This is a genomic window from Scandinavium sp., from assembly GCF_032012665.1.
GTDB lineage: Bacteria > Pseudomonadota > Gammaproteobacteria > Enterobacterales > Enterobacteriaceae > Scandinavium.
The window spans coordinates 55,588-100,117 of the sequence record NZ_DALZVG010000017.1 but is presented as its reverse complement, the minus strand read 5'-3'; the positions used below and the strand labels follow the sequence as shown (position 1 = coordinate 100,117).

The following is a 44,530-nucleotide window of genomic DNA, read 5'->3' as shown; positions in this document are numbered from 1 at the left end:
TCACCAAACTCTGAACATTTCAGCAGCTTAGCGCCTTCCATCAGACGTTCGAAGTCATAGGTCACGGTCTTGGCTGCGATTGCGCCTTCCATGCCTTTAACAATCAGGTCTGCGGCTTCGAACCATTCCATATGACGCAGCATCATTTCCGCGGAAAGGATAACGGAACCTGGGTTCACTTTATCCTGGCCTGCGTATTTTGGTGCAGTGCCGTGGGTCGCTTCGAACAGTGCACATTCGTCACCGATGTTCGCGCCTGGTGCAATACCGATACCGCCAACCTGCGCCGCCAGGGCGTCAGAGATGTAGTCGCCGTTCAGGTTCATACAGGCGATAACGTCGTACTCGGCCGGACGCAGCAGGATCTGCTGGAGGAACGCATCAGCGATCACATCTTTGATGATGATCTCTTTGCCGGTTTTCGGGTTCTTGATTTTCTGCCATGGGCCGCCGTCGATCGGCTCACCGCCGAACTCTTCTTTCGCCAGCTGGTAGCCCCAGTCTTTGAAAGCGCCTTCGGTGAACTTCATGATGTTGCCTTTGTGCACGAGGGTCACGGAGTCGCGATCGTTGGTGATCGCATACTCGATGGCCGCACGCACCAGACGCTTGGTGCCCTCTTCAGAGCATGGCTTGATGCCGATCCCGCAGTGCTCAGGGAAGCGAATTTTCTTCACGCCCATCTCTTCACGCAGGAACTTGATAACCTTTTCTGCGTCCGCAGAATCCGCTTTCCACTCGATGCCCGCATAGATGTCTTCGGAGTTTTCACGGAAGATAACCATGTCGGTCAGCTCCGGGTGCTTCACCGGGCTTGGAGTGCCCTGGTAGTAACGTACCGGGCGCAGGCAGACGTACAGGTCCAGCTCCTGACGCAGGGCAACGTTCAGAGAACGAATACCGCCACCGACCGGGGTCGTCAGCGGGCCTTTGATGGCAACGCGGTATTCACGAATCAGATCCAGCGTTTCCGCTGGCAGCCAGACGTCCTGGCCGTATACGTGGGTGGATTTCTCGCCGGTGTAAATTTCCATCCAGGAAATTTTACGCTCGCCCTTATAGGCTTTCTCTACCGCGGCGTTCACCACTTTGATCATTGGTGGAGTAACGTCGACACCGATACCGTCCCCTTCAATGAACGGGATAATCGGGTTGTGGGGTACGTTGAGTTTGCCGTTTTGCAGGGTGATCTTTTGGCCTTCCGCCGGAACAACTACTTTGCTTTCCATCAACTTCTCCTTCGAGCGCTTCTGGTGACTGCTCGTGCCTTTCGCGTCCTGGGTCGCGTTGCCCTGGCAGCGCGAAGAGTGTGAGCAATATTTTTTGTTAATGATTTGTAATGAGCTGGTTGATACTACCTGATTGTTGGGTTCCATGAAAGGTCTTCGTAATTAGGCTATAATGCGGCAATTGACCCGGCCTGAAAACACCATGAACAAAACTTCTTATACAAATCACCGCCTTAAGCGATTCAGCTCACAACAAGCCACCCGACAACGTAAAGAAACCCGCCCAAAAAGGGTGATATTGTTCAATAAACCCTACGATGTATTGCCGCAGTTTACGGACGAGGCCGGGCGCAGCACCCTGAAGGATTATATCGACGTACAGGGTGTCTACGCCGCGGGTCGACTCGATCGAGATAGCGAGGGCCTGCTGGTGCTCACCAACGACGGTGCCCTTCAGGCTCAGCTGACGCAGCCAGGCAAACGCACGGGCAAAATCTATTACGTTCAGGTGGAAGGCGCCCCGGATGAAGAAGCACTGAATGCCTTGCGCAAAGGCGTGACGCTGAACGACGGCCCGACGCTGCCCGCAGGAATCGAACTGGTAAGCGAACCTGAATGGCTGTGGCCACGCAATCCGCCAATTCGCGAGCGTAAATCGATACCGACCAGTTGGCTGAAAGTGACGCTGTATGAAGGCCGAAATCGCCAGGTTCGCCGGATGACCGCTCACGTCGGCTTCCCTACCCTGCGCCTGATTCGCTACGCCATGGGCGCTTACACTCTCGATGATCTTGCCAACGGTCAGTGGCGGGATGCCTGAACAGAAGGATGGCTTAATGTTTAAACCGCACGTTACCGTCGCCTGCGTGGTCCACGCCAAAGGTCAGTTTCTGGTAGTAGAAGAAAAAGTGAACGGCAAAACGACCTGGAACCAGCCCGCCGGACACCTTGAGGCCGACGAAACGCTTGTTCAGGCCGCCGAGCGCGAACTGTGGGAAGAGACCGGCATTCGCGCCACGCCCCAGCATTTCATCCGTATGCATCAGTGGATAGCGCCAGACAGAACGCCATTCTTACGCTTTCTTTTCGCCGTCGAGCTTAACGATACGTGTGCCACAGAACCGCATGACAGCGACATTGACCGCTGCCAGTGGGTTAGCGCCGATGACATCCTTAACGCCACTAATCTGCGCTCGCCGCTGGTGGCCGAAAGCATCCGCAGCTGGCAAAGCGGACAGCGTCTGCCGCTTGAGCTGATCGGTGAATTTAACTGGCCCTTCACAAAGGGTGATCCCACTGGGGCTGCGTGATAGACTATGCCGCCTTGAAGTTCAATGTCGTGAGTATTCCAATGTCAGAAAGCCCAAAAAAAGTGATCGTCGGGATGTCCGGCGGTGTCGATTCCTCCGTTTCCGCTTACCTGCTGCAACAGCAGGGCTATAAGGTGGAAGGCCTGTTCATGAAGAACTGGGAAGAGGACGACGGCGAGGAATATTGTACTGCCGCCGCAGACCTGGCCGATGCCCAGGCCGTGTGCGACAAGCTCGGCATTGAGCTGCACACCGTTAACTTTGCCGCGGAATACTGGGACAACGTTTTTGAGCTCTTTCTTGAAGAGTACAAAGCGGGCCGCACGCCGAACCCGGATATTCTGTGCAACAAAGAGATCAAATTTAAAGCCTTCCTCGAGTTTGCCGCTGAAGACTTAGGTGCCGACTACATCGCCACCGGGCACTACGTACGCCGCGCCGATGTGAACGGCAAAAGTCAGCTGCTGCGCGGTCTCGATGGCAATAAAGATCAGAGCTATTTCCTCTATACGCTCGGCCATGAACAGATCGCGCAAAGCCTGTTCCCGGTCGGCGAACTGTCCAAGCCTGAAGTGCGCCGCATTGCCGAAGAGCTCGATCTCATCACCGCGAAGAAAAAAGACTCCACCGGCATTTGCTTTATCGGCGAGCGTAAATTCCGCGAATTCCTGGGCCGCTACCTGCCTGCCCAACCGGGCAAAATCATCACCGTCGACGGCGACGTAATTGGCGAGCACCAGGGGCTGATGTACCACACCCTCGGCCAGCGTAAAGGCTTAGGCATCGGCGGCACCAAAGACGGCAGTGAAGAGCCGTGGTACACCGTAGACAAAGACGTGGAAAACAACGTTCTGGTGGTGGCTCAGGGTCACGATCATCCGCGCCTGATGTCCGTCGGTCTGATTGCCCAACAGCTGCACTGGGTCGATCGCGAGCCGTTCAGCGGCACGCTACGCTGCACGGTGAAAACCCGCTATCGCCAGACGGATATTCCGTGCACCGTCACCCGACTTGATGATGACCGAATTGAGGTTCGCTTCGACGAGCCCGTTGCAGCCGTTACGCCTGGCCAGTCCGCTGTTTTCTACAGCGGTGAAGTGTGCCTCGGCGGCGGCATTATCGAGCAGCGCCTGCCGCTGCCGGTTTAAGACTCAGACAGCACAGAGAAAGGAGTTTTCGTGGCGAAGAACTATTACGACATTACGCTGGCTCTGGCAGGGATCTGCCAGTCCGCCCGTCTGGTTCAGCAGCTGGCGCATCAGGGCCATTGCGACAGCGATGCCCTGCACGTGGCACTGAACAGCGTTATCGATCTGAACCCGGACTCCACGCTCGGCGTCTTCGGTGGCAGCGAAGCCAATCTTCGCCTCGGCCTGGAAACGCTGCTCGGCGTGCTGAATGCCAGCAGCCGTCAGGGGCTGAACGCCGAACTGACGCGCTACACCTTAAGCCTGATGGTGCTGGAACGAAAACTCTTTGCCGCGAAGGGCGCGATGGACACCCTGGGTGAGCGCATCGCCGGGCTCCAGCGCCAGCTTGACCATTTTGATTTGCAGTCTGAAACGCTGCTGAGCGCCATGGCCGCGATTTATGTCGATGTCATTAGCCCGCTCGGCCCTCGCATTCAGGTCACCGGTTCTCCTGCCGTGCTGCAAAGCGCGCAGGTGCAGGCCAAAGTGCGAGCCGGTTTGCTCGCAGGGATACGCGCCGCAGTGCTCTGGCACCAGGTCGGCGGCGGTCGTCTGCAGCTGATGTTTTCCCGTAATCGCCTGACCACTCAGGCCAAACAAATTCTTGCTCATATAACTCCGGAGTTGTGATCTATGGAATTATCCTCACTGACCGCCGTTTCCCCTGTCGATGGACGCTACGGCGATAAAGTCAGCGCGCTGCGCGGCATTTTCAGCGAATACGGTCTGCTGAAATTCCGTGTGCAGGTTGAAGTTCGCTGGCTGCAAAAACTGGCCGCGCACGCAGCTGTCAAGGAAGTTCCAGCTTTTGCTGCCGACGCAAACGGTTTCCTCGATAAAATCATTGCGGATTTTAACGAAGAAGACGCCGCTCGCATCAAAACCATCGAGCGCACCACCAACCACGACGTGAAGGCGGTCGAGTATTTCCTGAAAGAGAAAGTGGCGGATATCCCTGCCCTGCACGCAGTGTCTGAATTTATTCACTTCGCCTGCACCTCCGAGGACATCAACAACCTGTCTCACGCTCTGATGCTCAAAACCGCCCGCGACGAAGTGGTGCTGCCTTACTGGCGCAAGCTCATTGACGCGGTGAAGGATCTGGCAGAGCAGTACCGTGATATCCCGCTGCTCTCCCGTACCCACGGCCAGCCCGCCACGCCATCCACGATGGGCAAAGAGATGGCTAACGTTGCGTACCGCATGGAGCGTCAGTATCGCCAGCTCAACCAGGTTGAGATCCTCGGCAAAATTAACGGCGCAGTTGGCAACTATAACGCCCACATCGCCGCGTACCCGGAAGTGGACTGGCACCAGTTCAGCGAAGAGTTCGTGACCTCGCTTGGCATCCAGTGGAACCCGTACACCACCCAGATTGAGCCGCACGACTATATCGCCGAACTGTTCGACTGCGTGGCGCGCTTCAACACTATCCTCATCGACTTCGACCGTGACGTCTGGGGCTACGTGGCGCTGAACCACTTCAAGCAGAAAACCATCGCCGGGGAAATCGGCTCTTCCACCATGCCGCATAAGGTGAATCCGATCGACTTCGAAAACTCCGAAGGCAACCTGGGTCTGTCCAATGCCGTACTCCAGCACCTGGCAAGCAAACTGCCGGTGTCCCGCTGGCAGCGTGACCTGACCGACTCCACCGTACTGCGTAACCTTGGCGTGGGCATCGGCTATGCGCTGATCGCTTATCAGTCCACTCTGAAAGGTGTGAGCAAGCTGGAAGTGAATCGCGATCGCCTGCTGGAAGAGCTGGACAACAACTGGGAAGTGCTGGCGGAGCCGATTCAGACCGTGATGCGCCGTTACGGTATCGAGAAGCCGTACGAGAAGCTGAAAGAGCTGACCCGAGGCAAGCGCGTTGATGCTGAAGGCATGAAGCAGTTTATCGATGGTCTGGCGCTGCCGGAGCACGAGAAAGCACGCCTGAAAGAGATGACACCTGCCAACTATATTGGTCGCGCCATCACCCTGGTTGACGAGCTGAAGTAAAGAGTCCCGCCTCTCTTCTCACCCGGGAAGAGAGGCCCCTTCCCCGGTTTATACAATGTTTATCCCCACAACCGCATAATCAGCGTTAAACTCTTCAAATCGAAAATGAAAAAGGGATAACCCATGCGCGTACTCGTTGTGGAAGATAACGCCCTCCTGCGTCACCATTTAAAAGTTCAGCTACAGGAGCTTGGCCATCAGGTGGATGCCGCCGAGGATGCAAAAGAAGCTGATTACTATCTGGGTGAACACGTTCCGGACATCGCCATTGTCGATTTAGGCCTGCCTGACGAAGACGGCCTGTCGATGATCCGCCGCTGGCGCAGCAACGACATTTCGGTGCCTGTTTTGGTGCTGACCGCCCGCGAAGGCTGGCAGGACAAGGTTGAAGTGCTGAGCGCCGGAGCCGATGACTACGTCACCAAACCGTTCCATATTGAAGAAGTTGCCGCGCGAATGCAGGCTCTTCTGCGCCGGAACAGCGGTCTGGCCTCTCAGGTGATCTCCCTGCCGCCCTTCCAGGTCGATTTGTCTCGCCGTGAACTGTCGGTGAATGACGAAGTCATCAAGCTGACCGCGTTTGAGTACACCATCATGGAGACGCTTATCCGCAACAACGGCAAGGTCGTCAGCAAAGATTCGTTGATGCTGCAGCTCTACCCTGATGCCGAACTGCGCGAGAGCCACACCATCGATGTCCTCATGGGTCGCCTGCGCAAGAAAATTCAGGCCCAGTACCCGCAGGATGTGATCACCACCGTACGAGGCCAGGGCTACCTGTTCGAACTGCGCGGATGAAAAACATGCTCCGGCATATTCTGCCGCTCTCCCTGCGCGTCCGCTTCCTGCTGGCAACGGCCGCGGTGGTGCTGGTGCTGTCACTGGCCTATGGGATGGTCGCCCTGGTCGGCTACAGCGTGAGCTTCGATAAGACCACCTTCCGCCTGCTGCGTGGGGAGAGCAACCTGTTCTATACCCTTGCACGCTACGAAAATAATAAAGTCAGCGTGGAGATCCCGGAAAACCTGAATCTGCAAAGCCCGACCATGGCGCTTATCTACGACAAGAACGGCAAGCTGCTTTGGATGCAGCGGGAAGTCCCGTGGCTCATCAGCCGTATCAACCCGGACTGGCTGAAGACCAACGGTTTCCATGAAATAGAGGCGGACGTGGATTCCTCGAGCATGCTGCAGCATAACGATCATGAAGTGATGCGCCAGCTGAAGGAGCTGCGCGAGCAGCAGGATGATTCGGAGATGACGCACTCGGTAGCCGTCAATATCTACCCGGCGACCGCCCGTCTGCCGCAGATGACCATCGTGGTGGTCGATACCATTCCAATCGAGCTCAAGCGCTCCTACATGGTCTGGAGCTGGTTTATCTACGTGTTAGCCGCCAACCTGCTGCTGGTCATTCCGCTGCTGTGGGTCGCGGCCTGGTGGAGCCTTCGGCCCATTGAGTCGCTGGCGAAAGAGGTGCGTGAGCTTGAAGAACACCATCGTGATACGCTTAACCCGGAAACCACTCGCGAATTAACCAGCCTGGTGCAAAACCTTAACCGCCTGCTGAAAAGTGAGCGCGAGCGTTACGACAAATACCGCACAACGCTCACCGATCTCACCCACAGCCTGAAAACACCGCTGGCCGTGCTGCAAAGCACCCTGCGATCGCTGCGCGGCAACAAGCTCAGCGTTGAAGACGCCGAACCGGTGATGCTTGAGCAGATCAGCCGTATCTCGCAGCAGATTGGCTATTATCTGCACCGCGCCAGCATGCGCAGTGGCAATATCCTGCTGAGTCGCGAACTGCATGCGGTCGCGCCGCTGCTGGATAAGCTGACCTCAGCGCTGAACAAGGTTTATCAGCGCAAAGGCGTTAACATCGCGCTCGATATCTCGCCAGAAATCACCTTTGTCGGCGAGCAAAACGACTTTATGGAAGTGCTCGGCAACGTGCTGGATAACGCCTGCAAGTACTGTCTGGAGTTTGTTGAAGTGTCCGCTCGTCAGACCGACGACCATCTGCACATTTTCGTGGAAGACGACGGCCCCGGCATTCCACAAAGCAAACGCGATTTGGTATTTGACCGCGGCCAGCGCGCCGACACGCTGCGCCCGGGCCAGGGCGTGGGATTGTCGGTCGCAAGAGAGATCGTCGAGCAGTACGACGGCAAAATCATCGCCGAAGACAGCCCGCTCGGCGGCGCAAAAATGGACGTGGTGTTTGGCCACCAGCATCCGGAAAGCAAAGAAGGATAAGTCATTTATTTGCCATAGCCTGCATCGTCGGGCAACGGCTTCCGTTATACTCCCAAACAGAAACCTGCCTGTGGAATAAAACATCATGGAATATAACTTATCGCTTAACTGGCCCGACTTTATCGAACGCTACTGGCAAAAACGCCCGGTGGTGCTGAAGCGCGGCTTCACGAACTTTGTCGATCCCATTTCACCGGACGAACTGGCGGGCCTAGCCATGGAAGACGAAGTGGACAGCCGCCTCGTCAGCCACAACGAAGGTAAATGGCAGGTCAGCCACGGGCCGTTTGAAAGTTACGATCACCTCAGTGAAAACAACTGGTCGCTGCTGGTGCAGGCGGTGAATCACTGGCACGAGCCAACGGCAGCGCTGATGCTTCCGTTCCGCGCCCTGCCCGACTGGCGCATCGATGACCTGATGATTTCGTTCTCCGTTCCCGGCGGCGGCGTGGGCCCACATCTCGATCAGTACGACGTATTTATCATTCAGGGCACCGGCCGCCGTCGCTGGCGCGTGGGTGAAAAAGTGCCAATGAAGCAGCACTGCCCGCATCCGGATCTGCTGCAGGTCGATCCTTTCGACGCCATCATCGACGAAGAGATGGAACCGGGTGATATCCTCTATATTCCACCAGGCTTCCCGCACGAAGGTTATTCCCTGGAAAACTCGCTGAACTATTCCGTCGGCTTCCGTGCGCCAAGCGGGAAAGAGCTTATCAGCGGCTTTGCTGACTACGTGCTCCAGCGAGAGCTTGGCACGCACCGTTTTACCGATCCGGACGTGCCCGCACGCGAGCATCCGGCAGATATTCTGCCGCAGGAAATCGATAAGCTGCGCGACATGATGCTCGGCATGATCAACCAACCGGAGCATTTCAAACAGTGGTTTGGCGAATTTATCAGTCAGACCCGTCACGAGCTGGACGTCTCCCCGCCAGAGCCGCCGTATCAGGCCGATGAGATCTACGATGCGCTACAGCAGGGTGACAAGCTCGTCCGCCTCGGTGGCCTGCGTGTACTGCGCATCGACGGTGAAGTGTTTGTCAACGGAGAGAAAATTGATTCGCCGCACCGCCCGGCGCTGGAAGCACTGGCAAGCCATATCGTGCTGACCGCTGAACAGTTTGGCGACGCGCTGGAAGACCCTTCGTTCCTCGCCATGCTTTCTGCGCTGGTCAACAGCGGCTACTGGTTCTTTGAGGACTGATTTTAATTGCTGCCCGGTGGCGCTGACGCTTACCGGGCCTACGGACGACGAAACGACGCTGTTATTGTAGGCCGGGTAAGGCAAGCGCCGCCACCCGGCACTTCTGCGTTTACTTCGCTTTCGCGGTCAGCTCCGCAATCCGCACAATCACTTTGACCGCCTTCTCCATTCCTTCCAGCGTCACAAATTCATGCTTGCCGTGGTAGTTGTAGCCGCCGGTGAAAATGTTCGGGCACGGCAGCCCCATAAACGAAAGCTGCGAGCCGTCGGTGCCGCCACGAATCGGCTTCATATCGGGTTCGATATCGCAGTCGCGCATCGCCTGCTGTGCGATCTCAATGATGTGTGGGTGCTCCATCACCTTCTCGTGCATATTGTAGTAGCTGTCTTCGATGATGAGTTCGATGTAGCAATCCGGATGCAGCCCTTTGCCGACCTTCCTGGCGATCTCCATCATCTTGCGCTTGCGGGCCTCAAACTGCTTGCGGTCAAAGTCGCGGATGATGTAATGCATCTGCGCGGAATCTACGCTGCCCTTGATGCTGGTGAGATGGTAGAAGCCTTCGTAGCCTTCGGTTTGTTCCGGGCTCTCTTCGGCAGGCACTTCAGCATGAATGCGCGAAGCAAGCGACAGCGCATTGACCATCACGCCTTTGGCGGTGCCCGGATGCACGTTGTTCCCCACGATTTTGATAGTCACGGACGCGGCGTTGAAGTTCTCATACTCCAGTTCACCCACGCCGCCGCCGTCGACGGTGTACGCCCAGCGGGCATCAAATGCCGCCACGTCGAAGTGTTTGGCACCTTTGCCGACTTCTTCGTCTGGCGTAAAGGCCACGCGAATGTCGCCGTGCGGCACGTTGTTGGCTTTCATGACGGACAGCGCGGTCATGATTTCCGCCACGCCCGCTTTGTCATCGGCACCGAGCAGCGTTTTGCCGTCGGTGGTGATCAGCGTTTGCCCCAGCAGCTGATGCAGCACAGGAAACATCACCGGCGAGAGCACTTCATCGCCTATGCCCAGCGCAATATCGCCGCCGCGATAGTTCTCCACGATCTGCGGATTCACGTTTTTACCGCTAAAATCGGGGGAAGTATCCACGTGAGAAATGAATCCGATAGCCGGAATATCGCCGGGCACGTTGGCAGGCAGCGTTGCCATCACCGTGCCCTTCTCGCTCAGGGTGACGTTGACCAGCCCCATTTCTTCAAGCTGCGTCTGAAGCAGGCGTAATAATTTCCATTGCCCTTCGGTGCTGGGCACCTGACGCACGCCAGGCTTCGACTGGGTGTCCAGAGAAACATACTGCAAAAACCGCTCAAGTAATTTATCCATGTCGTCGCCCTCATTTTTTGTGACCACATTATCAGTAAGCGCCGGGGGCCGGATATTGCGTCAGGTCACTTTTGGCCCGGCAATTACGATTTTTTTTCAGTCACGTACGCGAATGGTTTAAAGGTAGCCCACAAGGGTGCAGAATGATTGGCGATTTCAGAGGATTGCCGTAGAATGCCAGCCCTTAATTATGTGCCAAACCTCTAAGGTGGTTAACCACACACCCCGTAGCGACCGCTTTTCGCTACGTTTACATGGGACAGCGTAAAAAATTGAATACACAATCGCGTTCGCTTTCGCCGCTGGTCGAACTGGCGGGGATTTGCAAAGGCTTTGAAGGTAAAACAGTCATTTCCGATCTCAATCTCACCATTAATAACGGTGAGTTCCTGACGCTGCTTGGCCCCTCTGGCTGCGGCAAAACCACCGTATTACGCCTGATTGCCGGACTCGAAAGCGTCGATAAAGGTCGTATTCATCTTGAAGATGTCGATATCACCGACGTCCCTGCGGAAAACCGCCACGTTAATACCGTGTTCCAGAGCTACGCCCTTTTCCCGCATATGACGGTGTTTGAAAACGTCGCGTTTGGCCTGAGAATGCAAAAAACGCCCGCCGACCAAATCACCGCCCGCGTGACGGAAGCCCTGCGCATGGTACAGCTCGAAGCGTTTGCCCAGCGTAAGCCGAATCAGCTTTCCGGCGGCCAGCAGCAGCGTGTGGCAATTGCCAGGGCGGTGGTGAACAAACCTCGTTTACTGCTGCTGGACGAATCGCTCTCGGCCCTCGATTACAAGCTGCGTAAGCAGATGCAGAACGAGCTGAAGGCCCTGCAGCGCAAGCTCGGCATCACCTTTGTGTTCGTCACCCACGATCAGGAAGAAGCGCTGACCATGTCGGATCGCATCGTGGTGATGCGTGACGGTAAAATCGAGCAGGACGGCACGCCGCGTGAAATTTACGAAGAGCCGAAGAACCTGTTCGTCGCCGGATTCATTGGCGAAATCAATATGTTCAACGCCACCGTCATCGAGCGTCTGGATGAGCAACGCGTTCGCGCCAGCGTCGAAGGTCGCGAGTGCAATATCTACGTCAACTTTGCGGTGGAGAAAGGCCAGAAGCTGCACGTCCTGCTGCGCCCGGAAGATTTGCGCGTCGACGAAATCAACGACGATAACCACGTGGAAGGGCTGATTGGCTACGTCCGCGAACGCAACTACAAAGGCATGACCCTGGAATCCGTCGTCGAGCTGGAAAACGGCAAAATGGTGATGGTCAGCGAGTTCTTCAACGAAGATGACCCGGACTTCGACCACTCTCTGGATCAAAAAATGGCCATAAACTGGGTCGAGAGCTGGGAGGTGGTGCTGGCCGATGAAGAACACCAGTAAATTCCAGAAGGTGGCGATCGCCACCATTGTCGGGTGGCTGGTTGTTTTTGTGTTCCTGCCCAACCTGATGATTATCGCCACCAGCTTCCTGACCCGCGATGACGCCAGCTTCGTCAAAATGGTCTTTACGCTGGACAACTACACCCGTCTGCTCGACCCGCTCTATTTTGACGTTCTGCTGCACTCGCTGAACATGGCGTTTCTCGCCACCCTGGCGTGTCTGATCCTCGGCTATCCGTTCGCCTGGTTTCTCGCCCGGCTGCCGCAAAGCGTGCGCCCGCTGCTGCTGTTTCTGCTGATCGTACCGTTCTGGACCAACTCGCTGATCCGCATCTATGGTCTGAAAATTTTCCTCAGCACCAAAGGCTATCTCAATGAATTCCTGCTGTGGGCTGGGCTCATCGACACGCCGATTCGCATTATGTTTACCCCTTCGGCGGTGATTATTGGTCTCGTCTACATCCTGCTGCCGTTCATGGTGATGCCGCTCTACTCCAGCATAGAGAAACTCGATAAGCCGCTGCTGGAAGCCGCCAAAGATCTGGGGGCCAACAAATTCCAGACGTTTCTCCGCATTATTCTGCCGCTGACCATGCCGGGGATTATCGCCGGCTGCCTGCTGGTGATGCTGCCGGCAATGGGGCTGTTCTACGTCTCTGATCTGATGGGCGGCGCGAAGAACCTGCTCATCGGTAACGTCATTAAGAGCCAGTTCCTGAACATCCGCGACTGGCCGTTTGGCGCCGCCACCAGCATCACGCTGACGCTGGTGATGGGTCTGATGCTGCTGGTTTACTGGCGCGCGGCGCGCCTGCTGAACAGGAAGGTGGAACTCGAATGATCGGTCGACTGCTGCGCGGCGGCTTTATGACCGCCATCTATGCTTACCTCTATATTCCGATCATCATTCTGATCGTGAATTCCTTTAACAGTTCGCGCTTTGGCATCAGCTGGCAGGGCTTTACCACCAAATGGTACAGCCTGCTGATGAACAACGACAGCCTGCTGCAGGCGGCACAGCACTCGCTGACGATGGCGGTCTTTTCCGCCACCTTCGCCACGCTGATTGGCTCACTGACGGCGGTGGCGCTCTATCGCTACCGTTTCCGCGGTAAGCCGTTTGTCAGCGGGATGCTGTTTGTGGTGATGATGTCTCCGGACATCGTGATGGCGATTTCCCTGCTGGTGCTGTTTATGCTGATAGGTATTCAGCTCGGATTCTGGTCGCTGCTGTTTTCACATATCACCTTCTGCCTGCCGTTTGTGGTGGTCACGGTCTATTCCCGCCTTAAAGGTTTTGACGTGAGAATGCTGGAAGCGGCAAAAGATCTGGGCGCCAGCGAAATCACCATTTTGCGTAAAATTATTCTGCCGCTGGCGATGCCTGCTGTAGCCGCGGGCTGGCTGCTCAGCTTTACCCTGTCGATGGATGACGTGGTGGTTTCCTCGTTCGTCACCGGCCCGGGATATGAAATTCTGCCGCTCAAGATTTACTCTATGGTCAAGGTCGGCGTCTCACCTGAGGTGAACGCGCTAGCGACCATTCTGTTAGTGCTTTCTCTGGTTATGGTGGTTGCCAGCCAGGTTGTTGCTCGTGATAAAACGAAATCTCAGGGGACATCGAAATGAAAAAAATGCTTGCCGCCGCGGCGCTGGTGCTTGGAATGGGTGCCGCGCACGCCGATGACAGCAAAACACTCTATTTCTACAACTGGACCGAATACGTGCCGCCGGGCCTGCTGGAACAGTTCACCAAAGAGACCGGTATCAAGGTTATCTATTCGACCTATGAATCGAATGAAACCATGTACGCCAAGCTGAAAACCTACAAGGACGGCGCATACGACCTGGTGGTGCCGTCGACCTATTTCGTCGACAAAATGCGCAAGGAAGGCATGATCCAGAAGATCGACAAGTCGAAGCTGAGTAACTTCAGCAACCTCGACCCGGAGATGCTCAACAAGCCGTTCGACCCGAATAACGACTACTCCATTCCGTATATCTGGGGCGCCACGGCGATTGGCGTCAACAGCGACAGCATCGACCCGAAAACGGTTACCAGCTGGGCCGACCTGTGGAAGCCGGAATACAAAGGCAGCCTGCTGCTGACCGACGACGCGCGCGAGGTTTTCCAGATTGCGCTGCGCAAGCTTGGTCTTTCCGGCAACACCACCGACCCGAAAGAGATTGAAGCGGCGTACAAAGAGCTGCAAAAACTGATGCCAAACGTCGCGGCGTTTAACTCTGATAACCCGGCAAACCCGTACATGGAAGGCGAAGTGAATCTGGGGATGGTATGGAACGGCTCAGCGTACGTTGCCCGTCAGGCGGGTACGCCGCTGGAAGTGGTATGGCCAAAAGAAGGCGGCATTTTCTGGATGGACAGCCTCGCTATTCCGGCAAACGCCAAAAACGTCGATGGCGCGCTGAAGCTGATTAACTTCCTGCTGCGTCCGGACGTGGCAAAAGAGGTTGCCGAAACTATCGGTTATCCGACGCCAAACCTCGCCGCACGTAAGCTGCTGGATCCGAAAGTCGCCAACGACAAATCGCTCTATCCGGACGCGGACACCATTAAACACGGCGAATGGCAAAACGACGTCGGCGATGCCAGCCGTCTTTACGAAGACTATTACCAGAAGCTGAAAGCGGGACGTTAAGTCAGCTATTGTGTGCCGGATGCGCTAACGCTTATCCGGCCTACAAAACATCAACCTGCAACGAACCCGTAGGCCTGGTAAGCGACAGCGCACCGGGCAATTTTTTCAAAGCCCTTTCAGCAACTTCTCGACAAACTCAGGCACCACCGAGCTTGCCAGCCCGTAGCGCTTTTCCTCAAACTCGCTGCCAACCTGGCTCGGTTCGAGGTTAAGCTCAACGGTGTGTGCACCCTGCAATTTGGCCTCATGGACAAACCCCGCAGCCGGATAAACATGGCCGGACGTGCCGATAGCAATGAAAACATCGGCCATCGCCAGCGCTTCATAGATATCATCCATGCCGAGCGGCATCTCTCCGAACCACACCACGTGCGGGCGCAGCGGCTGCGGGAACTGGCAGCAGTGGCACTTATCATCAACGGTGATGTCACCCGTCCACTCCAGCACCTGACCGCTCCAGGGGCAGCGCACTTTTAACAGCTCGCCGTGCATGTGCAGCACGCGCGTGTTGCCCGCACGTTCATGCAGGTTGTCGATGTTTTGCGTGACCAGCAGAAATCTGTCGCCCAGCGCTTCTTCCAGCTTTGCCAGCGCCAGATGGGCTGCATTCGGCTGAATGTCAGGCTGCTGGAGCTGTCGACGACGGTCGTTATAAAATGCCTGCACCAGCGCCGGGTCGCGGGCAAAACCTTCAGGCGTTGCCACATCCTCTACGCGATGTTCTTCCCATAAGCCGTCAGTGGCACGGAAGGTGCGGATCCCGGATTCCGCCGAGATCCCTGCGCCCGTCAGCACCACCACTCTCGGTTTGTCCATCTCCTCCGGCGTAGCCCGGTCTCTGAAGAATACTCGCTGACGCAGCCTGTCGTGCAGCCGGCGTTTGCTGAGGCGAAAACGACTAAGTCGATGAAAGCGACGCGACTGCATAGTAACCCCTGTATTAATCCGTAAGATGCAGGAATGCGGCACCGCGCATTCCTCCGGCATCGCCGTGACGCGCACGCTCAATGCGTGGCACGCGAGCCACCGGCAACAGATGACGCGGCAGGCGTGCCGCCACTCCGTCTGTTATCGCACTAAAGTTAGACAATCCACCGCCGATCACCAGCAAATCCGGATCGACAATGGTCATAATATTTCCGAGGCACACCGCAAGCAAATCCAGGTAGCGCTCCACGTGCTCGCGGGCTTTGGCATCGCCCTGCTCCCAGAGCGCGACGATCTCCGGCGAACTCAGAGGCTGCTGATAATAATGCTCATACAGCCACGCAAAGCCGCGTCCGGAGAGGTAATTTTCGATGCAGCCCAGCTGGCCGCAGCCGCAGCGCGTGAGCGGGAAATCGCGCCCAACCACGTCAAGAGCGTCAACGGGCAAACGAATATGGCCAAACTCTCCGGTGATATAGCTGTGACCGGTTATCGATTTACCGTTAAGCACCACGCCACCGCCCACGCCGGTGCCGAGGATGAGCCCCATCACCAACGGGTACTGCGTGAATTCATCATCCCAGGCTTCAGAGAGGGCAAAACAGTTAGCGTCGTTGTCGAGGCGTACGTCGCGCTCAAGGCGGGTGGAAAGGTCTTTGCGCAGCGGTTTACCGCTGGCGGCTGGCACGTTGGCGGCGTAGAGCGTACCGTCGGCGGTTTCCGGCATGCCCGGAATACCAATACCGACGCTGCCTTTGACGCCAAAGCGCTCGTCGGCTTCCGCCACCAGATCGCACACGGCTTTCAGGAAGGATTCATAGCTGTCGCGCGGCGTGGCCGTGCGTTTTTCCCACTGAAGCCGACGCTGTCCGTCAAACACCCCAAGGGCGATTTTGCTGCCGCCAATGTCAAATCCGTAGTACATAGCCATTCCTCTTTACTGACCAAAAAGGTCAGGACGTAAAGAGTGGATTGCGAAAGCGCTTCGTAGGCCCGCGCAAGCGAAGCGCCGCCGGGCTCAATGTCGGGTGGCGGCTTCGCCTTACCCGACCTACAAGTTCATCTCCCGCAATCCACTGAATTACTGGCCACTTAACACTCGAGCAGGATCAATCCGGCTGGCGCGACGGGCAGGATACCAGCTCGCCAGCAGGCTCAGCAGCAGTGCCGTGACCAGCACATAAAAGACATCCAGCCAGTGCAGTTCAGACGGCAGGAAGTCGATAAAATAGATGTCACCGGACAGGAACTGGTGACCGATAAGCTTTTCAATGCCGTTGATGATGACCGTCAGATTGAGCGCGCACAGCACGCCAATCACCACACCAAGTACGCTGCCGAGCAGTCCGGCCAGCAGGCCATACCAGACGAAAATGGCGCGGATCAGGCCATCTTTGGCGCCGAGCGTACGCAGCACGGCGATATCGCTGCTTTTGTCTTTCACCGCCATCACCAGCGTCGAGACGATGTTAAAGCAGGCCACGCCGATCACCAGGATCATCGCCAGATACATAATCGCGCGGATCATCTGAATGTCGCGGTACATATAGCCATAAGTCCCTATCCAGCTCTTGATGTACACATAGCTGTTGGTCACTTCGCCCGCATCACGCACCAGCTTGTTGGCGTTGAACACGTCGTTCACTTTGATGGCTATGCCGGTCACGCTGCTGCCCATATCGAGATACTGCTGGGCATCCGGCATTGGGATCATGGCAAAGCTGTGATCGAGCTGACCACTAAGCTGCAGAATGCCGGTCACGTGCAGGCGCACGCGCTTAGGCTGCAGCAGCTGATGCTCTTTATCAGAGTTGGGGATCATGATGGAGACCCAGTCGCCCTGCTTCACCTTCAGCGCATCGGCCACGCCTTTGCCAAGAATAATCTGCTGCTCCCCCGCTTTAAAGCCCGCCCAGGCGTTGTTCTGCACGTAGTTCGGCAGCGCGCTGAGCCTGCTTTCCTGCCGTGGATCGACGCCTTTAATCTGGATCGCACGCAGATTGCTGCCGCTCTCAATCAGCCCGGTAAAGTTGATGTAAGGAGCCGCCGCGGCAATACCCTTAACTTTCTCAACGTTGCTCAGCGCTTCGTTCCAGTTGGTCCATGGCTGGTTAACCGGTTCGATTTCACCGTGCGGCACCACCGCCAGAATGCGGTTATTGAGTTCGCGCTCAAAGCCGTTCATGGCGCTTAATCCCACGATCAGTACCGCCACGCCCAGCGCAATACCGACGGTGGAGATAACTGAAATCAGCGAAACCATGCCGCCGCGACGGCGCCCGCGGCTAAAGCGCAAACCAATAAGCAGGGATAACGGAGACGCCATCTTACTCCGCTCCCATCAGGGTCAGTTCGGCGTTCAGGTGACCGTCACGCATCTCCAGCTGGCGGCTCATGCGCTTCGCCAGCTGTAAGTCGTGGGTGACCACCAGAAACGCAGTGCCCTGCTGTTTGTTCAGCTCACCGAGCAGCTGGAAAATGCTGTCGGCGTTGCGGGCATCAAGGTTGCCCGTGGGTTCATCCGCCATCACCAGACGCGGGTTATTCACCAGCGCACGGGCAATCGCCACGCGCTGACGCTCACCGCCGGAAAGTTCGGAAGGGCGGTGGCTGCGGCGATGATCGAGGCCCACAGCCGCCAGCATTGCACGGGCGCGTTCCTGAATTTCAGCCGGTTTCTTTTTACCAATGAGCAGCGGCATCGCCACGTTCTCTTCGGCGGTGAAATCCGGTAACAGATGGTGGAACTGATAGATAAAGCCCAGCTCGCGGTTGCGCAGATCGGCCTTTGCCGCCAGCGACATTTTTGACAGCGGCTGACCGCTGAACACCACGTCGCCGGACGTTGGCGTATCCAGCCCGCCGAGCAGGTGCAGGAGCGTACTTTTGCCGGAGCCTGAGCTGCCGACAATCGCCATCATTTCCCCTTCCCCGATGCTGAAGCTGACGTTGTGCAGCACGTCGGTCTGCACGGTGCCTTCCTGATAGCGTTTGCACAGGTTGTCGCACTGCAACAGGATCTTATTCATAACGTAAAGCCTCAGCGGGTTGGGTGGCGGCGGCGCGCCAGGAAGGATAAAGCGTAGAAAGCAGCGCCAGCAGCATCGCCACCAGCGCAATGACGATGACCTGGACGGGTTCAATCGCCACCGGCAGCGCACCGCCATCAACGAACGCGCCAATAATCGGCATTAAATTGTTGAGCTGGCTTGCCAGCAGCAGGCCGAGCAGCGCGCCGAGCAGCGCGCCAATCACGCCTGCGCTGGCGCCCTGCACCATAAACACCGCCATAATCTGGCGCGGCGTCAGGCCCTGGGTTTGCAGAATGGCGACTTCGCCCTGCTTCTCCATCACCATCAGGCCGAGCGAGGTAATAATGTTAAAGGCGGCCACGGCTACGATCAGGCTCAACAGCAGGCCCATCATGTTTTTTTCCATGCGCACGGCCTGGAACAGCTCGCCTTTACGCTCGCGCCAGTCCTGCCATTTGGTACCTTCAGGTAACTTTTGCGCGCTGAGCGTGTCCACTTCCAGCGGCTTATCGAGCCACAGACGCCAGCCGGTAATATTGCCGAGCGGGTAGCGCATCAGGCGTGAACCGTCCTGAATATTGACCAGCATCTGGTAACCGTCGACTTCGCTGTTAGCGGCAAAGGTGCCAATCACGTTAAACAGGCGCTGGCTTGGCACGCGGCCCATCGGCGTGAACTGGCTTGCCGACGGCACCATAATGCGGATTTGATCGCCGCGCTTAACGTCCAACTGCCCGGCAAGCTGCTCGCCGAGAATGACGTTGTACTGGCCGGTTTCCAGCGCGGTCTGTTTGACGTTAACGAGATATGGCGTCAGCGGATCGTTTTGCGCCGGGTCAATGCCCAGCATCACGCCGACCGCAACGCTGCGCGGGCTCTGAATCACCACGTCACCCGTCGTCAACGGCGCAACGCGCGTCACACCCTGCAATTTCGCGTCATTTTCGGGGATTTTCTGCGGATCGAGCGATCCCTGTTGCGCGCTGAGCACCGCCTGCGGCATCAGCCCGAGAATGTTGTTTTGCAGCTCGCGTTCAAACCCGTTCATGACCGAAAGCACGGTCACCAGCGCCATCACCCCAAGGGTAATGCCGATAGTCGACAGCCAGGAAACAAAGCGACCGAAGCGGTCCGCTGCGCGCCCACGCATATAACGCAGGCCAATAAATAGTGCGACAGGTTGGTACATGTATTCCGTCTGGTTGCGGTTGGCAATCGCACGAGTATATAAGCGAAAGACCAGAGCGTAAACGGCAGAACGCGGATCCGTGCAGCCTGACCTTTATCTGAAAATGAATGAAATACAGAATGTTACCCGTTACACCTGCGATGAACTTCTTAGGATGGTCCCCTGTTTATGGCAATCAGGAACCCGGACCGTTATGAAAGAAAAAGCACTATGGATCAATCAAATCAAGGGGCTATGTATCTGCCTTGTGGTGTTTTACCACTCGGTGATCACCTTTTATCCACACCTTCACGCCTGGCAACACCCGTGGTCGGAAACGCTGGCAAAGTGCTGGGTCTACTTCAATCTTTACCTTGCCCCTTTTCGAATGCCGGTCTTCTTTTTTATCTCCGGGTTTCTGATTCAGCGCTACATCGACGGCGTCTCCTGGCGTGAAAGCTTAGGCAAGCGCGTCGGCAACATTCTGTGGGTACTGGCGCTGTGGGGCTTTATCCAATGGCAGGCGTTAAGCCACATTACCCATTGGCTCGCACCGGAGCGGGATGTCAGTAGCAGCGCAAACGCGGCCTACGCGGGCAGCCCCGGAGAATTTGTACAGGCAATGCTCACCGCCAGTACCAGCCTCTGGTATCTGTATGCGCTGATCGCCTACTTCGTATTCTGCAAGCTGACTTCACGTGCAAAAATACCCATGCTCGCCGGGCTGGCCCTGCTCAGCGTCGTCATCAATTTCCTGCCAACGCCGTGGTGGGGCATGAACAGCGTGCTGCGTAACGTTATTTATTATGCGCTGGGCGCCTGGTTCGGCACGCCGCTGATGACGTGGATGAAAACGTTTGATATTCGCCGCCGCTGGCTGCCGCTGGGGATCTTTGCGTTTGCCGCCGTGGTCCTGTGGTTTATGCGCACGCCATTGCTGCTTTCGCTGTTGTCGATTTTCATCATTATGAAGGTATTTTATGCGGTCGGACGGCGCTTCCCGCCGTCAGAAAATTCGCTGCTGAACGTTGTCGGCTCAAACACCATCGCGATTTACACCACTCACCGCATTCTGGTGGAAATTTTCAGCCTGCTGCTGCTCGGCTGGCTCAGCGCACAACCCCGCTCGCCGTCGGTTGAGTTGAGCATTCTGCTGTTTTATCCGTTCCTGAGCCTGCTGCTGTGCGTCGCGACCGGAATGCTCGCCCGTCGACTCTCTCAGCGAGTGGCGGGTGATATTCTCTTTTCTCCCCCGAGGGTTGCGCTGAACCGGTAGCGATCGAGGGCTCATTTGCTAATGTCGGTCGATCGAGGATAATAACCTTCATTGAAGAGCGGCGGTTTGCCCCCATAATCAGGGGTAAACCTTTACGGGACCCCGACATTATCTATGCCTGAAGCACAACAACGATACGCCCTGCCCGTTAAAGCGGGCGAACAGCGTCTGCTGGGAGAGTTAACCGGCGCCGCCTGCGCAACGGAAGTGGCGCAGATTGCTGAACGTCATTCCGGCCCGGTGGTGCTTATTGCCCCGGACATGCAAAACGCCCTGCGTCTGCAAGATGAAATCAGTCAGTTCACCGATGAACTGGTCATTAACCTCGCCGACTGGGAAACACTGCCGTATGACAGCTTCTCGCCGCATCAGGAAATCATCTCCTCGCGCCTGTCTACGCTGTATCAGTTGCCGACCATGCAGCGCGGCGTGCTGATTGTGCCGGTGAATACACTGATGCAGCGCGTGTGCCCGCATAGCTATCTGCACGGTCACGCGTTAGTGATGAAAAAAGGCCAGCGTCTGTCGCGTGATGCGCTGCGGGCTCAGCTTGACAGCGCCGGGTATCGCCACGTCGATCAGGTCATGGAGCACGGTGAATATGCCACCCGCGGCGCGCTGCTGGATCTGTTCCCGATGGGCAGCGACCGTCCTTACCGCCTCGACTTTTTCGATGATGAAATCGACAGCCTGCGCCTGTTTGATGCCGATACCCAGCGTACGCTGGAGGAAGTCGAGGCTATCAACCTGCTGCCCGCGCACGAATTTCCGACCGACAAAAACGCCATTGAGCTGTTCCGCAGCCAGTGGCGCGATAAATTCGACGTTAAGCGAGACGCCGAACATATCTATCAGCAGGTAAGCAAAGGCACCCTCCCCGCCGGGATCGAATACTGGCAGCCGCTGTTCTTCAGCGAGCCTCTCACGACGCTGTTCAGCTATTTTCCGGCCAATACGCTGCTGGTGAATACCGGCGATCCGGAAGCCAGCGCGAAGCGTTTTGAGGCCGATACGCATGCCCGCTTTGAAAATCGCGGCGTGGATCCGATGCGTCCATTACTGCCGCCGGAAACGCTCTGGCTGCGCACTGACGAACTGTTCAGCGAGCTGAAAAAATGGCCGCGCGTGCAGCTCAAAACCGAACAGCTGGCCGATAAAGCCGCCAACGTCAATCTCGGTTATCAGACGCTGCCGGATCTGGCAGTACAAGCGCAGCAGAAAGCGCCGCTTGATAACCTGCGTCGCTTCCTGGAGGCCTTCGACGGGCCGGTCATTTTCTCGGTGGAAAGCAAAGGTCGTCGCGAAGCGTTAGGCGAGCTGCTCTCACGCATTAAGCTTTCGCCAAAACGCATCCAGCGCCTCGATGAGTGCGAGGGTGCGGGCCGCTATCTGATGATTGGCTCTGCCGAGCATGGCTATATCGACACGCTGCGCAACCGGGCGCTGATCTGCGAAAGCGATCTGCTGGGTGAACGCGTGGCGCGTCGTCGCCAGGATTCCCGGCGCACCATTAACCCGGACACGCTGATCCGCAACCTGGCGGAGCTGCATGAGGGCCAGCCGGTGGTGCATCTGGAACACGGCGTAGGCCGCTACGCCGGGATGACGACGCTGGAAGCCGGTGGCATCACCGCTGAGTACCTGATGCTCATCTATGCCAACGACGCCAAACTCTATGTGCCGGTCTCGTCGCTGCACCTGATTAGTCGCTATGCGGGCGGTGCAGAGGATAATGCTCCTTTGCATAAGCTGGGGGGTGACGCCTGGGCGCGTGCGCGGCAGAAAGCCGCGGAGAAAGTGCGTGACGTAGCTGCCGAATTGCTCGACATTTATGCCCAACGTGCCGCGAAATCAGGCTTTGCCTTTAAGCACGATCGCGAACAGTACCAGCTGTTCTGCGACAGCTTCCCGTTCGAAACCACCCCGGACCAGGCCCAGGCCATCAACGCCGTGCTGAGCGATATGTGTCAGCCGCTGGCGATGGACAGGCTGGTATGCGGCGACGTGGGCTTCGGGAAAACGGAAGTTGCGATGCGGGCTGCGTTCCTGGCGGTTGAGAACAATAAACAGGTCGCCGTACTGGTGCCAACAACGCTGTTGGCACAACAGCACTTCGATAACTTCCGCGACCGTTTCGCCAACTGGCCAGTGCGTATCGAAATGCTCTCTCGTTTCCGCAGCGCCAAAGAGCAAACGCAGATACTGGAAGCAGCCAGTGAGGGCAAAATCGACATTCTGATTGGTACCCATAAGCTGCTGCAAAGCGACGTGAAGTGGAAAGATCTCGGCCTGCTGATTGTCGATGAAGAGCACCGCTTTGGCGTGCGTCACAAGGAGCGCATTAAAGCGATGCGCGCCGACGTCGATATTCTGACCCTGACCGCCACGCCGATCCCGCGCACGCTGAACATGGCAATGAGCGGCATGCGTGACCTGTCGATTATTGCCACGCCGCCTGCGCGACGGCTGGCGGTGAAAACCTTCGTTCGCGAGTACGACAATTTAGTCGTGCGCGAGGCCATCCTGCGTGAAGTGCTGCGCGGCGGGCAGGTTTACTATCTCTACAACGACGTAGAAAACATTCAGAAGGCGGCGGACAGGCTGGCGGAGCTGGTGCCGGAAGCGCGGATTGCTATCGGACACGGCCAGATGCGCGAGCGCGAACTGGAAAGGGTAATGAATGACTTCCACCACCAGCGTTTCAACGTGCTGGTGTGTACCACCATTATCGAGACCGGGATCGACATTCCAACCGCCAACACCATTATTATCGAGCGGGCCGACCACTTCGGTCTGGCGCAGCTTCATCAGCTTCGCGGGCGCGTCGGGCGTTCACATCATCAGGCCTATGCCTGGCTGCTGACACCGCATCCGAAAGCGATGACCACCGACGCGCAGAAGCGTCTGGAAGCCATTGCGTCGCTCGAAGATCTGGGCGCGGGCTTTGCGCTGGCAACGCACGATCTGGAGATTCGCGGTGCAGGCGAGCTGCTGGGCGAAGATCAGAGCGGTTCAATGGAAACTATTGGCTTCTCGCTGTATATGGAGCTGCTGGAAAACGCCGTCGACGCGCTGAAAGCCGGGCGCGAGCCGTCGCTGGAGGATCTGACCAGCCAGCAGACGGAAGTCGAGCTGCGGATGCCATCGTTGCTGCCGGATGATTTCATCCCCGACGTCAACACTCGTCTGTCGTTCTACAAACGCATCGCCAGCGCCAAAGGCGAAGCGGCGCTGGATGAGCTGAAAGTGGAGCTGATCGACCGCTTCGGCCTGCTACCGGATGCGGCCCGCAACCTGCTGGATATCGCCCGACTCCGCCAGCAGGCGCAGAAGCTTGGGATCCGCAAACTGGAAGGCAACGAAAAAGGCGGCGTGGTGGAGTTCAACGAGAAAAACCACGTCAATCCGGCCTGGCTTATCGGACTGTTGCAAAAGCAGCCGCAGCACTATCGCCTGGACGGGCCAACACGCCTGAAGTTCTTCCAGGATCTGACCGAGCGTAAAAACCGCATGGACTGGGTGCGCAACTTCATGCAGCAGCTGGAAGAGAACGCCGTCGCATAATCTTCTCTCACCCGGCGGCGCTCGTCGCCGGGTTTCTCCCCTGAATTTACACACTCTTTGCAAAGCACTGAAACATCAAGACACGGACTGACACCATAATGAGCGTTTTCCTGCTCAATCGCCGTTATGGAAGTGCTGTGATGATGATTCAATCGCGTTTTCTGCGCTCGCTTGCCCTGCTCGCTGTCTTCATGACCGCTATCGCGGCGCAGCCTGCGCAAGCCAATACCTGGCCTCTCCCCCCACCCGGCAGCCGCCTGGTGGGCGAAAATCGGGTTCACGTCGTTGAAAATAATGGCGGTTCACTTGAGGCTATTGCCAAAAAATACAATGTTGGCTTCCTTGCGCTGCTTCAGGCGAATCCGGGTGTCGATCCTTACGTACCACGACCGGGCAGCGTGCTGACCATTCCGCTGCAAACTCTGCTGCCAGATGCACCGCGCGAAGGCATCGTCATTAACCTCGCCGAACTGCGCCTTTATTACTACAAGCCGGGCACCAATAGCGTGACGGTCTACCCTATTGGCATCGGCCAACTGGGCGGTGATACGCTTACGCCAACCATGGTTACCACGGTATCCGATAAACGCGCCAACCCGACCTGGACGCCAACGGCCAACATTCGGGCGCGCTATAAGGCTAACGGTATTGATTTACCCGCGGTGGTGCCCGCAGGTCCGGATAACCCTATGGGGCATCATGCGATTCGACTGGCCGCTTTTGGCGGCGTTTACCTGCTGCACGGCACTAATGCGGACTTTGGTATCGGCATGCGAGTGAGCTCCGGCTGTATTCGCCTGCGCGATGGCGATATCGAAACGCTGTTTAAACAAGTCACGCCGGGCACTAAAGTGAACATCCTTAATACACCGATTAAGGCCTCCGTTGAGCCGGGCGGCGTGCATCTTGTGGAAGTGCATCAGCCTTTATCGAAGCATATCGATGACGACCCGCAGGTATTACCGATTTCACTCAACGCCGCGTTGACAACGTTCAGGAATGCGCCACAGACAGACGCTCAGGTGATGGAGCATGTGATGGAGGTGCGATCCGGGATGCCGGTGGATGTCACCCGACACAGCGAATCTCCGCTGCAAAATATGTAAAAAAAACACCGCGACTTATGTCGCGGTGCTCTTTTAAGGCAGTGGCATTGCCGAGGGTTTTAAAATAAGGCGAACCTTATTTATAAATTACCGCCGTCCCGTGCAGGGTATTCGGTCCGGTAACAGAGGTAATACGGTAGGATTTGGCACCCATTGCATCCGCTTTTTGCGCCAGCTGGTCTTCCAGAGAGCCCAGATTGGTGCCCGCATCAGCAGAAATCACGCCCACTTTATGTTGGTCTACAGGGGTGGACTGCACTTCTACAGCAGCAAAGCTTGCGAATGACAGAGAACTCAGTACGGCTGCGATGGCCAGGGTTTTGATGCTTTTCATATTCTTATACCTATGCAGATGAATTTTGGCTGGTCGTTATTATTAACTTAACGATCGATACAGAAATCATAATGTGATCCAGGTCACACGTCAAATTATTTTCATAACGATTACTATATAAATTAATAATGCCTTATTTTTCATATCAATAGGATTATTTTATTTTGTGCAACAGGCCGCTGGTTATGCCCGGAGTTTGTTTTTATAATGGAGGCTTAACACAACCACAGAGGACCAGCGGCACCATGACAACTGACGTTGCAAGTTGCACAAAAAAAAGCCGTGGCCGACCAAAAGTGTTCGACAGGGAAGTGGCGCTTGATAAGGCTATGACGCTCTTCTGGCAGCATGGGTATGAGGCAACATCCCTCGCGGATTTAGTCGAAGCCACCGGGGCAAAAGCCCCCACGCTGTATGCAGAGTTTGTAAATAAAGAAGGCCTGTTCCGGGCCGTACTGGACAGGTACATTTCTCGCTTTGCAGATAAGCACGAAGCGCAGCTGTTTTGCGAAGAGAAGTCGGTCGAAACCGCGCTGCGTGACTATTTCACCGCCGTCGCGACCTGCTTTACCAGCAAAGATACCCCGGCGGGATGTTTTATGATCAACACCTCCGCCACTCTTGCGGCTTCGTCGAAAGAGATCGCCCATACGATCAAGTCACGTCATGCCATGCAGGAAAAGACGCTGAGACAATTTTTGCACCAGCGCCAGGCTAAGGGCGAAATTCCGGCGGGTAAAAGTACTGATGAGCTGGCACAATTTCTGAGCTGTATCCTGCAAGGAATGTCGATCAGCGCCCGCGAAGGCGCAAGCTTTGAGACGCTGATGCAAATCACCAACACCACGCTTCGTCTGTGGCCGCAGATGCTCAAAGTCTGATCCCGTGCCATAAAAAAGGCCCCTCAGCCTGAGCGAATGAGGGGCCAATTAACACGTAAGGGCAATGCTTTTTTACGCTTTGTTATTCAGAACAAGCTGACCATTGCTGTCGAGTGGGATCTGAGTGCCCGGGTCCTTATCCATACGGATTTTCCCCTGCTGATCGCCAATTTTGTAGGTTACATCGTAACCCAGCATTTTATCCGACTTGTCGTACACCGTTTTACAGCGCTGCTGCGTGGTGGTGTAGGTGTCGCTATCCTGCATAGAGCCCTGGATCTGGTTACCTGCGTAACCGCCACCCAGCGCACCGGCAATGGTCGCGACGTCCTTACCACGCCCGCCGCCAAACTGATGGCCTATCACCCCACCGGCTACCGCGCCCAGCACTGAACCGGCAATACGGTTTTCATCCTGCACCGGACGACGGTGCGTTACGGCGACGTTACGGCACTCCTGACGAGGTGTTTTGACGGTCTCTTTAATCGGGGTGGCGGAAATAACTTGTGCATACTGCGGGCCACGATCTAATACGTTCAGACTGGCCACCGCTGCCACACCCAGCGCAGCAGCTACGCCAATCCCTATACCCGCTAACATTGATTTATTCACGGGAGTTCCTCCTTTGTTGCTGTTGGTAACAATTTTGCAACCATAAGGACGAGGTGGATATAAGAAAAGGGATGAAAAATTGCCGCTTATTCTGCTGGTGAATGTGATTCAGAGAAGTCCGAAGGCTGTATGAGAAACTGGCAGCAGATATCACCAAAAAAAGACCCGGACTCAGCCGGGTCTTCATCCGTTAGTGCAGCTTCAGGCGAGGACGAATCACCCGGTTGATGCTGCCTACCAGCATCATCAGCCCGGTTTTGAAGTAGCCGTGTAGCGCAATCTGGTGCATACGGTAGAGAGAGATATAAACGAAGCGCGCAATGCGCCCTTCCACCATCATCGAGCCACGCATCAGGTTGCCCATCAGGCTACCGACGGTTGAGTAGTTCGACAGCGACACCAGCGAACCGTGATCTTTATAGGTATACGCTTTCAGCGGTTTGCCTTTGATCTGCGCCAGGATGTTGCTCAGCGCCAGGCTTGCCATCTGGTGCGCCGCCTGAGCGCGCGGTGGCACAAATCCGCCTTCAGGGCGCGCGCAGGAAGCGCAGTCACCAATGGCGTAGATGTCTGCGTCACGGGTAGTCTGCAACGTAGGTTCCACCACCAGCTGATTGATGCGGTTAGTTTCCAGCCCGCCAATCTCTTTCATAAAGTCCGGCGCTTTAATCCCTGCTGCCCACACCATCAGATCGGCGTTGATATACTCGCCTTCCTTGGTATGCAGCCCGCCCGCATCGGCGCTGGTGACCATAGTCTGGGTCAGCACACGCACGCCCATTTTGGTAAGCTCGCTATGCGCCGCACCGGAGATACGCGGCGGCAGCGCAGGGAGAATGCGCTCCCCGGCTTCCACCAGCGTCACGTTCAGTGCATCGTTGGTCAGGCCTTTGTAGCCGTAGCTGTGCAGCTGCTTCACGGCGTTGTGCAGTTCAGCCGAGAGTTCTACCCCCGTCGCCCCGCCGCCGACGATAGCAATATTGACCTTGCCGTTCGCGCCCAGGTTGCTGGAGTGCTTCAGGAACAGGTTGAGCATCTCCTGGTGGAAACGACGCGCCTGATGTGGGTTATCAAGGAAAATGCAGTTTTCCTTCACGCCCGGCGTATTGAAGTCGTTGGAGGTACTGCCGAGCGCCATCACCAGCGTGTCATACGGCAGCTTGCGCTCCGGCACCAGCAGCTCACCCTTCTCATCGCGCAGTTCGGCCAGAGTGATCGTTTTGGCTTCGCGATTGATGTCCATTACCGACCCCAGCTGGAACTGGAAGTTGTGGTTACGGGCGTGCGCCAGGTAGCTCAGCGCGTCCACGCCTTCGTCCAGCGATCCGGTCGCCACTTCATGCAGCAGTGGTTTCCACAGATGGCTGTGGTTCCGGTCTACAAGCGTGATTTTCGCTTTTTTGCCGCGGCCAAGCTTTCTACCCAATTGAGTAGCCAGCTCCAGCCCGCCGGCACCACCACCCACAATCACAATCTTTTTCAATGGCGTAGTCAACGTGACCCCCTAAATTATTAACCAATTGTTAACTAAAAGTTATTAAAATAGCCCTTAATTAACAATAAGTTACCGACCTGAAACCTGACATTAATGTGAAGAATATCACGCGAGGTGCATTGGTCATACCAAAATTGATATGAATCAAGTTTTCTCGCTGAAAAGTTGAGCAAGTGTAGTCGATCGGGAGAGGTTTTTGCGCCTGGAAGCCGAATGCCACCAGGCGCAGAGCGGGATTAGCCGAGGGTTTTGAACGCTTTGATACGCTGCAGGTGCGGGGAAATGTTCTTGAACTTGTGCGTCTGCACTTCGTCCCAGATGATTTCGTAGTAATGATGCAGCAGATCCGCCGAACGTTGGCTGTTCAGGGCTTCATCCTGGCGGGAGAGCACCACCAGGCAGCGATCGCGGTTTTTTTCACGGAAGTTGCTCACGCATTTAGTGGCGATGTCGCTGTATTCTTCCGGACGGTCGATCTTCCCTTCCATGTTCTCATTCGGGAACAGGTTCGGGTTAAAGATAACCTGTCGAATATCACACAGAAAACCAATGCGCTCAGCCCAGTAGCCGCCGAGCCCGACGCCGCAGATAAGCGGCCTGTCGTCAGCGTTGAGCTGCAGCATTTTGTCCACTTCCTTGAGCAAGTGCTGCATATCATGCTTCGGATGGCGCGTGCTGTAGCTTATCAGGCGAACGTCCGGGTCAATAAACTGCAGCTGCAGTACTTTCTCGTGGTTTCCCGGACTGTTTGAGTCAAAACCGTGCAAATAAATAATCATACATCCTCACAACACTGCTAATCCCGTAGCGGGAGATTAAGGAGCGGCTTTGTGGGCCTGCCAGCGTTCGTGCAGTTCATTCAGCTGCGCGCTGACCGTCTTCCAGCGAGCGGAATCCATCAGCTCCTGACGGGTAAATGAACCTTTATGATACAATTTCGTAACACGTTCAGCTTTGATCGGCGACAGGTTATCCAGCACGCTGACCGCGCCTTTACGATTATTGCAGACCAGGATCATATCGCAACCTGCATCCAGAGACGCCTGGCCGCGCTCCGCATAGCTGCCCATGATCGCCGCACCTTCCATCGACAAATCGTCTGAGAAAATCACACCATCAAAGCCCAGCTCGCCGCGGAGAACGGTTTTCAGCCAGTGTGGCGATCCGCTTGCCGGACGTGGGTCGACGTCGCTGTAAATGACGTGCGCAGGCATAATCGCATCGAGACGATTTTCGGTAATCAGCGTCTTGAAAACAGCCATATCTTTCTCGCGAATTTCCGCTTCATCACGCGGGTCACGCGGTGTTTCTTTATGAGAATCAGCGCTGACTGCGCCGTGTCCCGGGAAGTGTTTTCCCGTGGTTTTCATCCCTGCATCGTGCATGCCGTCAATGAAATGGCGCGCCATCGCCAGCGCTTTATGCGGATCGGCATGATAAGAACGTTCGCCAATGGCAGCGCTGATATGACCGACGTCCAGCACCGGCGCAAAGCTGATATCGATATCCATGGCGATCATCTCGGAGGCCATCAGCCAGCCTGCGGCTCTGGCCATTTCGCCGCCCTGCTCCATACCCAGCAGCTCAGCGAAGGATTGTGCAGCCGGCAAGCGGGTGAATCCTTCACGGAAACGCTGAACGCGTCCTCCCTCCTGATCCACTGCGACAACCAGATGGTTTTTCGATGCCGCACGGATCTGGCGCACCAGCTCCCGAAGCTGCGCCGGGTCGTGGTAGTTACGAGTGAATAAAATCAGCCCGCCAACCAAAGGATGCGCCAGAATTTCCCGCTCTTCTGCATCCAGTTCGTAGCCTTCTACATCCAACATCACTGGGCCCACAGTTCTCTCTCCTGTCCTTTATTCGTCATCTGACGCCAGCCCTCATCGGCCAGCGCAATAAATTGTTGGTCGCCGGTCTGCTGCCAGCGGTACTCATACCAGGTGGTCATCAGCATCTGCGTCCAGGGCCGCCATCTTCCGATCTGCCGTATTAACAGCGTTTGATCCAGATGCGCCTGCTTTGCATAAGCGGCGATGAGCGCCGTTTTGTCTTCCGCCCAGACCGCCGCCAGTTCGAGGGCAATATCGCCGTCTGCGGCGTATTCCCAGTCAATGAGCCTTAGCCCTGCGGGCGTGTCGATAATATTCCCGGCATGGATATCCATGTGCAGCGGCGCCAGCCGTAACGGCTGCGGCTCGCCCCGCTTTCGTAGTTTTTTAAGCAAACGAAGCCAGTGCGGCGTGCGGCGCGCAGGACTTGCGCCCTGCCAGTAGCGTTCAAGCAAAGGCAGAATCGCGACTCGCCAGCCAAAGGGCTTTTGCTGATGCAGATGATACAACAGCGCCGCCGTGGCGTCGGCATCCGGAAGCGTGGAAGGGATCGCACCTTCAAGGTATTCCACCGCCATCCAGCCAGAAAAGTAGCCGAGCGGCCTTGGGGCAAGTGAGGCTGGCAGCGCGTGGAGCGCACGATACTGGCGCAGAAAATGAAAATCAGGGGCTGACGGATCGTGATGCTGTCGCAGTACGATCCGCTGCCCCTGACGTTCGATGATGCAGCTTGCTCCACTCAGCCCCGCCGTGGCGGAGCGAGCCAGAGGATGAAAGCCGAGAAAGTAGCGTGACAGGCATTTGTCACGCGTAAGCTTACTGTTGCGCAACCGCACCTTTACCTGACCAAAGGATCTCGCCCGTCTGGACCATCATCAGCTGCATGGAAAGCACCGGCGAATTGACGTTGCCCGTGGCATTTGAATAAAGCACATACTGCGCGCCAACGGTACGGGCCAGGCCCATTGCTTTATTGCGGGAGCCCAGGCTGTCCTGCGGGGAAAGGCCCAGCTGCTGTTTCGCGACGGCCAGCTGCTGTGGCGACACAAGCGTAAACGTCGTATTGCCTTTCAGCGCACTGGCCAGCACGCCGGTCGCTTCCGCCGTATTCAGCGAACCGTTGGTGCGGTTATTCACACTGTCCACCAGCAGCACGCTGCCCGCGGTGACGCCGTCGGCCTTCAGCATTTTCGCCACCAGCGGCTGTGCTGCACCGTTCCAGTCGTAGTGACGTACGCGCGGAGCAGGCTGTTCAGGCTGCGTGGCGCCGTTTTCAATCGGGCCTGGCTGAGTGGGAATCGTCGGCACCGTCGGCACCGTGGTTGGCGGCGTCTGGGGTTGTTCCGGCGTCGGTTTTGCTTCCTCTACCGGCGCTGGCTGCTCACGTTGCCCCACGCACCCTGACAGAAAAATGGCCACCGCCGCGATAAACGCATAGCGACTCAGTTTGCTCATTACTTTTTACCCCTCAAAGATAAAGATAAAGCCGGACTTTATGCGCACCCAGACTGTTTGCGCTGCCGTAAAGTGTGACCGAAGAGTGAGCCGGGATTGTCACCGTACGCGGTGCTTCCAGCGGATGCATTTCCAGCCCTCGAGCGTCATACCAGTAAAAACGATAGTGAACGGTGACCGGCGTGGCGCGTTCGTTATAAAGCCGAGAGGACGCTGTTGCCTGAATTTCTGATGTGGTTAAGTCCGGGTTTTCGGCACTGATCCCGGCCGCCAGCACGTTCGCTTCCATCACCAGCGTTTGCTGCTCTCCCACAGGGATTTCCGGGTGCGAGCCGCAGCCCGCCAGCAACGCCGCCGTCAACAGGACAGCAATTCGGCCACCTTTCATTGTCTTATCCTTTGTGCGCAAGCATAGGGCCCAGCGGACGGCCACCCAGCAGGTGCATATGAATGTGGTAGACTTCCTGACCGCCGTGGCGGTTGCAGTTCACAATCAGACGATAGCCCTCTTCAGCAATACCTTCCGCTTCAGCGATTTTCGCCGCCACCGTCATCATGCGTCCTAAGGCCAGTTCATGTTCAGCCGTGACGTCGTTAACCGTGGGAATCAGCACGTTAGGGACGATCAGAATATGGCTTGGAGCCTGAGGCGAGATATCACGAAAAGCCGTCACCAGTTCATCCTGATAAACAATATTCGCCGGAATTTCACGACGAATGATTTTGCTGAAAATCGTTTCTTCTGCCATGGTCTGTTCCTTTTTGTAGATGACCGTTTCGTCTTGGGTCTTTTACTGACAACGTAAGAGTATGAGCGACTTACTTCATCTCTTTCAAGCCGTACCCGCTTTTTTCTTCCCCATTCCTGGATTGGCTGCTGGTTGCTTGAACACTCCTCCTTTATTTCATCTCTCAGCAGATTTCAAAACAAAGTTTCAGGTGCACGCTTACATTTGTTTACACCAGTAATATGAATGCGTATATTTCGCATTTGCATTTTCATGCAGCATCACACCTATAACACAGCCAACATAAGGGTTTATCGATGTCTTTCACTTTTGACACCAGAGAGAAGCCGCAAAAACTGTCCATGTCGCCTTCCCGCCTCGCCGCCTGCATAGCGTTCGCACTGTTGCCTGCCGCCGTTTATGCGGCAGATAACAGTAAAGAAGAAACGGTGGTGGTTGAAGGTACAGCAGATAACGTATCCGATAACGCTCAGGATCAGGATTACAGCGTCAAGACCACCACCACTGGCACCAAACTTTTATTAGTGCCGCGCGACATTCCACAGTCCGTGAGCGTGATCAGCCAGCAGCGCATGAAAGATCAGAATCTCCAGACCATCGGCCAGGTTCTGACCAATACGACCGGCGTCACGGCACAGGTTCAGGACAGCGACCGTACGGTGTTTTATTCACGCGGCTTCTTCGTCAGCAACTATGCCTACGACGATTTGCCAACCTCCATCAGTGAAGTGTGGAACTTCGGCGACACCGCCACCGACACCGCCATTTATGACCGCATCGAAGTGGTACGCGGGGCAACGGGCCTGATGAGCGGCACCGGCAACCCGGCGGCCTACGTCAATATGGTGCGCAAGCACGCCGACAGCCGTGATTTTCAGGGCAACGCCACCGTAAGCTACGGCAGCTGGGACAAACAGCGCTACGTGCTCGATTTACAGGCCCCTCTCGTGGAGTCCGGGAACGTGCGCGGGCGCGTAATTGCAGGCTATCAGGACAACGACTCCTGGATGGACAACTATCACTACCGCAAAAAGTTTCTTTACGGTGTTGTGGATGCCGACATAACCGACAGCACCACGCTGTCGCTCGGCTATGAATATCAGGAAAGCAGCACCGCCAATCCAACATGGGGCGGCCTGCCAACGTGGTATGCGGACGGCAGCAAAACCCATTACAACCGAAGCGACACCGTGGCACCGGACTGGGCATACTCCGACAAAGACAGCACCAAAGTCTTTGCCAACTTCACCCAGCGCTTCGACAACGGCTGGGAAGCGCACGTTAACGGCATGCACGCTGAAACTAATTTCGATACCAAACTGATGTACATGTCCGGCTACCCGGACAAAGACACCGGCGGCGGAATGGTGGGCTACGGCGGCTGGAACCGCGGCGAACGTAAACAGGATGCGGTGGATGCCTTCCTACGCGGCGGCTTCGAGCTGTTTGGTCGCCAGCATGAAATGATGGTCGGCGGCAGCCTCAGCCACCAGCGTAACCATTACGACAACTCAATGCCCGACGCCCTCTATGGCATGGTCGATATCGGCAGCTTCAAAAACTGGAACAGTAATATTGCCGATCCGCAGTGGACTGCGTGGAAGCTCTACAGCAAAGATGATATCAACCAGTCTTCGGCGTATACCTCCGCGCGCTTCTCGCTGCTCGATCCGCTGCACCTGATCCTGGGTGCTCGCTATACCAACTACAACATCAAGTACAATCCGGCTGGCGCACCGGATACCCGTCTGGAAAGCACCAAAGATGACGTAACGCCGTATGCAGGCCTGGTCTATGACATCAACGAGGACTGGTCAGCGTATGCCAGCTATACCAATATCTTCCAGCCGCAGGACAAACGCGACGCCAACGGACGCTATCTCGATCCGACCACCGGTAAAAGCTACGAAGCTGGGGTTAAAGCCGACTGGTTCAACACTCGTCTGACAACCTCGCTGGCGGTGTTCCGTATCGAGCAGGATCACGTGGCGAACAATACTTACACCTATTTGCCCAGCGGTGAATCCATCTATGAATCGCTCGATGGCGTGGTAAGTAAAGGGGTGGAGTTTGAACTGAACGGCGCGCTGACGGACAACTGGCAGCTCACCTTTGGCGCGACCCGCTACGTGGCGGAAGACAAAGAAGGTAATGCGGTCAGCTCCGATCAGCCACGCACGACGTTCAAATTGTTCACCCGCTACCAGCTGCCGATGCTGCCTGAGCTCTCTGTCGGCGGTGGTATGAACTGGCAGAACAAAACCTGGGCGAAGGTCGACGGCGGGCCAAACGGCCGTGACTACATCGATCAGGGCAGCTACGGCCTGGTTAACCTCTTTAGCCGCTATCAGGTGACGAAAAACTTTGCCCTGCAGGCTAACGTCAATAACCTGTTCGACAAAGAGTACTACGACTACGTTGGGTCCTATCTCGTGTATGGCGCACCGCTGAACTTCTCGGTATCTGCCAGCTACGACTTCTGAGATTTACACCAGCTCCGAGCGGTCTGATGCCCTCACCCCGTCCCTCTCCCACGTGGAGAGGGTGCAAACACTAAAAACCTTCTCTGAAGAGAAGGTTTTGCAGTTTACCTCGTAAAAAAGGCAGCCTGATGGCTGCCTTTTCTTTTCTCCCCAAATCACACCTTAGTTGTTGCGGATGTAATCATCCATTTCGGTTTTCAGGTTATCGGACTTGGTGCCGAAAATAGCCTGAACGCCGGAACCTGCAACAACCACACCTGCCGCGCCCAGTTTCTTCAGGCCAGCCTGGTCAACTTTTGCCACGTCGGCAACGCTGACACGCAGACGAGTGATACACGCGTCGAGGTTAGTGATGTTTTCTTTGCCGCCGAATGCCGCAATCAGAGCTGGGGCCATTTCACCGCCGGCTGCGCCTGCTTTGGACTCTTCGGTTGCATCTTCACGACCCGGGGTCTTCAGATCCAGCGCTTTAATCAGCACGCGGAACACGGTGTAATACACCGCTGCATAGCACAGACCAACGATCGGGAACAGCCACAGCTTGCTGCTGTTGCCAGACAGAACGATGAAGTCGATCAGACCGTGGGAGAAGGACGTACCGTCACGCATACCCAGCAGGATACAGATTGGGAACGCCAGACCCGCCAGAATCGCGTGAATGATGTACAGGATCGGAGCCACGAACATGAAGGAGAATTCGATTGGCTCGGTGATACCGGTCAGGAATGAGGTCAGCGCAGCGGAGATCATGATCCCGCCCACTTTCGCGCGGTTCTCTGGTTTAGCAGAGTGCCAGATAGCGATAGCGGCAGCAGGCAGACCGTACATTTTGAACAGGAAGCCGCCAGACAGTTTACCTGCAGTCGGGTCACCAGCCATGTAGCGTGGGATGTCACCGTGGAACACCTGGCCTGCGGCGTTGGTGTATTCACCAATCTGCATCTGGAATGGAACGTTCCAGATATGGTGCAGACCGAATGGCACCAGGCAACGCTCAATGAAGCCATAGATACCGAACGCAACAACCGGGTTCTGGTACGCAGCCCACTGAGAGAATTCCTGAATAGCCGTACCAATTGGTGGCCAGATGAAGGACAGAACAACACCCAGGAAGATAGCCGTCAGGCCGGAGATAATCGGAACAAAGCGTTTGCCCGCAAAGAAGCCCAGGTACTCTGGCAGCTTGATGCGGTAGAAACGGTTGAACATGTAGGCAGCAATAGCACCAGCGATGATACCGCCGAGAACACCAGTATCGGCCAGGTGTTTCGCTGCGATCTCTTCTGCAGGTAAATGCAGAACCAGCGGTGCAACCACGGCCATGGTTTTCACCATGATGCCATAAGCAACAACCGATGCCAGCGCAGATACGCCGTCGTTATTGGTAAAGCCCAGCGCCACACCGATAGCGAAGATAAGCGGCATGTTGGCGAAGACAGAACCGCCCGCTTCCGCCATAACATGGGAAACGACGGCTGGCAGCCAGCTGAAGTTTGCAGAACCGACGCCCAGCAGGATACCTGCGATAGGAAGAACGGATACTGGCAGCATCAGCGATTTACCGACCTTCTGCAGGTTAGCAAATGCATTCTTGAACATAATTGAGAGTGCTCCTGAGTATTTGTGCTTTTTCACGCTTTCACGCATTGGCGAAGGGGGAGAACTTCGCCGTGTACAGGACATCTGAGTGTCCTTTTATTTATTACGCAGAGTAAAATAATTCGGATTATTTTTGTTTGACAGCCATCACGTTTCAGCCAGCAATCGCAGAAATCCTTGCACTATTTTACAAAAGTTGTTTCTGAGCGTTACAAACGGGACGTACACCGCCCTTTTTGAGGCGGTGAACTTTACTCGCTTTAAATATTAATTACGAGCTTTAAAATAAGCTGACGAATCAGGCAGATTGCAGGCGGGCGGGGTCGATCTGGAAGAGCGCGGCGAAGTTTTCGGTGGTCTGTTGCGCCAGTTGCTCAAGCGACACCCCTTTCAGCACGGCCATGTACTCTGCAACATCGCGAGTCATCGCCGGCTGGTTCTCTTTCCCACGGTGCGGTACCGGTGCCAGGTACGGTGAATCCGTTTCCACCAGAATCCTGTCGAGAGGCACATAACGTGCCGCATCGCGCAGTTGCTCAGCATTGCGGAACGTCACGATGCCGGAAAACGAGATATAGAAGCCCAGATCGAGCAGCTTGCCCGCCGTCTCTTTGTCCTCTGTGAAACAGTGTAGTACGCCTCCGCAATCCGTCACTTTTTCATCGCGCAGGATCGCCAGCGTGTCTTCCCGTGCATCCCGCGTATGAACGATGACCGGTTTGTTCAGCTCACGACCAATACGGATATGATGCGCGAAAGACTCCTGCTGACGGAGTTTAGTTTCCGGCGTGTAATAATAATCGAGGCCCGTTTCCCCCAACGCGACTACGCCCTCTTCCGCCGCCATCCGGCGAAGGTCTGCAACATCATAGCTTTCATCCTGGTTCAGCGGGTGAACGCCGCAGGAAAACACAACGTTGTTCCGCGTACCGACCAGATCGCGCATCCCGCGGTATCCCGGCAAAGTGGTTGCAACCGCCAGACAGAACTTCACGTCGCGCGCCGCGGCTTTCGCCAGCACGTCGTCCACGTCTTTGTGCAGGGACTGATAATCGAGGCCATCGAGATGGCAGTGCGAGTCGACTAAGAACATGATGTCTCTCTTAATATTGTCTTTATACAGGTGATGTTTAATGGAATGGCGTCGGCAGCGGGCTCGTAGCATGGAGCCAGTGTTCCCAGCGCAGCAGGCGATCGTTGAGCATGAGCTCCCGGTTGAGTCCGGTAACGCTCTGGAGCTGCTCCCGACACTCGCAGGCGTCGCGGGCCATTGCCTGCAAGCGCGCTGCGGAAACCTGACCCGCCACTCGCTGAATCAGCGGCCCGGCATCCACATTGGTTAACAATGTAATGCCCTGCTGCATTTTTTGCGCATCCAGCAGCAGCGAAGTCAGCCAGTAAAGCCGCTCCGCTACGTTGTCGTTATTAAGCACCGGCAGCAGCGAAAGCCAGTCACCGCTTTGCAGCGCGCCATCCAGCGCAGCGCAGAGCTGCTGACGGGCAGCAGAATGTTTTTCCTCAAGCAGTTCGAGCGCGGCTGCAGGCGCACCTGCGGTTAAGCGTAAGGCCGTCAGCAGGCTCTCTTGTGACATTGTCACTTCCCGACCGAGCCAGGCCAGACCGTAATTTTCAGCCGGCGGGGCGAGATGGAAATGGCGACAGCGGCTACGCAAGGTGGCAAGCAGCCGGGCGGGCTCTTCACATTGCAGGAAGAACCAGGTGTTTTCCGGCGGTTCTTCCAGGGTTTTCAGCAGAGCATTCGCTGCGGCCTCTGTCAGCAAGGCCGCATCGCTCAACCAAACGACCTTCGCCCCACCAAGCCGGGCACGCTCATACAATTTTTCGGTAACGTCACGTACCGCGTCGATGCCAAGCGTACTCTTACCTTTTTCAGGCTCAAGCTGATAGTAGTCGGGATGCGTGCCCGCCTGCATTAGCTGGCAGCTGTGACATTTCCCGCAGCTTTTTTGGCCTTCCGGTGTGTGGCACATCTGGAAGCGCACCAGCGCATAGACCAGCGCCTCCGCACCCAGGCCGGGCAACGCCTGCACTAACAGCGCGTGGTGACCACGACCGGACTGGTAGCGGGTGACCAGCTGTTCAAACGGCGGGCGCAGCCACGGATACCATTTCATGCGCCCTGCTCCTCAACCCAGGCGGCCAGCATGCTGCGAATATCCTGCATCACTGTTTCAAGCGGCTGCGTCGCGTCAATGGTACGAATAGTCGGATCCTGCGCAGCCAGCTCCAGATAACGGGCGCGGGTGCGATGGAAGAAGTTGAAGGATTCCTGCTCAATACGATCGAGATCGCCGCGAGCTCGGGCACGCTTTAGACCCACTTCCGGCGTAACGTCGAGGTAGAGCGTAAGGTCCGGGCGGAAATCACCGAGTACCGCATCACGCAGCGTGGTGAGCAAGTGCTGATCGATACCACGTCCGCCGCCCTGATACGCCTGCGTTGAGAGATCGTGGCGATCGCCAATCACCCATTTGCCTTCAGCCAGCGCCGGTTTAATGACTGTTTCAACAAGCTGTACACGAGCGGCATAGAACATCAGCACTTCCGCTTTATCAGTAATGACTTCATCGCCGACGGATTTGATATCCAGCACCAGGCTACGCAGTTTTTCCGCCAGCACGGTGCCACCAGGTTCGCGGGTGAACACCAGCTCACGGATGCCCATCTGCTCGAGGGTTTCCACTACCAGATTACGCGCGGTGGTTTTCCCTGCGCCTTCCAGGCCTTCGATGACGATATATTTACTGCGCATTTTTTTCCTTAAGTACTTTCAGGTAATCCTGCACCGAGCGGTTATGGCTCGCGAGATTGGTATTAAAAGTGTGCCCGCCTTTGCCGTCGGCCACAAAATAGAGATACGGCGTTTTTGCCGGATGCGCGGCAGCATTCAATGAGGCCTCACCCGGCGTGGCAATCGGACCTGGCGGCATTCCGGCAATGACGTAGGTATTGTACGCCGTTGGCGTCTCGAGATCCTTGCGGTTCAGTTTGCCATTATAGCTTTCACCCATGCCGTAGATCACGGTCGGGTCGGTTTGCAGACGCATGCCGATACGCAGGCGGTTGATGAACACAGACGCGACTTTGTCGCGCTCAGCGGCAACGGCAGTCTCTTTTTCGACGATCGAAGCCATGGTCATCAGCTGGTTTTTATCCTGATACGGCAGGTTGTCCGTCCGTCCTTCCCAGGCCTCATCAACTGCCTTCACCATTTTCTGATGCGCGCGCTTGAGGATCTGGATATCCGTGGTGTTGGCCGTGTACATCCAGGTATCTGGCCAGAACCAGCCTTCCACCCAGTCGGCATGCTCCAGCTTCAGCGCTTCGGCAACGGTGGCATAGCTGTCGTCTTTCAGCGTGTGCCTGACGTAAGGCGCTTCTCGCAGCTGTTTAAGGTAATCGCTGACGCGCATTCCTTCGATAAAGCGCAACGGGAACTGAGCCTCTTTTCCGCTGGCCAGAAGCTGCAGCATATCGCGCACGCTCATCCCTGGCGTCAGGCGATAAGTACCGGCTTTAAAGTGAGAGAGCTCTGGCTCAACGCGAAGCAACCACTGAAATACGCGCGGACGATTAATGATTTTTTCCACATAAAGGGAATCCCCCAACGCCATACGACCAGTACCGGCCTTGAGGGTAAAAATAGTGTCTTCTTTAATCAGAATTTTGCTTGTCGCAAACTCACGAACTTTCCACATTCCGACGCCAGCGGCAAGGACAAACGCAACCAACAGCAGGAGGACAAACCGAAACATTTTCTTCATGACTTCTTCGACTGCTCACAAAGGGGGGCCAAAAATTCAAACAGCTCGCGCGACAGATAGCGAGCCTCAGCAAACTGGTTTACGGGCACAACGGGCATCAGCGCATTGCAGATCAGCACTTCATCAGCCTGACGAACGGCATCCTCCCGGGCACTGACTTCGACAACGTGAAAACGACTTTGTGCCAGTACGGAGAGACAATGCTGCCGCATGATACCGTTAACGCCAGCGTGCTCCATGCGAGGAGTAAATACGGTATTCCCGGCTCGCCAGAATAAATTAGCCGCACAGCATTCCGTAACCCAGCCTTCGCTGTCAAGCACCAGAGCCTCATCGGCCTGCGTCTGCTCAAGTTGCGCGCGAATCAGCACCTGCTCCAGGCGGTTGAGATGCTTGAGGCCAGCCAGCATCGGGTTACGCCCGAGTCTGACCGGGCTTAGCGCAAGCGTAATACCTTGCTGCCGCCACTGGGGATAATGTGCCGGTGCGGGAGAGAGGCTAAGAATACGCGTTGGGGAATAACACGCCGAAGGGCTGTAGCCCCGGCCCCCTTTTCCACGGGTGATAATGACTTTCAGCACGCCATCCTGCTGTGTCTGCGCAAGCGCGCGCATTTCCTGGCTGAGCGTGGGCCACTCAGAAAAAGGGATCAGGAGTGCGCGGCAGGTATTCTGCAACCTTTGCAGGTGTTGCTCTAAAAACTCGGGAACGCCACGCGAGATGCGGACCGTGGTAAAACAGCCATCACCAAACTGGACGCCGCGGTCACTCGCGGCAAGTGAATCCTGTTCCACACCATTAATCAAGACCATCGCAGCTCCTTATCAGTGGCCCGTAAGTCTGGCAGGGGGAACACGGGATCTCAAGCGGAAAAAACGCAAAGAAAAGGCCTGCATGGCAGGCCTTTATCATCAGGGCGAATCATCAGACCTTTTTGAAGATCAGCGATCCGTTGGTGCCGCCAAAGCCGAAGGAGTTACACAGGGTGTACTCCATGCCGCTGACCTGGCGCGCTTCGTGAGGAACGAAGTCGAGGTCAATCCCCTCTTCCTGGTTATCCAGGTTGATGGTAGGCGGAACGGCCTGGTCGCGCAGGGCCAGAATCGAGTAGATCGACTCAACCGCACCCGCAGCACCCAGCAGGTGGCCGGTCATGGATTTGGTGGAGCTGACCATTACGCGGCTGGCTACATCACCAAACACAGATTTAACGGCCTGTGCTTCAGCAATGTCACCCGCAGGGGTGGATGTACCGTGGGCGTTCACGTAGCCAATCTGGCCAGGCTCAATGCCCGCATCACGAATGGCATTCACCATCGCCTGCGCTGCACCTGCGCCATTTTCCGGCGGTGACGTCATGTGATAGGCATCGCTGCTCATGCCAAAACCAACGAGTTCAGCATAGATTTTCGCGCCGCGCTTTTTCGCGTGCTCATACTCTTCGAGCATCAGGATACCTGCCCCGTCGCCCAGTACGAACCCATCACGGTCTTTATCCCACGGCCGGCTCGCCGCCTGAGGATTATCGTTACGGGTTGACAGCGCGCGCGCCGCACCAAAGCCACCCACGCCGAGCGGGGTGCTGGCTTTTTCAGCACCGCCAGCCAGCATCGCATCTGCGTCGCCGTAGGCAATCATGCGTGCCGCATGGCCGATGTTATGCACACCGGAGGTACACGCCGTGGCAATAGAAATGCTAGGGCCACGTAAACCAAACATGATGGTCAGGTGACCGGCCACCATGTTAACAATCGTGGACGGGACGAAGAAGGGGCTAATCTTACGTGGACCGCCGTTAACCAGCGAACTGTGGTTTTCTTCGATTAAGCCAAGACCGCCGATACCCGAGCCGATTGCGGCACCGATACGTGAGGCGTTCTCTTCCGTCACTTCAAAGCCAGAATCCTGCATGGCCTGAATGCCAGCGACAATTCCATATTGAATGAAGGCATCCATCTTGCGCTGATCTTTACGCGAGATAAATTCTTCACAGTTAAAATCCTTTACTAAGCCAGCAAATTTGGTTGCATAGGCGCTAGTATCGAAATGGTCGATTAGGCTGATGCCGCTCTGACCGGCAAGAAGAGATTTCCAGGTGGACTCTACGGTATTGCCGACAGGAGACAACATGCCAAGTCCGGTCACAACTACACGACGCTTAGACACGCTTGTCCTCCAGGGAGGGATGATAAAAAAGAGAAAAAAAGGGGCAACAGATAAAACTCAGGCGGTCGAGTGACCGCCTGGAGATGTTCACTTACGCCTGGTGGCCGTTGATGTAATCAATGGCAGCCTGAACGGTGGTGATTTTCTCAGCTTCTTCGTCCGGAATCTCAGTATCAAACTCTTCTTCCAGAGCCATTACCAGCTCAACGGTGTCAAGAGAATCAGCGCCCAGGTCTTCAACGAAAGATGCGGAGTTAACAACTTCTTCCTGCTTAACGCCCAGCTGTTCGCCGATAATTTTCTTAACGCGTTCTTCGATAGTGCTCATACTCTTAAATTTCCTATCAAAACTCGCTTTCGCGATGGTTTTCGTAGTGTATAAAATGTTGAAAAATTTGCAACTAAATCCCGGCAGGTCTTACCACGATTTTACGCTATTTTGCGGGTGTTTGCCCTCATAACGCAAATCATTTTGCACATATTGCTGCTCAGAATCGCACAGAGTGCGCGGTTCCTGAGCATTTTGTGCAAACTACGGTCAGACCATGTACATCCCGCCGTTGACGTGCAGAGTTTCACCAGAGATGTAACCTGCTTCATCAGACGCTAAGAATGCAACCGCACTGGCGATTTCTTTTGCATCGCCAAGGCGACCCGCTGGAACTTGCGCCAGAATACCCGCACGCTGATCGTCTGACAGCGCACGCGTCATGTCCGTTTCAATGAAGCCCGGAGCAACAACGTTCACCGTAATACCGCGGGACGCAACTTCACGCGCCAGCGATTTACTGAAACCGATCAAGCCCGCTTTCGCCGCAGCGTAGTTGGCCTGACCAGCATTTCCCATGGTACCAACCACAGAACCGATAGTGATAATACGACCATGACGCTTTTTCATCATAGCTCGCATTACCGCTTTTGACAGACGGAAAACTGATGACAGGTTGGTTTCGAGAATGTCGTTCCACTCATCATCTTTCATTCGCATTAACAGGTTATCGCGAGTGATTCCGGCATTATTGACCAGAATATCCACTTCGCCAAACTCTGCGCGAATATTTTCCAGAACAGATTCGATAGATGCCGGATCGGTCACATTCAACATCAGACCTTTACCGTTTGCACCCAGATAATCGCTGATGGCCTGAGCACCATTTTCGCTGGTAGCGGTTCCGACAACTTTCGCGCCACGGGCAACGAGCGTTTCAGCGATAGCACGGCCAATGCCGCGGCTTGCACCGGTAACCAGCGCAACTTTTCCTTCAAAACTCATGGTTTTGCTTTTCCTCTTCTTATTGCTCAAGCGCCGCTGACATCGCCGCCGGCTCGTTAATGGCCGAGGCAGTCAGGGTGTCAACAATACGTTTTGTCAGCCCGGTGAGGACTTTACCCGGGCCCACTTCATACAGGTGTTCAACGCCCTGGGTAGCCATAAACTCAACGGTTTTGGTCCACTGTACCGGGCTGTAGAGCTGGCGAAC

Annotated in this window: 43 protein-coding genes (1 of these 43 cut by a window edge); 17 read left to right on the top strand and 26 right to left on the bottom strand. The window is 55.9% G+C overall.

Annotated features, from left to right (window positions below):
• Positions 1-1,229 (bottom strand): NADP-dependent isocitrate dehydrogenase (gene icd, locus RTU33_RS14590; protein WP_312628283.1); only part of this gene is annotated, 1,229 nt, incomplete at its 3' end.
• A 172-nt stretch (positions 1,230-1,401) separates the two neighbouring features.
• Here icd and rluE point away from each other — a divergent pair.
• The 8 genes from rluE (at position 1,402) to RTU33_RS14550 (ending at position 9,198) form a co-directional block, all read left to right on the top strand.
• On the top strand, positions 1,402-2,049 hold the full coding sequence (gene rluE, locus RTU33_RS14585) for a 23S rRNA pseudouridine(2457) synthase RluE (RefSeq protein ID WP_312628282.1): 648 nt from the start codon (positions 1,402-1,404) through the stop codon (positions 2,047-2,049).
• A gap of 16 nt (positions 2,050-2,065) precedes the next feature.
• On the top strand, positions 2,066-2,539 hold the full coding sequence (locus tag RTU33_RS14580; RefSeq protein ID WP_312628281.1) for an NUDIX hydrolase: 474 nt from the start codon (positions 2,066-2,068) through the stop codon (positions 2,537-2,539).
• A gap of 41 nt (positions 2,540-2,580) precedes the next feature.
• Complete coding sequence (gene mnmA, locus RTU33_RS14575; RefSeq protein WP_312628280.1) at positions 2,581-3,687, top strand: tRNA 2-thiouridine(34) synthase MnmA; 1,107 nt, start codon at positions 2,581-2,583, stop codon at positions 3,685-3,687.
• Positions 3,688-3,717: 30 nt separating this feature from the next.
• Positions 3,718-4,359, top strand: a complete 642-nt coding sequence (gene hflD, locus RTU33_RS14570) for a high frequency lysogenization protein HflD (RefSeq protein WP_312628278.1) — start codon at positions 3,718-3,720, stop codon at positions 4,357-4,359.
• 3 nt (positions 4,360-4,362) lie between these two features.
• Complete coding sequence (gene purB / locus RTU33_RS14565; RefSeq protein ID WP_312628276.1) at positions 4,363-5,733, top strand: adenylosuccinate lyase; 1,371 nt, start codon at positions 4,363-4,365, stop codon at positions 5,731-5,733.
• A 123-nt stretch (positions 5,734-5,856) separates the two neighbouring features.
• Positions 5,857-6,531 (top strand): two-component system response regulator PhoP, encoded by a 675-nt coding sequence (gene phoP, locus RTU33_RS14560; RefSeq protein ID WP_312628275.1) that lies wholly within the window; start codon positions 5,857-5,859, stop codon positions 6,529-6,531.
• Complete coding sequence (gene phoQ, locus RTU33_RS14555; protein ID WP_312628274.1) at positions 6,528-7,991, top strand: two-component system sensor histidine kinase PhoQ; 1,464 nt, start codon at positions 6,528-6,530, stop codon at positions 7,989-7,991. The genes phoP and phoQ overlap by 4 nt, the downstream gene beginning before the upstream one ends.
• Before the next feature lie 85 nt (positions 7,992-8,076).
• A complete protein-coding gene (locus tag RTU33_RS14550; protein ID WP_312628273.1) occupies positions 8,077-9,198 on the top strand; it encodes a cupin domain-containing protein in 1,122 nt (373 codons plus the stop codon).
• A 109-nt stretch (positions 9,199-9,307) separates the two neighbouring features.
• On the opposite strand, the gene pepT is transcribed toward RTU33_RS14550, so the two are convergent.
• The gene (gene pepT / locus RTU33_RS14545; protein ID WP_312628272.1) at positions 9,308-10,534 is read right to left on the bottom strand and encodes a peptidase T; all 1,227 of its coding nucleotides are present in this window, start codon (positions 10,532-10,534) and stop codon (positions 9,308-9,310) included.
• A gap of 254 nt (positions 10,535-10,788) precedes the next feature.
• Between pepT and potA the strand changes: the two genes are divergently transcribed.
• From potA to potD, 4 genes are read left to right on the top strand one after another with little or no spacing between them, the layout of a single operon-like run.
• Positions 10,789-11,925: a spermidine/putrescine ABC transporter ATP-binding protein PotA gene (gene potA, locus RTU33_RS14540; protein WP_312628271.1), complete on the top strand. Its 1,137-nt coding sequence runs from the start codon at positions 10,789-10,791 to the stop codon at positions 11,923-11,925.
• The gene (gene potB, locus RTU33_RS14535) at positions 11,909-12,766 is read left to right on the top strand and encodes a spermidine/putrescine ABC transporter permease PotB (protein ID WP_312628270.1); all 858 of its coding nucleotides are present in this window, start codon (positions 11,909-11,911) and stop codon (positions 12,764-12,766) included. Before potA ends, potB begins: the two co-directional genes overlap by 17 nt.
• A complete protein-coding gene (gene potC / locus RTU33_RS14530) occupies positions 12,763-13,554 on the top strand; it encodes a spermidine/putrescine ABC transporter permease PotC (protein ID WP_312628269.1) in 792 nt (263 codons plus the stop codon). The genes potB and potC overlap by 4 nt, the downstream gene beginning before the upstream one ends.
• Positions 13,551-14,585 (top strand): spermidine/putrescine ABC transporter substrate-binding protein PotD, encoded by a 1,035-nt coding sequence (gene potD, locus RTU33_RS14525; protein WP_312628268.1) that lies wholly within the window; start codon positions 13,551-13,553, stop codon positions 14,583-14,585. Before potC ends, potD begins: the two co-directional genes overlap by 4 nt.
• Positions 14,586-14,690: 105 nt before the next feature.
• On the opposite strand, the gene cobB is transcribed toward potD, so the two are convergent.
• The 5 genes from cobB to lolC form a co-directional block, all read right to left on the bottom strand.
• A complete protein-coding gene (gene cobB / locus RTU33_RS14520; RefSeq protein WP_312628266.1) occupies positions 14,691-15,512 on the bottom strand; it encodes a Sir2 family NAD+-dependent deacetylase in 822 nt (273 codons plus the stop codon).
• 13 nt (positions 15,513-15,525) lie between these two features.
• A complete protein-coding gene (gene nagK, locus RTU33_RS14515; RefSeq protein WP_312628265.1) occupies positions 15,526-16,437 on the bottom strand; it encodes an N-acetylglucosamine kinase in 912 nt (303 codons plus the stop codon).
• Between the two features lie 156 nt (positions 16,438-16,593).
• The gene (gene lolE / locus RTU33_RS14510) at positions 16,594-17,838 is read right to left on the bottom strand and encodes a lipoprotein-releasing ABC transporter permease subunit LolE (RefSeq protein ID WP_312628264.1); all 1,245 of its coding nucleotides are present in this window, start codon (positions 17,836-17,838) and stop codon (positions 16,594-16,596) included.
• Between the two features lies 1 nt (position 17,839).
• Positions 17,840-18,541: a lipoprotein-releasing ABC transporter ATP-binding protein LolD gene (gene lolD / locus RTU33_RS14505; RefSeq protein ID WP_312628262.1), complete on the bottom strand. Its 702-nt coding sequence runs from the start codon at positions 18,539-18,541 to the stop codon at positions 17,840-17,842.
• Positions 18,534-19,733 (bottom strand): lipoprotein-releasing ABC transporter permease subunit LolC, encoded by a 1,200-nt coding sequence (gene lolC, locus RTU33_RS14500; RefSeq protein ID WP_312628260.1) that lies wholly within the window; start codon positions 19,731-19,733, stop codon positions 18,534-18,536. Before lolC ends, lolD begins: the two co-directional genes overlap by 8 nt.
• A 193-nt stretch (positions 19,734-19,926) precedes the next feature.
• On the opposite strand from lolC, the gene RTU33_RS14495 reads away from it, so the two are divergent.
• From RTU33_RS14495 to RTU33_RS14485, 3 genes are all read left to right on the top strand, one after another.
• Positions 19,927-20,988 (top strand): acyltransferase family protein, encoded by a 1,062-nt coding sequence (locus tag RTU33_RS14495; RefSeq protein WP_312628259.1) that lies wholly within the window; start codon positions 19,927-19,929, stop codon positions 20,986-20,988.
• A 114-nt stretch (positions 20,989-21,102) separates the two neighbouring features.
• Positions 21,103-24,552 (top strand): transcription-repair coupling factor, encoded by a 3,450-nt coding sequence (mfd, locus tag RTU33_RS14490; RefSeq protein ID WP_312628257.1) that lies wholly within the window; start codon positions 21,103-21,105, stop codon positions 24,550-24,552.
• A 143-nt stretch (positions 24,553-24,695) separates the two neighbouring features.
• Positions 24,696-25,658 carry a L,D-transpeptidase family protein gene (locus RTU33_RS14485; RefSeq protein ID WP_409438251.1) on the top strand — a complete coding sequence of 321 codons (963 nt, stop codon included), beginning with the start codon at positions 24,696-24,698 and terminating at the stop codon, positions 25,656-25,658.
• Between the two features lie 76 nt (positions 25,659-25,734).
• On the opposite strand, the gene bhsA is transcribed toward RTU33_RS14485, so the two are convergent.
• Complete coding sequence (gene bhsA, locus RTU33_RS14480; RefSeq protein WP_312628255.1) at positions 25,735-25,992, bottom strand: multiple stress resistance protein BhsA; 258 nt, start codon at positions 25,990-25,992, stop codon at positions 25,735-25,737.
• A gap of 245 nt (positions 25,993-26,237) precedes the next feature.
• Between bhsA and RTU33_RS14475 the strand changes: the two genes are divergently transcribed.
• Positions 26,238-26,873, top strand: coding sequence for a TetR/AcrR family transcriptional regulator (locus tag RTU33_RS14475; protein ID WP_312628253.1), 636 nt, complete (start codon positions 26,238-26,240; stop codon positions 26,871-26,873).
• A gap of 72 nt (positions 26,874-26,945) precedes the next feature.
• Here the strand turns inward: RTU33_RS14475 and RTU33_RS14470 are convergent, their stop codons facing one another.
• From RTU33_RS14470 to hinT, 8 genes are all read right to left on the bottom strand, one after another.
• Positions 26,946-27,485: a glycine zipper 2TM domain-containing protein gene (locus RTU33_RS14470; RefSeq protein WP_312628251.1), complete on the bottom strand. Its 540-nt coding sequence runs from the start codon at positions 27,483-27,485 to the stop codon at positions 26,946-26,948.
• A gap of 190 nt (positions 27,486-27,675) precedes the next feature.
• Positions 27,676-28,980 (bottom strand): NAD(P)/FAD-dependent oxidoreductase, encoded by a 1,305-nt coding sequence (locus tag RTU33_RS14465; protein ID WP_312628249.1) that lies wholly within the window; start codon positions 28,978-28,980, stop codon positions 27,676-27,678.
• A gap of 236 nt (positions 28,981-29,216) precedes the next feature.
• The gene (gene ycfP, locus RTU33_RS14460) at positions 29,217-29,759 is read right to left on the bottom strand and encodes an alpha/beta hydrolase YcfP (RefSeq protein ID WP_312628247.1); all 543 of its coding nucleotides are present in this window, start codon (positions 29,757-29,759) and stop codon (positions 29,217-29,219) included.
• Positions 29,760-29,795: 36 nt separating this feature from the next.
• Entirely contained in the window at positions 29,796-30,821 is a 1,026-nt protein-coding gene (gene nagZ / locus RTU33_RS14455) for a beta-N-acetylhexosaminidase (protein ID WP_312628245.1), read from the bottom strand.
• A complete protein-coding gene (gene thiK, locus RTU33_RS14450) occupies positions 30,809-31,648 on the bottom strand; it encodes a thiamine kinase (RefSeq protein ID WP_312628243.1) in 840 nt (279 codons plus the stop codon). Before thiK ends, nagZ begins: the two co-directional genes overlap by 13 nt.
• Positions 31,629-32,258 carry a penicillin-binding protein activator LpoB gene (gene lpoB / locus RTU33_RS14445; RefSeq protein WP_312628288.1) on the bottom strand — a complete coding sequence of 210 codons (630 nt, stop codon included), beginning with the start codon at positions 32,256-32,258 and terminating at the stop codon, positions 31,629-31,631. Before lpoB ends, thiK begins: the two co-directional genes overlap by 20 nt.
• 22 nt (positions 32,259-32,280) lie before the next feature.
• Positions 32,281-32,655 carry a YcfL family protein gene (locus RTU33_RS14440; protein WP_312628242.1) on the bottom strand — a complete coding sequence of 125 codons (375 nt, stop codon included), beginning with the start codon at positions 32,653-32,655 and terminating at the stop codon, positions 32,281-32,283.
• Positions 32,656-32,659: 4 nt separating this feature from the next.
• The gene (gene hinT, locus RTU33_RS14435; protein ID WP_312628240.1) at positions 32,660-33,016 is read right to left on the bottom strand and encodes a purine nucleoside phosphoramidase; all 357 of its coding nucleotides are present in this window, start codon (positions 33,014-33,016) and stop codon (positions 32,660-32,662) included.
• A gap of 296 nt (positions 33,017-33,312) precedes the next feature.
• On the opposite strand from hinT, the gene fhuE reads away from it, so the two are divergent.
• Positions 33,313-35,499, top strand: a complete 2,187-nt coding sequence (gene fhuE, locus RTU33_RS14430; RefSeq protein ID WP_312628238.1) for a ferric-rhodotorulic acid/ferric-coprogen receptor FhuE — start codon at positions 33,313-33,315, stop codon at positions 35,497-35,499.
• Between the two features lie 162 nt (positions 35,500-35,661).
• Here the strand turns inward: fhuE and ptsG are convergent, their stop codons facing one another.
• The 10 genes from ptsG to fabD all read right to left on the bottom strand — a co-directional run.
• Positions 35,662-37,098: a PTS glucose transporter subunit IIBC gene (gene ptsG, locus RTU33_RS14425; RefSeq protein WP_312628236.1), complete on the bottom strand. Its 1,437-nt coding sequence runs from the start codon at positions 37,096-37,098 to the stop codon at positions 35,662-35,664.
• A 298-nt stretch (positions 37,099-37,396) separates the two neighbouring features.
• Complete coding sequence (locus tag RTU33_RS14420; protein ID WP_312628234.1) at positions 37,397-38,191, bottom strand: metal-dependent hydrolase; 795 nt, start codon at positions 38,189-38,191, stop codon at positions 37,397-37,399.
• A gap of 37 nt (positions 38,192-38,228) precedes the next feature.
• Positions 38,229-39,233, bottom strand: a complete 1,005-nt coding sequence (holB, locus tag RTU33_RS14415) for a DNA polymerase III subunit delta' (protein ID WP_312628232.1) — start codon at positions 39,231-39,233, stop codon at positions 38,229-38,231.
• Positions 39,230-39,871, bottom strand: a complete 642-nt coding sequence (gene tmk, locus RTU33_RS14410; RefSeq protein ID WP_312628231.1) for a dTMP kinase — start codon at positions 39,869-39,871, stop codon at positions 39,230-39,232. The genes holB and tmk overlap by 4 nt, the downstream gene beginning before the upstream one ends.
• Entirely contained in the window at positions 39,861-40,883 is a 1,023-nt protein-coding gene (gene yceG / locus RTU33_RS14405) for a cell division protein YceG (RefSeq protein ID WP_312628230.1), read from the bottom strand. Before yceG ends, tmk begins: the two co-directional genes overlap by 11 nt.
• Complete coding sequence (gene pabC, locus RTU33_RS14400; protein WP_312628229.1) at positions 40,880-41,695, bottom strand: aminodeoxychorismate lyase; 816 nt, start codon at positions 41,693-41,695, stop codon at positions 40,880-40,882. The genes yceG and pabC overlap by 4 nt, the downstream gene beginning before the upstream one ends.
• Before the next feature lie 112 nt (positions 41,696-41,807).
• The gene (gene fabF / locus RTU33_RS14395) at positions 41,808-43,049 is read right to left on the bottom strand and encodes a beta-ketoacyl-ACP synthase II (protein WP_312628228.1); all 1,242 of its coding nucleotides are present in this window, start codon (positions 43,047-43,049) and stop codon (positions 41,808-41,810) included.
• 91 nt (positions 43,050-43,140) lie between these two features.
• Positions 43,141-43,377: an acyl carrier protein gene (acpP, locus tag RTU33_RS14390; RefSeq protein WP_003857954.1), complete on the bottom strand. Its 237-nt coding sequence runs from the start codon at positions 43,375-43,377 to the stop codon at positions 43,141-43,143.
• A gap of 210 nt (positions 43,378-43,587) precedes the next feature.
• A complete protein-coding gene (gene fabG, locus RTU33_RS14385) occupies positions 43,588-44,322 on the bottom strand; it encodes a 3-oxoacyl-ACP reductase FabG (RefSeq protein WP_312628227.1) in 735 nt (244 codons plus the stop codon).
• Between the two features lie 19 nt (positions 44,323-44,341).
• Positions 44,342-44,530, bottom strand: the 3' portion of a protein-coding gene (gene fabD / locus RTU33_RS14380; protein WP_312628226.1) for an ACP S-malonyltransferase. 741 nt of this gene lie beyond the right edge of the window; the window shows 189 of its 930 coding nt (coding positions 742-930); its start codon lies beyond the right edge, outside the window; its stop codon occupies positions 44,342-44,344.

Bases quoted from the DNA above. Each gene is read 5' to 3' on its own strand.
- rluE (WP_312628282.1), top strand. From the start codon at position 1,402: ATGCGGCAATTGACCCGGCCTGAAAACACCATGAACAAAACTTCTTAT.
- RTU33_RS14580 (WP_312628281.1), top strand. From the start codon at position 2,066: ATGTTTAAACCGCACGTTACCGTCGCCTGCGTGGTCCACGCCAAAGGT.
- mnmA (WP_312628280.1), top strand. From the start codon at position 2,581: ATGTCAGAAAGCCCAAAAAAAGTGATCGTCGGGATGTCCGGCGGTGTC.
- purB (WP_312628276.1), top strand. From the start codon at position 4,363: ATGGAATTATCCTCACTGACCGCCGTTTCCCCTGTCGATGGACGCTAC.
- phoP (WP_312628275.1), top strand. From the start codon at position 5,857: ATGCGCGTACTCGTTGTGGAAGATAACGCCCTCCTGCGTCACCATTTA.
- phoQ (WP_312628274.1), top strand. From the start codon at position 6,528: ATGAAAAACATGCTCCGGCATATTCTGCCGCTCTCCCTGCGCGTCCGC.
- RTU33_RS14550 (WP_312628273.1), top strand. From the start codon at position 8,077: ATGGAATATAACTTATCGCTTAACTGGCCCGACTTTATCGAACGCTAC.
- pepT (WP_312628272.1), bottom strand. From the start codon at position 10,534: ATGGATAAATTACTTGAGCGGTTTTTGCAGTATGTTTCTCTGGACACC.
- potA (WP_312628271.1), top strand. From the start codon at position 10,789: ATGGGACAGCGTAAAAAATTGAATACACAATCGCGTTCGCTTTCGCCG.
- potB (WP_312628270.1), top strand. From the start codon at position 11,909: ATGAAGAACACCAGTAAATTCCAGAAGGTGGCGATCGCCACCATTGTC.
- potC (WP_312628269.1), top strand. From the start codon at position 12,763: ATGATCGGTCGACTGCTGCGCGGCGGCTTTATGACCGCCATCTATGCT.
- potD (WP_312628268.1), top strand. From the start codon at position 13,551: ATGAAAAAAATGCTTGCCGCCGCGGCGCTGGTGCTTGGAATGGGTGCC.
- cobB (WP_312628266.1), bottom strand. From the start codon at position 15,512: ATGCAGTCGCGTCGCTTTCATCGACTTAGTCGTTTTCGCCTCAGCAAA.
- nagK (WP_312628265.1), bottom strand. From the start codon at position 16,437: ATGTACTACGGATTTGACATTGGCGGCAGCAAAATCGCCCTTGGGGTG.
- lolE (WP_312628264.1), bottom strand. From the start codon at position 17,838: ATGGCGTCTCCGTTATCCCTGCTTATTGGTTTGCGCTTTAGCCGCGGG.
- lolD (WP_312628262.1), bottom strand. From the start codon at position 18,541: ATGAATAAGATCCTGTTGCAGTGCGACAACCTGTGCAAACGCTATCAG.
- lolC (WP_312628260.1), bottom strand. From the start codon at position 19,733: ATGTACCAACCTGTCGCACTATTTATTGGCCTGCGTTATATGCGTGGG.
- RTU33_RS14495 (WP_312628259.1), top strand. From the start codon at position 19,927: ATGAAAGAAAAAGCACTATGGATCAATCAAATCAAGGGGCTATGTATC.
- mfd (WP_312628257.1), top strand. From the start codon at position 21,103: ATGCCTGAAGCACAACAACGATACGCCCTGCCCGTTAAAGCGGGCGAA.
- RTU33_RS14485 (WP_409438251.1), top strand. From the start codon at position 24,696: ATGATTCAATCGCGTTTTCTGCGCTCGCTTGCCCTGCTCGCTGTCTTC.
- bhsA (WP_312628255.1), bottom strand. From the start codon at position 25,992: ATGAAAAGCATCAAAACCCTGGCCATCGCAGCCGTACTGAGTTCTCTG.
- RTU33_RS14475 (WP_312628253.1), top strand. From the start codon at position 26,238: ATGACAACTGACGTTGCAAGTTGCACAAAAAAAAGCCGTGGCCGACCA.
- ycfP (WP_312628247.1), bottom strand. From the start codon at position 29,759: ATGATTATTTATTTGCACGGTTTTGACTCAAACAGTCCGGGAAACCAC.
- RTU33_RS14440 (WP_312628242.1), bottom strand. From the start codon at position 32,655: ATGAAAGGTGGCCGAATTGCTGTCCTGTTGACGGCGGCGTTGCTGGCG.
- hinT (WP_312628240.1), bottom strand. From the start codon at position 33,016: ATGGCAGAAGAAACGATTTTCAGCAAAATCATTCGTCGTGAAATTCCG.
- fhuE (WP_312628238.1), top strand. From the start codon at position 33,313: ATGTCTTTCACTTTTGACACCAGAGAGAAGCCGCAAAAACTGTCCATG.
- ptsG (WP_312628236.1), bottom strand. From the start codon at position 37,098: ATGTTCAAGAATGCATTTGCTAACCTGCAGAAGGTCGGTAAATCGCTG.
- RTU33_RS14420 (WP_312628234.1), bottom strand. From the start codon at position 38,191: ATGTTCTTAGTCGACTCGCACTGCCATCTCGATGGCCTCGATTATCAG.
- holB (WP_312628232.1), bottom strand. From the start codon at position 39,233: ATGAAATGGTATCCGTGGCTGCGCCCGCCGTTTGAACAGCTGGTCACC.
- tmk (WP_312628231.1), bottom strand. From the start codon at position 39,871: ATGCGCAGTAAATATATCGTCATCGAAGGCCTGGAAGGCGCAGGGAAA.
- yceG (WP_312628230.1), bottom strand. From the start codon at position 40,883: ATGAAGAAAATGTTTCGGTTTGTCCTCCTGCTGTTGGTTGCGTTTGTC.
- pabC (WP_312628229.1), bottom strand. From the start codon at position 41,695: ATGGTCTTGATTAATGGTGTGGAACAGGATTCACTTGCCGCGAGTGAC.
- acpP (WP_003857954.1), bottom strand. From the start codon at position 43,377: ATGAGCACTATCGAAGAACGCGTTAAGAAAATTATCGGCGAACAGCTG.
- fabG (WP_312628227.1), bottom strand. From the start codon at position 44,322: ATGAGTTTTGAAGGAAAAGTTGCGCTGGTTACCGGTGCAAGCCGCGGC.